This is a genomic window from Ruegeria sp. SAZD013, assembly GCF_059612525.1.
This window is the reverse complement of sequence record NZ_JBXWQT010000001.1, coordinates 1-57,671: the sequence shown is the minus strand read 5'-3', so window position 1 is coordinate 57,671 and position 57,671 is coordinate 1. Positions and strand designations below refer to the sequence as shown.

Sequence of the window (57,671 nt, the reverse complement as noted above, 5' to 3'; positions counted from 1 at the left end):
GCGGTGACATCGCAATGCCTGCGACGCAGTTTGAAGCACTGCTGAACACTCGCGAAAGGTGGGTAGATCTTGCATTGTCGGGACAGCAACCTGTGATCACCCTCGTTGCCGCCATACTTGCCTGTGTCGCTGCCGTGTACGCCGCGCGTGCCTTGCGGGACGCAATGGCGATCCGTCAGACTGTCAATTCCAGTTTTCTTTGGCGGCGGTCTGCCAAGGTGGATATTCGCCTGTCCGATCGCATCACCGTGCCGTTCGCCGTGCGCGGACTTCGCCGCCGCCACGTCGTTCTGCCTAGCCATTTGCTGGACACCCCGCGAGAGTTGCGTTTTGCGCTCGCTCACGAGTTTCAGCATATCCGTACTGGTGATGTGGAATGGGAACTGGGGTTTGAGCTGCTGCGTCCGCTTTTGTTCTGGAACCCTGCCTACCTGATGCTCAAGTATCAATTCGGCCGGCTGCGCGAGTTGGCCTGTGACCAGTCGGTTGTTGCGCGCAAACGGATTGATGCGCGGGAATACACGGCGTGCCTGCTGGACTATTGCGCCCGGACAATCTCAACCAACAGCCCACGCGTTCTGAATGTTGCTTTTGTGACAGGCGGCAAGGCAAAGCGCGTACTGCGGCAACGTGTAATCGCACTGACCGATGTTCAGCCTTCGGTACCCGCCTTGCCGGCATTGTTCCTCGGCATGACGCTGATCTTTGGCGCCCTTTTGGCTCTGGGGTCGGCCTCAATCCAGCAGACACGGGATTGGAGCCATGACCGCCTGATGCTGTCAACGGTGGTCAACTTGGAACGACTGGAGGCGCGCAATCAGGGGAACTGACCTGATCGCTTACCAGCCGCGACGCCCGAACAGCGAGTGAAGTCGCCCCTGATCGGTAAAAGGCTCGGGCGATTGCACGCGTTCCAGCCGCGCAACAACGCGCGCGACAAGAACCCATCCTATGACAGCAAAGATGACGCCCCCAAAAGCCTGCCCCAACAGAACGCCCGACGCCCCGGCGATTTGTGAGCCAATTGTGGCAAACACCCATGTGCCAATGGTGTGACGACCCCAGTTTATCCACGTGGAATAGACCGGATGGCCTAGATTGTTGAAACTGGCATTTGTCACAAAAATCACACCGTTGAAGAAAGAAGCCAATGCCAGCGGGCCACAGAACAAGTAAATTAGTACGCGCGTTTCCCCCTGGGCTGCGAACAAATTTGCAATTGGGGACCGCAGCAAAAACAAAATAGCCGACATGCAAAGAACATAGATTGCGGTGAACTTGATCCCGGCCAGAAACGCAGTGCGCACGCGATCAAATTTTTCTGCCCCGAAATTCTGCCCGATGATTGGCCCTATCGCGCCGGACAGCGCAAAGATGACCGAAAACGCCACCGGCAACAGCCGCCCGATCACCGCCATACCCGCAACTGCATCCGTTCCGAACTGCGCGATTTCCCGAACAACGATGGCATTCCCGATCGGCGTGGCGACGTTCGTCAGAACAGCAGGGATTGCGATGGCCCGCACGGGCCGAAAATCCTGTGCCACCTGTTTCATCGATGGGCGTGCAAACCCCTGATGCACCCGCAGCGCGGGCCATAAGGCTGCGCCCAACATACATAGCCGCGCCAGAACTGAGGCTATCGCGGCCCCATCCAACCCCAGTCCAACGGCAAATATCAAAATCGGGTCAAGAACTGCATTCACAACGCCGCCGTAAATCGTTGCCATCATTGATCGGCGCGCATCGCCGTGGGCGCGCAGCACAGCCATCGCCGCCATCGCAATCGACATCACCCACATAGTCGGCAGAATGATCGACACATAGCGCGTCGCCAGCCGCAAAACCTCGCCCTTTGCGCCAAGCAGCGACAGCAGAAAGCTGACGTTCAGCAGCACCAAAACGGAGGTTACCAACCCGACGATCAGCCCCAGCACGGCGACACTGGACGCGTATTGCCTTGCCTGTTCGACCCGCCCGCCGCCCAACTCACGCGCGACCAGCGCCCCGGCAGAAATCGACAGACCGATATTGATGGCGTTCGTAAAAAACAGCAGCGTCCCGGCATAACCTACCGCTGCGGCCAGCGCGTCGTTGCCCAGCATCGAGATAAAGACCATATCGACAAAATCGACAGCAAAGATCGCCATCAATCCAATGCTCGTGGTCAGCGACATGCGCGTCACATGCAGCATCAGGTTGCCACTTAGAAAGATTGCCTTACCTGATGATTTTTCCACCAATACTCTGGTCGTCCCATCTGCGCGACCCAGACGGGCCCATGATGCCACTGCGTTCGACAAGGGAAAGCCCCGGGCAACGCCTAAGTAAACTCACGCGTTTCCGGGGCTTTGTACACCGATTATTTCAGTTCAGGCTGAGCCGACAGGAATCACACAAAGCGGTTCACGTAATTCTCAAGCACTTCCTGACGCCCCGAGCGTGGCTGAGGATTGAGGTCTTCGGCAATCACCCGCGCTGCAATCTCGTCGAGGCCAGAGGTTAGCATCGCCTGAGCTTTAGGCGTTTTCCAGCCTGCATACCGGTCGGCCAGCGCCTGTTCCAGACCACCATCTTCAAGCATCGCAGCTGCCGCTTTCAGGCCCCGGGCACAGATATCCATCCCGCCCACATGCGCAGCGATCAGGTCTTCGGCGTCGATGGATTGCCTGCGAAGTTTAGCGTCGAAGTTGGTGCCACCCGTGGTAAACCCGCCCGCTTTCAGGATGTGGTAATAAGCCAGCGCGACTTCGGGCGTGTTGTTGGGGAACTGATCCGTATCCCACCCGGACTGGTAATCGTTCCGGTTCATGTCGATGGACCCAAGCATACCCTCAGCCGCAGCAACAGCGATCTCATGTTCGAAACTGTGTCCTGCCAGGATTGCGTGCCCTTGTTCCAGGTTCAGCTTGACCTCATCCTCGAGGCCGTACTTGCGCAGGAAACCGATACAGGTTGCCGCATCGAAATCATATTGATGCTTGGACGGCTCCTGCGGTTTGGGTTCGACGAGGATCGTGCCTTTGAAGCCGATCTTGTGCTTGTACTCGACCACCATGTTCAGGAACCGGCCCATATGATCCAGTTCGGCCTTCATGTCGGTATTGAGCAGCGTCTCGTAGCCCTCGCGTCCACCCCAAAGCACATAGTTCTCGCCGCCCAGTTTGTGGGTCGCGTCCAAACAGGATTTCACCGTGGCGGCAGCGAAAGCAAAGACGTCGGGGTCGGGGTTGGTGCTGGCACCCCCCATCCAGCGACGGTGGCTGAACATGTTGGCCGTTCCCCACAACAGCTTGGTGCCGGATGCCTGCATCTTTTCACCGATATAATCGGTGATCTCATTCAGCGTGCGCAGATTGTCGGCGAAGTTCCCATGCTCAGGGCGGATATCCGCGTCATGCCAGCAGAAATAGGACTGTCCCAGGATCTGAAACATCTCAAAGGCGATATCGGCCTTCATCTTGGCGCGGCCCATGTCGTCTTGCGGATGCCATGGGCGTTCAAAAGTCGAGCCACCAAACGGATCCCCGCCTTCCCAGGCAAACGAGTGCCACCACGCCACGGCAAAACGCAGGTGATCCTCCATGCGCTTACCCATCACGATCTCGTCCGGGTTGTAGTGACGGAATGCGAGCGGGTTCTTACTGTTCTCGCCCTCGAATTGGACCTGCTCGATCCCCTGAAAGAAACCGCTCGTCATCTCTTTTGCCTCATTCCGACTTTTCACCGGGCTTCTTGCCCAGAATGATCATCGACAGCAAATCGTCATCCGTGACATCAGCGATGTCGACTGTGCCAACCAGTTGCCCGTTTTTCATGACCGAAGCCCGGTCGCACAACTCCATTACTGCATGCACATCGTGGTCGATCAGGAAAATTCCGATCCCTTGCGCCTTGAGCTGCTGGATCAGGTCCGCCACCATCTGTGTTTCGTGCGGGCCAAGCGCGGCTGTGGGCTCGTCCATGATCAGGATGCGCGCATTGAAATATACCGCACGCGCTATGGCCACCGACTGCCGCTGACCACCGGATAGCGCCGAAACCGGGTCGTTGAACTTCTGAAAGTTCGGGTTCAACTGTGCCATGATCTTGCGGCATTCGGCCTCCATCGCAGCATCGTTGACCAGCCCGAAAGGCGTTACCATTTCCCGCCCCAGGAAAAGGTTCGAACTTGCATCCAGATTGTCCGCCAAGGCCAGCGTCTGATAGATCGTCTCGATATTGTTGGCACGCGCATCGCGGGGGTTGTTGATCTCAACCTTCTTGCCGTCGATCAGGATCTCTCCGTGGTCCTTCTGATAGGCACCCGAAAGCACCTTGATCAGCGTAGATTTACCGGCCCCGTTGTGGCCCAGAAGGCCAACAACCTCGCCCGGGTACAAGTCGACCGAGACACGGTCCACCGCCTTGATGCCGCCGAACGAAATCGAGATATCGCGCATTTCGACAAGCGGAGGCTGGCCGGACCCTCGGCCCGAAGTTTGGTTCTGTGTTTCTTGTGCTTGCATCATTTCGCTCCCAGACGTTTGCGATAGACGATGTCGATATAGACGGCCAAAACCAGAACGGTGCCCACGACGATGTTCTGAAACGGTGCGTCCACGCCAACCATGGCCATGCCCGATTGAAGCGCCTGCATGATCAGCGCGCCAAGGATCGCGCCGTAGATCGTACCGATACCACCGGACAGCGCCGTGCCGCCGATTACGGCCGCAGCAATCACGCGCAGCTCATCCAATGTGCCGATATCGTTCGAGTGGTTGGCCAAGCGGGCCGAAGCCACGACCGCCGACAGCGCACACAGGAACCCCATCAGGGCAAAGATCTTGACGGTCATCATGCGAGTGTTGATGCCCGACAGTTCCGCCGCATCCGGGTTGCCCCCCGTGGCAAAGATATAGCGGCCAAATCGGGTTTTGCGGGCCACAACAGTCAAGGTTACTGCAACAAGGATCAGGATCAGAACCGAGATCGGGATACCATAACCCACAACAAGCCCTTCAGGCATGGTCTCGCCCCGCGCTTCGAACATACGTTCCAGCCTGCGTGTGGGGATCGAGTAACTGTTGACGATCAAGACATAGCCCATAATGGCGATGCCAATGATCCCCGCCAAAGTTGTTTCGGCCCAAACCGGTTTCACAGGGAACCCATGGGCAGCCTTGGAGCGGCGTCCGCTCCACAACGCCCAGACCGCAATAGCGGTGGCGGCAAGGCCGAACAGAAGGCTGACCGTTGTTCCCAACGTCCCGTTGGTTCCGCCAAATATCAAGAACGTGCTGTCCAGCGGGCCGATTGTCTGGCCGTCTGTCATGTACCAGGCGACGTTGCGCCAGACCAGAAAACCGCCAAGCGTCACGATAAAGGCCGGTATGGTCAGATAGCCGACCATCCAACCGTGGAATGCGCCGATCAAGGTTCCGACTGCGAGGCCGACAACAAGTGTGATTGCCCAAGTCGCCGGGTGATTTAAACCTAACCCCAGCACGTTCGGCAGAAGCTCGGTTTGTGTCATCGCCATGACGGCGGATGTGGTCGCCAGCAGCGCGCCGACCGAAAGATCAATGTGGCGCATCACGATAATGAACACCATGCCGCAGGCCATTATCGCGACCGAGACGGTCTGGATCGACAGGTTGAACAGGTTTCTGGGCGTCAGAAAACGGCCATCCGTTACGATGTTGAAGCCGATGCACAGGATGATGAAGGCGCCGATCATGCCCAATAGCCGCATGTCCAGTTCCAGTTGCTGGAACAGGTTGGCCTTTGCTTTTTGGGGTACCGGCTGAGACGAAGTTTCGGTCATATCCGATCTTTCATGTTCAGCTATGGTCTCTGGCCCGGCCTTGCGGGCCAGAGACGTTATGGTTTGGAGACTTGACTTAGTTGCAGGGTGCAGGGCCGTTTTCGACGCCCTGGCACAGGTCTTCCAGCGGAATCCAGCCAGCATCGACCACAACGGACAGGTTGTCTTTGGTGATCGGCACAGGTGCCAGGAAGACTGACGTCATCTCGGTTCCACCTGGCGAAGTCCAGCTGACCGCGCCTTCAACGTCTGCTGCAGCCGTTCCGCCGCTTAGCGCGACTGCGATTTCACCTGCGGCCTTGCCCAGCTCACGTGCGTCTTTCCAGACCGAAACGGTTTGTGTGCCTTTGGCCACCCGGTTCAGCGCCGCATGGTCGCCATCCTGACCTGACACCGGAATGCCGTCCATACCTTGTGCGGTCAGTGCAGCAACAACACCGCCTGCAGTTCCGTCATTTGACGCGACCACAGCATCGACTTTGTTTTCGTTGGCCGTCAGGATCTGTTCCATGTTGCGCTGCGCGTTCGCAGGCAGCCAGCCATCGGTATAGGCTTCGCCGACGATCACAATGTCACCACTGTCAACAGCGCCCTGGATGATCTCCTGTTGGCCACCGCGCAGGAAATCCGCGTTCGGGTCGGTTGGCGAGCCCTTGATCATCACATAGTTGCCCTTGGGCATCGCGTCGAACACCGCGCGCGCCTGCATACGACCGACTTCGACATTGTCAAAGGTCAGGTAGAAGGCCCGATCATCTTCGATCAAACGGTCATAAGCGATGACTGGGATACCTTCGTCGGCCGCTGCCTGAACAGCTGGACCGATGGCCTGGGAATCCTGCGCCAGAATGATCAGCGCATCAACACCCTGGGCGATCAGGCTTTCAATATCCGACAATTGCTTGGCCGACGACGATTGCGCATCTGCCGAAATATACTCGGCACCGCCTGCCTCAAGCGCGGCTTTGATCGCCGCTTCGTCGGTTTTCCAGCGCTCTTCCTGGAAGTTCGACCAGCTGACACCGACCGTGGTTTCTGCAAACGCAACCGTCCCCATCAGGACGGCCACAGCAGAAGCGCTGAGAATTCGTTTCATGATTTCCTCCCGGTTTATCGAGCCATCGCTTCATGATTCGTGGCTCTCACAATTCTGAGTATCATATTTATTTCAGTCAGTAAAATATTTATGCTACCGGAAAGAAGAAAAACCGCTTACGCTTGGGAAATCACCAGATTCGTGAGGGCAGGATGCTGAAAAGCAAGGTTTCTTCAAACGCTACGGATCAACGAAACATCACCCGTTTGCGTGTACTGGAACAAATCCGGTCGACCGGCGCGATATCGCGGATCGACATTGCAAGCGCGCTTGAGACCAGCCCAGCGACAGTGACGGCGGCAACGTCAGATCTGCTTTCAGCTGGTCTGATTCAGGAAATCGAAAGCGAAACACCGTCAAAATCCGCGCGCCGCGGCAGACCACGTGTGCTGCTGAAGCTGCATGGCGGATGTCACCTGATTGCCGGTGTAAAAGTGGCCCGGCACCAGATTTCAGTCATCTTGGTCGATTTTGAAGGCACCGAGATCACCTCTTACACTCATCCGCTGGAGGAGGCCCGGATGGCCCCGGAGGCGTTTGCAAAAAAGATATGCGCGGCGCTGGAACAGGCCTGCGTCTCTGCAAGCAAGTCCCTGACAGACGTCTCCGGCGTCTGCATAGGCATTGCCGGATTGGTCGACGCAGAGCGGAACTTTGTACATTGGTCATCTTCGCTGACAGTGCGCAACGTGGATCTGAGCCCGCTTCTGTCTCAAGTGCTCCCCTGCCCCGCGTTCATCGAGAATGACGCTAATCTGGTTGCAAAGGCCGAACAGCTTTTCGGGCTTGGCAAAGGGTTGAAGAACTTTCTGGTTGTCACGATAGAACACGGCATTGGTCTGGGCATTGTGTTGGATGGCAAGCTATATCGCGGCGAGCGCGGCTGCGGTGCGGAATTCGGGCATGTCAAAGTTCAGCTGGATGGCGCGTTATGTCAGTGCGGGCAGCGCGGATGCCTTGAAGCTTATGTTGGGGAATATGCCCTGATCCGCGAGGCAACCATTGCCAGCCAGGCTACTGACCCGCACACTCTTGCTGATATTCACGCAGCTGCCCAATCCGGTGATGCCCGGTCCATTTCCGTTTTGTCGCGCGCTGGTCAGATGTTTGGAATGGGGCTTTCCAACCTGATCAATCTGTTCGATCCGGAATGTATCATCCTGTCCGGCACCCGAGGCAGCTTTGAATACCTGCATTCCGACGCAGTGATGACCCGCATCAATAACGGTGTTGTCAGCGTTGACGCGCCGCTGCCTGAAATCAACGTAAACCATTGGGGGGATTCAATGTGGGCAAAAGGGGCGGCGGCCTATGGGATCGAACAAGTCTCGATTTTGAAAGTCAGGGAACTGGCGGAAAATGCGAGTTGAACTGACGATCCTGCTAGCGACAGCGTCTGCCGCCTTGGCTGACATCAGCCTGCCACAGTTTCACAGCATCGACGTCCCCAGCCATGTTTACGACGGCGGGTGGGAGCACTTCGTCGGCGGAGGCGTTGCCGTTTTTGACTGCAACGGCGATGATCGGCCCGAGCTGTTTGCCGCAGGAGGAACTAATCCGGCTCAATTGTTTGTCAACACATCAGGACCCAATGTCAGTTTTCGGTCAGAAACGCCAAGCGCACTGTCTCTGACCGGCGTGACCGGCGCTTACCCACTGGATATCGATGGAGACGGGTTTGTGGACCTGGCAGTATTGCGCGTTGGTGAAGACGTTTTGTTGCGTGGCAAACCAAATTGCGCATTCGAACCGTTCACCTCGTTGAATTTCCAGTCTCAGGATCACTGGACCACCGGATTCTCCGCCACTTGGGAAAGCGGTCAAACCCTGCCGACACTGGCTTTTGGAACATATGTCGACCGAACCAACCCCGATGGCCCGTTTGAAGCCTGCGGGCCGACGCTTTTGTATCGCCCCGAAGGGGCGGCCTATGGCCCACCTCTCCACCTGGCACCGGGACATTGTTCCTTGTCCATTCTGTTTTCCGACTGGGCGCGCAGCGGGCGCGCGGACCTGCGTGTCAGTAACGACCGCCATTACTATGTGCGCGGCGGGCAAGAGCAGCTTTGGGCAATGGAAGACACGCCACGCCTTTACGCGCCGGAAGATGGGTGGCTGCCCTATTCGATCTGGGGCATGGGGATTGCATCAAGGGATATATCAGGGGACGGCTTCCCGGATGTTTACCTGACCTCGATGGGGGACCAGAAGTTTCAGATCTTTGATCCCACTGCCGAGGGGCCGACATGGCGCGACGCGACTTATGACCGGGGAACAACGGCGCACAGGCCGCATGTTGGTGGCGATGGCCGCCCCTCAACCGGCTGGCATGCGCAGTTCGGCGACGTCAACAACGACGGGCGCGACGACATATTTGTCGCCAAGGGCAATGTCGAACAGATGCCCGATGCAGCGCAAACTGACCCCAACAACCTGTTGCTGCAATCCGCAGATGATCAGTTTTTCGAGGCTGCCTCAGCGGCGGGTGTCGCCTCTATGGGCAAGTCCCGCGGTGGAGCCCTGGCGGACCTGAACGGGGATGGATCGCTTGATCTGGTCGTGGTCAATCGCGGGTCAGCGCTTGAAGTATTTCAGAACGAACAACAACTTGGAAACTGGGTTCAGGTTGATCTTGGCCAGGATCGTTCCAACCGCGCAGCTGTCGGCAGCTTCATCGAGGTCAAAACCACCGACGGAATTCAAACACGGGAAGTGACCATTGGCGGCGGTCACGCAAGCGGCATCTCAGGGCTTCATCACTTTGGCCTGGGCAACGCGGACGAACTGGCGCTGCGGGTTATCTGGCCAGACGGCACAGTTGGTGATTGGCAGCCCTTCAGAAGCAATCAGGTGCTTCGCATCGACCGCTGATCATTGATCAACAGGCAAACCGCTGGGCACATGCGCAGGCACACCCAGCCGGACTGCCGGGTCTTCCAGTGTGCTGAGGAAACTTAGAATGGCGTTCACCTCGTCATCACTCAGGCTGATTGGGGCCAGTTCATTCGACGCTGCAATCGCCTCGATCAACGTGGGGTCGAGCAAGGCTTTTTGATCTTCCGCGCCCGGAAACTCTGGCAACGCTGCTTTTTCGATCGAGTAGCTGCGCAAAGCTGCGACCGGATCCAGATGATGACGGACAACATCTTCAAGCCGCGCGTAGGCTCCGTTGTGACCATAGGGTGCCGTCAGGGTTACATTACGCAAGGATGGCGTGCGAAATGTGAAGGCGTCATCCGCATTGCCCGTCACACGCAATCGCCCGTCATCGCGAACATGGTTCTCGAACCGGGCGGCTTTTCCCGGCCCGATTTGCGGCATGGCGATAGAATGAAACCCATGATCCGTCTGGAACCAGCCGGAATGGCAGGTGCTGCACCCGGCCTTGCCGTAAAAAAGGTCGAGCCCCATTTGCGCCTGCTCGGGCAGCACCTCTTTTCCTTGCAGCGCACGATCAAACAGGCTGTTGTCAGCGCGCCATTCAAAAGCGATGAAATCAGCAATGATATTGGCGATTGCGGTAAAAGTGATCTCTTCTCCGGGCGCGAGCTGGTCAAAGCGTGTCCTGTATTCCGGGATTGCGGCAACACGCGCCGCGATAAGATCCCATGCGCCATCCTTTTGGGTCAGCAAACCAAGACGTACGGCTTTGCTCACTTCGTTTTCCGAATAGTGGCCCGCCATTTCGTCAGCCGACAAGACCGGGAACATCGCTTGCGCGGCCAGTGCAGATTGGAAGCCCGGCCTCATATCTGTGCCCAAGGGCGTTCTGAACCCGTCAGGCTGTGACGGGTCTGCCTCAAGACGCCCGTCATGAAAGAAGGTGGTGAATTCCAGCGCCCCAAGGTTCCACAGCCCCGGTGCATTTCGGGGAATGCGCTGCTCGGGCATGTTTTCCTGATCAAGCCTGCGCGCTGCCCCCAGCCCCACACCGCCTTCACCGATACCCAGAGACAGCGCGTCTGACGTTCCCAGTTTCGGATGATGACAAGTGGCGCAGCTGATGTTTTTGTTCCCCGACAGGATCGGGTCGTAAAACAGCAACTGTCCCAGTTCGACCTTGGCAAGGTCCGGTTCTACAAATTGAGGAAGCGGCCCGAGGTCCTGCGCCTGCGCCGCCGACAGTGTCACGCAAAAGGCCAGAGCATACACCGATATCCCAACTCTCATACCTGATCCCCTGAGATTTCCAACGTCAGAACTTGTTTATAGGGTTTGTCCGGAGAATAGATGACGGACGGAAACAAGGGGTGGTTCACAGCGTCCGTGTAACCGGAAGGCTCAATGCAAAGCCCTGCGCATGGCGTGAAAGGATCAGACAGGTGCGCGGCGGAATAGACCTGCGCGCCGGGCTGATCAGAGTAAACATTCATGCGCAAACCTGACGGTGTTTCAACCGTTGCAACCGGTCGATTTGATTTGCCCGCCTCTTCAAACACGAAGTAGTGGTCAAGGCCACGCCCCTCATCACCGATAACGCGCACGGATGAGAAATCCAGCCCTTGGTTTTCGATCTCATTCACGACGCCTGTCGGAATGGAGCTGTCGTCCAGTTCCAGTACCCGCTTTGAATTCAGGGCCAACCGGCTGTCAAGAATACCGCTTTGGCGCCCAAGAGTATAGTAATTGTGCTGCGCAATGCTGATCGGCGTAGGCCGGTCCGGCCATGCGGTGATCGTGTAAGTCAGCCGTGGAAAAGCCAGCTTGACATGAATCTCGAACCTGATTTCTCCGGGAAAACCATCATCGCCGTCAGGTGACGTCAAGGAAAGAACCGCACGGTTCGGCTTAGTCTTCCTGATAATCCAGTGGCTGCGCGACAGCCCGAGCGCACCGCCATGCAGCGTGTTTTCCCCCTCATTCGCTGTCAGGCGATAAGCGGCATCCTGCATTTTAAACTTTGCGCCACCGATCCGATTGGCGACGCGACCCACGATTGCACCCAGATAATATGGGTCCGTCAGATATTCCTGCGGGTTTGGATAGCCCAGGATCAAGGGCGTTTCACCGATCCACCAACCTTGTGTGATCGCCCCATAGCTCAGCAGGGAAACCGACATCGCACCATCTTCCAGAACAACCTGTTCGATGGGTAGGGAAGTGACGCCCTTCATCATGGCGCAGACAAGGGGGATAGTGCCGCATAAAACTGGCGGTATCTTTGATATTCAGCCTCATAGGCGTCGAATAACCCCGCGCGCGGCTGAACAATTTCAGAGATTTCTGGCGATGTCATGAGTTCCGCCGGGTCTGCATCTTTTACTGCACAGGCAGAAAGGCGTGCCGCGCCTATGGCGGCTCCGAATTCACTGCCTTTAGGCAAGGCAAGCGGGATGTTCAGAACAGTTGCCAGCGTCTCGACCCAGAAACGGGATCGTGCGCCCCCACCGACGACCATCAGGCTTTCAGGCTTGGTTCCCGTGCTCCTGAGGGCCTCAAGGCAATCTCGCAGCGCGAACGAGACACCTTCCATCACGGACTGTGCAAGATCCTCTGGATCCGACGCAATATCCAGCCCCATAAACGCCCCCCGGATAGCGCTGTCATTATGAGGGGTACGTTCCCCCGACAGATATGGCAGGAACTTGGTCTTCGACGGCCCGGTGACGGTATCCGGCAACGCCGATGCGAGTGCACCAACGGATTGGCCGAGGTTCCGGGACAGCCAGTTCAGACTGTTGGTCGCCGACAGGATGACACCCATTTGAATCCAGTGGTCCGGCACCGCGTGGCAGAAGCAGTGAACCGCCGTTTCCGGTGCGGGCGCGTAACTGTCCTTGGCAACCAGCAGCACACCCGACGTTCCCAGCGATAGAAAACCGCTGCCTTCGGCGATACTTCCTATACCACAGGCAGCCGCGGCGTTGTCGCCTGCCCCGCCCGCAACGACTACGGGTCCGGTCAGGCCCCAGTGCTGCAATATCTCCGCCCTCAGCTCGCCCCCGACGGCGCTGCCTTCGACCAGTTCGGGCATCTGATCCCGGCGCATGTGGCTGAGCTCAAGCGCTGTTTCCGACCATTTCCGACGTCCGACGTCCAACCACGCTGTACCCGCGCTGTCGGACATTTCACTTATGTATTCTCCGGTCAGCCAGAAGCGTAAATAGTCTTTGGGGAGCAAGACTTTGGAGGTTTTTTCAAAAACGTCAGGTTCATGCCTGCGCATCCATTCCAGCTTGGGCGCAGTGAAGCCGGGAAAAACGATGTTTCCGGTGATCGATCGCATCGCGGAAAGCGCATCCAGTTCGGCAGCTTCACGGGCAGACCTTGTGTCGTTCCAAAGGACACAGGGCCTCAATACGCTACCATTTCGGTCCAGAAGCGTTGCGCCATGCATATGCCCGCTCAGACCTATGCCCCGCACTGCCGAAAACGCAGCGCTGTTTTGCCCCTGCAACTGGGCAACGACCTTTTGACACGCTTCAACCCAATCCGCAGGTTCCTGCTCTGACCAGCCCGGATGCGGTGTCGATGTGTTCACGCTCGCTTCGGCCTCGGCAACGACGTCACCGTCTTCACTGACCACAATTCCCCGAAGACCTGACGTCCCCAAATCAAGACCGAGATACACCTGCTCCTCCCATTTGTAAGCCGCAATACTGAGGCAACAGAAACCCAGTTTTGCAAAGGCATCAGGTTTCACTGGCACAGTTTGCGCTAACATCACAAGGTGAAACAAGACAAGGAATATAAAAATGATGTCGTCCTGGACAGCACTGAATGACCCAGACCCAGACAGCGACCAATACGAAGGTGCCCGATAAGAGGTGACCTGAACTAAGCCGCGGGAGAAATTTTTTGCGATTGTCTGGCAACATGTTTCCGTAAAAACTTCGGAATGTTCTCATCTTACTGATTTCGGGCAGGCAGAGCTTCTGACACCATGATCAGTCGCAAGAAGGAAATCGGCGAATGAAATCACATGCCAAAGTTGTTGTCGTTGGCGGCGGATGTGTGGGCGCGTCCATTCTGTACGGTCTGACACAGCACGGCTGTAGCGATGCGGTGATGCTGGAACGGACCACACTGACCTCAGGCTCGACCTGGCATGCCGCCGGTCTGCTGGTCACCTTCGTGCGGTCCCATAACGTGTCGAAGATGACGATGGAAACCATCCGCATCTATTCAGAAGTCGAACAGAAGATGGGTACGTCGGTAGGCTTGCGCAAAGTGGGTCAGCTGCGCGTTGCCAACACCCAGAAACGTTGGGATGAATTCCAGTCATATATCTCGATTGCCGAGGCTGCAGGTGTGCCCTGCAAACTGCTGACGCCCGCGGAAATTGCCGATGTTCATCCCCTTCTGAACCAGTCTGAGCATATTCGCGGCGGTATCCTGCATACCGAGGACGGCTATGTGAACCCGGCCGACATCACCATGGCAATGGCAAAGCTGGCGCGAGATGCGGGCGCCACAGTCTATCAGAACACCGAAGCACAGGCGTATGAAAAGTTGGAAAGCGGTCATTGGAAAGTGACCACCAATCAGGGAGAGATCACGTGCAAGCATTTGGTTTTTGCCACCGGCAATTATGCCCGTGAAAATGCCCGACGCGTTGGGCTGGACCTGCCCTGCATTCCCATCGTTCACCAGTACTGGACCACGGAAACAGTTCCACTGCTCAAGGAACGTCGTGCGCAGGGTTTGCCCGAGTTCCCGATCCTGCGGGATGAGGATTACGGCGCATATCTACGCGAAGATGTCGGCGGCATTCAGTTCGGGCCCTATGAGTTCACCAAGGACCTGAAGCTGTTTGCCGAAGACAGCGTTCCACCTGACTTTGGCGCAGACCTCTTGCCCGAGGATTTCGATGCCGTGGAAACCCAATGGGAACGGGCTATTGGGCGGGTTCCGGTCCTTGGCGAGGTGGGCATCAAGGCCAACACGCGCGGACCCTTCCAAATGACGCCGGACGAATTGCCACTTGCCGGGCCAGCGCCAGGGCACAATAACCTGTGGCTGGCCGAAGGGATGCCCGGCGGCATTCTGTGGGGCGGCACCGTGGGCGAACGGCTGGCCCGTTGGATCGTCGACGGTGATCCGGGCATGGACATGTCGGAACTGGACCCGCGCCGTTTCTCGGACTACGCCTCTAAACGCTGGACCATGGACAAGGTTCGCGAAACCTGGGGCACACATATGAACGCGCATATCCCCGGCGAAGATTTCCCGGACGCGCGCCCAATGAAAACCGTGGGGTCTTACGATCTGCTGACGGCGCATGGCGCAGTCTGGACCAGCTTCAACGGCTATGAATTCCCGCGCTGGTTCGCCAAATCGCCGCAAGAGGCGATCCCTGAACATTCTTTCCGCCGCACCAATCACATGGAACGCGTTCAGGAGGAAGTGCACACCACCCGCGAAGAGGCCGGGTTCATCGAGATGTCGCCAATGACCAAGTTTACTGTACGCGGTCCCGGCGCCGCGCGGTGGCTGGATGGTCTGATGGCAAACAAACTGCCTAAAGTGGGCCGGATGAGCCTGTCGCTGTTGTTGAACGCAAAAGGTGGCATGGATGCGGAATACACAGTTGTCCGCTATGCCGAGAATGATTTCTATCTGGTCTCTACCCCGAATTGGCGCGCCTATAACTGGGATCAGCTGCAACGTCTGCTACCACAAGATCAATCGGTTATCCTTGAAGACGTTTCAGAACAGTTGGGTGTGATCGCTCTGGCGGGTCCCAAGGCGCGCGAGATTTTGCAACCGCTGACCGACAACGATTTGACGAACGCAGCTTTTCCCTGGCTCTCTGCACAAAAAGGTGAAGTTGGTTATGCCAAAGACGTTCACCTGCTTCGGGTATCTTACACAGGCGAGCTGGGCTGGGAACTGCACCATCCGGTCGGGTATAACCGCCATCTTGTCGACCTGCTTTTGAAAGCCGGTGTAAAACCCTTCGGGCTTGAGGCGTTGGAGTCCATGCGCCTTGAAAAATCCTATCGCGCCATCAACCGTGAGATTTGCAAGGACATGACACCATATGAGGCCAGCCTTGATCGGTTTGTCGTCACCGAGGGACGCGAGTTCATCGGAAAAGCGGCGCTGGAGAAGCAGAGATACGAGGGCAATCACAAACGGCTGGTCACGTTGAAACTTCCCTTTGGCGAAACTTCGGTGATGTTCGATGAAGGTGTTTATGCAAACGGTGAACTGATTGGTCGCGTTACATCGGGTGGGTTTTCTTATTATTGCAACCACGACATAGCGATGGCACTTGTACCAAACGATATGACCGCGCCGGGTGCAAGGATGCAGGTGTTGGTCCATAACGAAATGCGCGATGCCGAGGTGATCGATACTTGCGCCGTTGATCCCACCAACGCACGTGCGCGTGCCTGACCCCTGAAGTAAAAAGACTGGATTTGAAAAGATGACCGAACACTCGATCAAAACGCTTTCTCTTGCCGAGGTTCGGGCGCTGGCGAAAGCCGTACTTGTTTCTGCCGGAGTTAATGCACAGGGCAGCGATATTCTGGCCGACATTGTTACCCGGTCCGAGCGGGACGGCCCGCGCAGCCACGGATTGCGTATGCTGCCGGTCTATGTCCAAAGCTTCACCTCGGGCTATGCAAACGGCAATGCGAAGCCAAAGATAGAAAAGGCTGCCCCGGGCGTTCTGCGCTGTGACGCCGATAACGGGTATTATCAGGTCGCGGCAGCCGAAGCCCGCGACATGTTGATCGAAATGACGCGGGAAAACGGCATTGCCGCTTTCACCTGCGCAAATTGCCACCATCTGGGCGCGTTAAGGTTTGACACCGAACCGCTTGCCGAAGCTGGTCTGGTGGCTTTCGCCGTGATCAACTCATTGTCCATGGTGGTGCCGCAAGGCGGGGTGCGCCCGGTATTTGGCACCAACCCGATGTCTTTTGCCTGTCCGCGCGAGGGCGGTGCGCCGATAGTCTGGGATCAGGCGTCTTCAATGGTTGCTTTGATGGATATCCGCATGGCCGCAGCCGAGGGGCACGACCTGCCCCACCCTGCCGGTCTGGACCCTGACGGCGCACCCAGTACGGACCCGAACGCTATCCTGGAAACCCGCAGCCTGTTACCTTTTGGCGAGCACAAGGGCGCCGCAATCGCTTTCATGGTTGAAGTGTTGGGTGCCGCCCTGGCTGGTGGAACCCTTTCCGTGAACAATCAAGAACGTGAGGCGTTCGGAGCCCTTAACATCAAAGGCGGTGCAACACTGATTGCGATTGATCCGACGCGGTTCGGCAACGAGGCCTTCAATCAATATATCGCGCGCATTTGCTCAGAAATTGTCGGTAATGGGGACGCCCGTGTTCCGGGTGATGGGCGTCTGGCCAAACGGGCGGCAGCCGAGGCTGACGGTGTTGAGGTCAGCGCCGAGGTTCTGGCCACGTTAAACGCGTCCTGAAAAACCTGCGCTCAGCTTTCTGGCTAGAGGGCCTTCCTACGACACGGGCGGATTCAAGCGCCAATCCAGCTTTGAACAGGCGGTAATCTTGCCGAACCAAGCACGGATGCGACAGTCCATTCTCCCCTCGTAACGGCGGTCCGTTGGGGTCTGAGTCGTCGCACTTATCGACCGCCGCCCGCAACAAATAGCCTGGAAAAGAAGTCAAACAGGTCAGCGTGACACTCTAATGGCAGGATATGCGCCACATATTGGTCCGGCCTGACGACGACCATACAGCCCTTTGTCCGGTCAATTCCGCGCATTTCGTAGATGTCTTCACGCCTCTTGTGATCAACGCAAAAAACCTTCTCGAAGTCGCGCAGGCCATACCTGCCCTTCTCGGGTTTCAAAAGAGACGGCATATCCTCATAATTCAGCGATATGAAATCCTGCGGGAAGATGGCCCGTAGGTCTATCAAACCGTCGATGTCTTCGTCAGGGCGCACAAACCGTCGCAGAGGAGAGTTCGGATCGCTTTGCAAAACCTCGCAAAGCTGATGGATCGATCCGCCTTGGGTACCTGCGTCTCTCTGTCCTGCGAAGGCATAGAGCCTCCAGCGCGCATCCGCTTCGGCCACATGCCCCAATTGCATGGGCATGGCATCTGCAAGCCGGACAACTGGTGCTGAATGAAATCGCTTGCCTATAACCAGCCCACGCGCCAGATGCTGGTGAACCGGTTCGGCGACCAAGTCCGAAGGCCCATAGTGAACCGAAAGCCCGCCGGTGAACTCCAGATTTTCGATAAACTGTTTTTGAAATCGGGGCATATCGGTGCCGTCAAGCTCTGACTCGCCCGGAGGCGCACTCATGATCCGGGCCCATTTATGGTCGGTTTCGACCAGTCTTTTGGCCTCTTGCAAACGCTCGGCCGAGTAGCTGTGAAGAAGATCAGGCTTTGACCTTCCTGTCAGCACATGCACCAGTTTCCAGCCCAGGTTGAAAGTATCGCCCATCGACACGTTCATCCCCTGACCCGCCTTGGGGCTATGCGTGTGGCAGGCGTCGCCCGCCGTGAAAACGCGCGGGGTGCGTGTAGCAACTTCATGCTTAGGAACATCGTCGAACTTGTCGGTCAGCCTGTGGCCAATCTCGTAGACCGACCACCAAACGACTTCATTTACGTCGATGGAATAAGGACGCATGATCCGGTTCGCGGCAGCGATGATATGGTCAGCCGTCAGATTGCGGTTGGCGATCCGCTCATCCGGGTTCAGTTTGTCAAGCTCAACATACATTCGGAACAGGTATCCGCCTTCGCGCGGAAGGATCAGAACGTTTCCTTCCGATGCCGATTGAACAAGGCATTTCCGCCGCAAATCGGGAAAATCGGAATTCGCCAGAATGTCCATAACGCCCCACGCCTGATGTGCGGCATCGCCTTGCAGCTTACCCCCGATGGCCTTGCGCACATTGCTGCGTGCACCGTCACAGCCTACGACATAGTTGGCACGCACTGTAAGCCGTTCAACCACGCCACCATCATCGCCCAAGCGTTCAAGCTCTGCCGTGACGGGGTGATCCGTGGAACCGGTATCAATTGTGAAATCGCTGACACGAAGCCCGTAATGGGGTTGCAGCCGCGTTGGAGCGTTTCTCATCACATCCAGAAACAGCTCATGAATCCGGGCCTGATTCATCAAGGTATGTGGCATCTCGGATTGATCTTCGGCAACGTCCTGCACCGTGCCCGCCCGGCGGATGTGGCCCGGGCTTGCGGGATCGGGCGTCCAGAATGCCGTTTGGTTGACCCAATACGCTTCGCGCTTCACTTTCTCAGCAAAACCAAACGCCTGAAACATCTCCATCGAGCGGACGTTGACGCCATCCGCCTGGCCTTTCTCCATCGGACCAGGCTTTTGATCCACGATCATTGTCGAAATTTCGGCGAACCCGGCCAGTTGCGCTGCAAGGCAAAGCCCCGCCGGTCCACAACCCGCGATCAGAACGTCAACCTTTTCGGGGATGGTTGCGGGGTGGTTGTGGTGATCGGAGCGGCTGAGCGCAGCCGGTTTGATATCCGGGTCACCCGGACGAAATCCATCAACGTAATATTGCATTGTCCCCTCCTCCGCAGGTTCACATAAACTTAATAACTGTACTTACTATTTCCTGTCAACAAAGATATGTACACTCACTAATTGCCGCGGTAATTCTGGAATAAGTGACGGCGTAAAGTGATTTCGGAGGTTTTGCGTGAGTATTTACGGAATGGCGGGCCACCTCATCCGCAGGCTCAATCAGATTTCAACCCACGTGTTCTCGGTCCGGATGCAGGAGGCCGGGATTGACCTTACATCCGTTCAGTTCGCAGCACTTGAAACAATTCGCGCCGAACCCGGCATTGATCAGGCCACAGTCGCGGCGAAAATCGCCTATGACCGCGCAACAATCGGCGGGGTCATCGACCGGCTGGAGCAGAAAAACTACGTCAAACGCTCGGTCAGTCAACGTGACAGACGCGCGCGAGAGGTCACCTTATCCGGAAAAGGAAAAGACATCCTTGCGGCGGCTATGCCAGTCGTAATTGACCTGCAAAACGAGATCCTCGGAGGGCTAACTCCGAATGAACGCGAAACGTTCCTGAAGCTCGCAGGCAAGGCAGTTGATGCTGTCACCGACGATAACACACGGCCTTGAATTACAAAGCGGACGCTGGTTCAATTAAAACAAGGAAAGCAAATCCACCATTTTTGAGCTTTAGTTTCCGAAACTAGAAACTAAAATCTAAGAAATCTCAATTTACCTTTGAGCCAACCGAGGGCAATGTAATCCTGAGAGGATAAATTGCGTCCGCGCATGACCTGTCTGATGCGTAGCGTTTCGACGAAAAGGTTCACATGTGTGAACATTCTGTTTTCCGAAAAGGACCTGAAACCAAACACTAAAAAAGTGGATATAACTCGTTATAAAACATAACTAATATGAGCAATCATGAACAGGGGATGATACTCATAGGTCATCTAGGGAGGAGACCATGACCAACTTGCGCAGAACCATACTCAAATCTGCAGTGACAGCGATTGCTTTCGGTGCCATGTCAACCACTGCCATCGCGGCCGAAGTGACACTGCGGATGCACCAATTCCTGCCGGCACAAGCCAACGTACCCAAGAACGTTCTGGATGTCTGGGCCGACAAGGTCGAAGCGGATTCGGATGGCCGGATCGAAATTCAAAGGTTTCCGTCCATGCAGCTTGGGGGCAAACCCCCCGAACTGATCGACCAAGCCATTGATGGTGTGGCAGACATTGTCTGGACTGTGTCCGGATATACACCAGGCCGCTTTCCCCGAACCGAGGTGTTCGAACTGCCGTTCACCATGACTAATGCCGAAGCCGTCTCACGCGCCTATTGGGATCTGGCCGAAGAAACCATGATGGACGATGACTTCAAGCAGTTCAAAGTACTCGGGCTCTGGGTGCACGGCCCCGGTTTGATCCATTCAAAGGAACCGATCGAAAGCATCGAGGATCTGAACGGCGTAAAGCTGCGCGCACCGACACGCGTAACCAACGGCCTTTTCAGCTCGCTTGGAGCAACCCCGGTTGGCATGCCTGTTCCTGCGGTGCCTGAAGCGCTGTCCAAAGGCGTGATCGACGCCACCGTGATTCCCTGGGAAGTGACCGGCGCCCTGAAGGTCAACGAGCTGGTCGGAAACCACACGACCTTTGGCGACGACACGCTATACACCACCACTTTCATCTTCGCGATGAACAAGGACCGCTGGGATGCACTGCCGGATGATCTGAAGGCCGTCATCGACGCCAACTCGGGTGCTGAATTCTCGGCCTTCGCAGGCAAGCAGATGCAGGCCGATGACGACGGGCCTCACAAGCAGGCGATGGAACGCGGCAACAACATCATCACGCTGAGCCCGGAACAGGTCGCGGAATGGAAGGCAGCATCACAGCCGACCACTGACGCCTGGATCGCCGAGATGGATGAAAAAGGTCTGGATGGAACCGGCTTGCGCGCCCGCGCGCTCGAACTGATTTCGCAATACTCCGGCAACTGATCCGGTCGCTCTTCCGGCGCTATTTCCCGCCGGGAGAGCAATCCCTTTGGAGTTGATCATGCAGAAACTGGTAGAGCGCATCGCGCGCTTCATGGCCGTTCTCGGCGGTGTGGTTCTGACTGCGCTGGTCCTGCTGACCTGTGTCAGCGTGCTGGGGCGCGGCCTGAATACGCTGGGCCACTCGGACGTTATGACGTCACTGTCGGAAGCAGCGGCAAATGCGCTGATTGCATCGGGCGTCGGGCCGGTGAATGGCGATTTTGAACTGGTCGAAGCCGGCATTGCATTCGCCATATTCTCGTTCCTGCCGATCTGCCAGCTCTATGGCTCTCACGCCACAGTCGACGTATTCACCAACACGCTTCCGACAAAGGCGAACAAAGTGATCATCACATTCTGGGAATTCGTCCTGTCGCTTGTCATTCTTTTGATTACGTGGCGCTTGTTTGTCGGCATGCAAAACAAGCTGGACTATGGTGAAACGACCTTTCTGCTGCAATTTCCGGTTTGGTGGGCCTATGGGCTAAGCTTTGTTGCCGCCCTTGTCGCATCACTTGTTGCTGTCTATTGCGCCGTCGCGCAGGTCATCGAGCTTGTCACCGGGCGTCATATCCTGCCCTACCGCGGGGAGGCCGCACATTGACCATGCTCGAACTGGGCTACGTGTCCTTTCCCGTACTTCTGATCATGATCTTTCTGCGCGCACCGATTGGCCTTGCCATGTTGCTGTGCGGGATTGGCGGGCTGTATTTTGCCATGGGTGGCACCAGCATGTTCATGGCCAAGCTCAAAACCGAAACCTACTCAACCTTTTCCAGCTATTCGCTGACGATCATTCCGATGTTCCTGCTGATGGGGCAGTTCGCGACATTGTCGGGCATGTCTTCAGCCTTGTTCAAAGCTGCTGAAAGCTGGCTGGGCCACCGCAAAGGGGGCGTCGCCATGGCGGCAGTCGGCGCTTGTGCCGGATTTGGCGCAATCTGCGGGTCCTCCCTTGCCACTGCCGCAACGATGAGCCGTGTCGCGCTGCCCGAACTGCGCCGCTACGGCTATTCCGGCGGGTTTTCAACCGCAACGCTTGCTGCTGGCGGCACATTGGGCATTCTGATCCCGCCTTCGGTGATCCTTGTGATCTATGCGATCCTGACGGAACAGAATATCGCCAAGCTGTTTCTCGCGGCCTTTGTTCCGGGCATTCTGGCAGCGCTCGGCTATATCATCACGATTTCGATCTATGTGCGCATGTATCCTGACGCCGCGGGCACCCGCGAAGCGATCCCGTATCCTGAACGCGTTCGGGCACTGCTGGATGTCTGGCCTGTCCTGCTGGTTTTTGGCCTTGTTGTCGGTGGCATCTATCTTGGCTGGTTCACCCCAACCGAAGGCGCAGCCGTGGGGGCGGCGGGAACCGGGCTGATTGCTCTGATCTCGGGCAATCTGAACTGGCAGGTCTTCGTCGAAAGCATCATTGCAACGGCCTCAAGCACGGCGATGATCTTCTTCATCGTGTTGGGCGCAGGGCTGTATAACAGTTTCCTAGCGCTCACTCAGGTACCGCAGGAACTGTCTGGCTGGGTCGTTGGACTTGGGCTCAGCCCGTGGATGGTGTTGTGCCTGATCCTGGTGTTCTACCTGATCTTTGGATGTCTGATGGACAGCCTGTCAATGATCCTGCTGACTATCCCGATCTTCTTTCCGGTCATCAGCGCACTGGATTTCGGCATGAGCCCCGAGCATGTGGCCATCTGGTTCGGTATTCTGGTTCTGATCGTTGTCGAGGTCGGGCTGATCACCCCTCCGGTCGGGATGAACCTGTTCATTATCAACGCTATGGATCGTTCAACCCCGATGACCCAAACTTACAAGGCAGTGATGTGGTTTGTCACCTCTGACATCATTCGGGTCATGATCCTGGTGCTGTTTCCGGCCATTACCCTGTTCCTGATCCCCTAGCGAAATCACCATCAGCGGTCCGGGGCGGGCCCATCCGAAAATAGATATGAGACACAACAATGATTGAACATACTAAAATGGAGAGAGCACGATGCAGTTAAGTGGATGTGTCGCCCTGGTCACCGGCGGCGGAAGCGGGCTGGGTGCTGCAACGGCTAGGCATTTCGCCGCCAGCGGAGCAAAGGTTGCCGTTTTGGATTTCAATGCTGAAGGTGCGAAGGCAGTTGCTGACGAAATTGGTGGTCTTGCCCTGCAAGCCGATGTCAGTGACGAGGCCGCCGTCAGTGCCGCGTTTGAGACGGCAATAGCCCATTTCGGGTCAGCACCCAGAATCGCTGTCAGTTGTGCGGGCGTCGGCATGGCGGCCAGGATCGTCGGGCGCGAAGGCAAGCTGTCATTCGACGTGTTCGAGAAAACTCTGCGCGTGAACCTTTTTGGCACCTACAACGTCATGAGCCACGCGGCGAGACACATGGCCGGTCTCGACCCGTTGGCTGACGGTGAACGCGGTGTGATCATCAACACGGCGTCGGTTGCGTGGCAGGACGGTCAATTGGGTCAAGCCGCTTATGCCGCATCCAAAGGGGCAATCGCCTCGATGTGCCTGCCTGCCGCACGGGAGCTCGCGCAGTCGGGGATTCGGGTGATGGCCATCGCACCTGGCCTGTTCCACACGCCAATGATGGAAGGCTTGCCGGAAGAGGTCAGTGCCAAGATCACTGCGAACATTCCCTTCCCGGCCCGCCTTGGCGAAGCGCGTGAGTTCGCAATGCTCGCCGAACAGATCGTTGAAAACCCGTTTTTGAATGGCACCACTATTCGACTTGATGGCGCCGTTCGTCTGCCGCCCCGGTAAGGAGTTCCCCATGGACAGCCAAATCCTGAACATTGAGGTCAACGGATCCATCGCGACCCTGACCATGAACCGCCCTGACAAGCGAAACGCGATGTGCGAGGAACTGTTAGGCGCGCTGGATGATTTCTTTTCAGCTCCACCCAAGAACGTGCGCGTGGTGATCCTGACCGGAACTGAAGGGCATTATTGTTCCGGATTGGACCTGTCCGAGCATGTTCATCGTACGGCCGAGGAAAACCTGCACCATTCCCGCCACTGGCACAGTGTCATGGACAAGATCCAGTTGGGTGGGCTTGCGGTTGTCTCGGCCATGTTTGGCGCCGTGATCGGCGGCGGGCTGGAGCTTGCAGCGGCAACACATGTTCGCATCGCTGAACCTTCGACGATCTTTCAGCTTCCCGAAGGCCGGCGCGGAATATTTGTCGGTGGCGGTGCGACCGCGCGGGTCGGTCGCCTGCTGGGGGCCGATCGGATGACCGAGATGATGTTGACCGGCCGCAAATATGGTGCCGATGAAGGGGTATCGCTGGGGCTTGCACATTATAGCGTGGGTGAAGGCGAGGCTTTGGCGCTGGCCCAAAAGCTGGCAGGTAAGATTTCCCGAAACGCGCCACTGTCAAACTATCTGATGATTCAGGCGGTCGCGCGGATCAATGAAATGTCGCAGAACGACGGACTGTTTACTGAATCGCTGGCCGCGGCCCTGTCGCAAACAACACCAGATGCGCAGGAAGGACTGCGGGCCTTTCTTGAAAAGCGCGCCCCGAACTTCAGGTGAACACATGAAAAGGAAAAATGAACACACGCCAGAAGACGGCGCGCCTAACACGATCAGCGATGCCACGCTGCGGGGGTTTGTCGGGTATCGCATGAAACGGGCCTTCAATGTGGTGCAGGAAGACCTGACAACAACTCTGCGTCCCTTTGGTCTGCGAATGCTGACTTATACGGCACTGGTTCTCATCGTCGATAACCCCGGTTTGCGGCAGTCCCAACTGGCTGACGCAATGGATATCGAGCGCCCGAACCTTGTCGTCATCATTGACGAGCTGGAGCGCAGGGAACTGATCGTCCGCGACCGGGTACCGACCGACCGGCGCGCCTATGCGCTAAGGACGACACTGGCGGGCAGGCAATTATATGAAAAGGCCGTCGCCGCGGTTACCGCCCACGAAGGCAAGCTGCTGGCCTGTTTGGATGACGCAACCATCACCACCGTTTTCGATGCCCTCAGGACGATCGAAAAAGCGAGGAAAAGGGGCTGATCATGCAACGCACATCGGAATACCTGGTGCATTCTGTTTCGCGCGAAGATCGGGCCGACGGTTCCATCCTGCTGAAATCAAACCACACTCTTGGTCCTGTCGTCGACAAAACCGGTGTCTGGCTGCACGCCTGGGCCTCGGACGCGCCTGACCGCACGTTCATTGCTGAACGCAGCGGCGCAGGATGGCGCAAGGAAAGCTATGCGACCACGCTTGAAAAGGTGCGGGCAATCGCAAGCTCGCTATTGGCGCGTGGGATGGGGCCTGACAAACCGATCCTGATCATGAGCGGCAACGGCTTGGATCATGGTCTGCTGAGCCTGGCTGCTCAGTACATTGGCGTACCGACTGCGCCCGTAGCCGAACAATACGCCTTGATCCACGGTGCACATGGCCGCCTGCGCCATGCCATCGAACTGGTGCGCCCGAAGATGGCCTATGTCGTCGATGCGGATCAATACCGAGAGGCGCTGGAACTGGATGCGCTTCAAGGGGTCGAAATCGTAGCCAGCCGAAAAGGCAGGAACAGTCAGGTCACAGCGTTCGACGAACTTCTCAAAGGGGATGTCAGTGTCGATCTGGAGGCAGCCTATGAACTGGTTGGCCCCGATTCCGTCGCCAAGATCCTAATGACCAGCGGTTCAACCTCGGCCCCGAAGGGGGTCATCACGACCCAACGCATGATGTGCGTGAACCAGACCATGCTGGCCGACGGGTTGCCATTTCTGCGCACGCGTCCGCCCCGTGTGGTCGATTGGCTGCCATGGAACCACGTCTTTGGCGGATCTCATAACTTCAACATGATGCTCGCCAACGGCGGAAGCTTCTACATCGACGACGGCAAACCTGTAGCCGGTCTGTTTGAGAGGACGCTGGAAAACCTGTCCATGGTCACCGGCACGCTCAGCTTCAATGTCCCCGTAGGTTACAGCATGCTGCTGGGCGCATTGCAGCGGGATGGCGATTTGCGTCGGCGGTTTTTCGAAGAACTTGATCTGATCTTTTATGCGGGCGCTTCACTGCCACAGGACATCTGGTCTGGATTTGAACAGATGGCGCTGGATGTCAAAGGTGAGATACCGCTGATGACCTCGTCCTGGGGGCTGACCGAGACAGCGCCCGCCACAATGATGCAGTCCGAGCCCATTGACCGTTCCGGGGTTGTTGGCGTTCCGATGAACGGCGTGACACTCAAGCTGATACCGGATGAAGACATGCGATGCGAAATGCGCATCAAAGGGCCAAACGTGATGCCCGGGTACTTCAACGAGCCGGGCAAGACAGCCAGCGTTTTCGATGAAGAAGGGTTTTTCATTACCGGCGACGCCATGCGGTTCATCGACCCGCAGGACGTAAACAAAGGTATGAAATTCGACGGCCGGATATCCGAGGATTTCAAATTGCTGACCGGAACATGGGTGCGGGCCGCGCAATTGAGGATGGACTTGTTGACCTGTCTTGCGCCTCTTGCCTCAGATCTGGTCATTACAGGTGCCGACAGAAATGAGATCGGCGTCATGGTCTTTCCCGATGTCGCCGAGCTGAAGCGGGAAGGATTTGACCTGAACGACGACAGTGGCGCCTACTGCTGCAAATTGCTGCATAGCGAAATCCACCGCCGCCTGGCAGAGCGCGCCCGCGAGTTATCGGGCAGCTCCACACGGGTCGGGCGCGCCATTGTCCTTAGCGAGCCCGCCTCGATGCCCGAGGGCGAAATGACCGCCAAGGGGAACCTCAATTTCCGCAAGATACTGACACGCCGGCAAAATTTACTTGAGCGTCTTTATGACGACGCCGATCCGGCAATCATAAAGATCTGAGAAAGGAACGAACAGATGGTCGATATCTCCAAGGTTCGCGCAATCGACATTCACACCCACGCTGAAGAACCCTGCGGGTGCCACTCGGATGACGGCTATGACGACCTGCAGGCAACCATGGCCAACTACTTTGGCGCGCCGTGGAGCCATCCGCCTACGGTTCCCGAAACTGCACAGCACTATCGCGAGCAAAACATAGCCGCGGTGATCTTCCCGGTCGATGCCGAGCGGGAAACCGGCTATCGGCGCTACAAGAACGAAGAAGTTGCCGCATTGGCGGCGGAAAATGACGACGTGCTGATCCCGTTTGCGTCAATTGATCCGCACAAGGGCAAGATGGGCGCACGCGAGGCGCGCCGCCTGATCCACGAATTTGGTATCAAAGGGTTCAAGTTTCATCCGACGATGCAGGGGTTCTACCCCAATGAGCGCATGGCTTATGACCTTTACGAAGCAATCGCCGAGGAAGGCTGCATCGCCCTGTTTCACACTGGTCAGACCGGTGTCGGTTCGGGCATGCGGGGTGGTAACGGAATGCGGCTTAAATACTCGAACCCGATGTTCATGGATGACGTCGCCGTCGATTTTCCGGATATGAAGATCATCCTCGCGCATCCGTCATTTCCCTGGCAGGAAGAGGCGCTGTCCGTGGCGCAGCACAAGCCCAACGTCTATATCGACCTGTCCGGTTGGTCACCAAAGTACTTCCCCGAGATTCTGGTGAAATACTGCAACTCGATCCTCAAGAAAAAGGTCCTGTTTGGGTCCGACTGGCCCATGATCACTCCAGAACGCTGGCTGTCGGATTTCGAGAAGATCAATATCAAGGACGAACTGCGCCCGGACATCATCAAAGGCAATGCCGCGCGCCTGCTGGGACTGACCCCGTGATGCTGCCCCCTGCCCCATCACTGCCCTACCCAGTCACTTTGAACTTCGACGGTGCCGAACCGCCAGAACCGGGCCGCGTCGTGGTCGTCGAAGTCACCAGCTATCGGGTGACATGATCATGAAGCCATTCGAAGCCCCACTTGCGGACATCTTATTCACGTTGAACCACGTAGTCCGGGCCACCGATCTTCCAGATTGGGACGCTGACCTTGCTGGTGAGATCGGCGAACATTTTGCCGCCTTCGCACAAGGTGAAATTGCCCCGCTGGACGAGCCGGGAGACAGGCAGGGATGCTCGCTGGAAAACGGTCGCGTATCCATGCCTGCCGGCTTTGCCCAAGTTTATGCAACGTATTCGGAACAGGGCTGGCCCTCGCTCACCGTGCCTGGAGAATATGGCGGTCAAGGGCTTGGTGCCCTGATACTGGCCATAACGTCCGAGGTGTTTTCGGGCGCAAACCACAGCCTTCAGATGGTTACTGGGTTGGTTCCGGGCGCGGTGCGTACCTTGTTGCGCTTTGGCACGAAAGATCAGCAGTCCCGTTACATTCCCTCTCTGGCCTCGGGTGAAACTCTGGCCACCATGTGCCTGACCGAACCCGGGGCCGGGTCTGACCTTTCTCGCGTGCGCTGCCGGGCGGAACCTTCTGAAGATGGCTGGAAGATCACGGGAGAAAAAATCTTTATCTCTGGCGGTGACCAGGACATGAGCGATCATATCCTGCATCTTGTGCTTGCGCGCACGTCCGATGAAGGCGTCAGAGGTTTATCGCTGTTTCTATGCCCCAGCACCTGCACTGACGGCAGCCGTAACCACGTTACCGTAACGCGCATCGAGGAAAAGATGGGCCTGCATGCCTCACCCACGTGCCAGCTGGCATTTGATGGTGCCAAAGCTGAACTGATCGGGGCCGAGGGTGAAGGCCTGCTGGCCATGTTCACCATGATGAACCACGCCCGGCTTGATGTCGCCCTACAGGGCGTCGCGCACGCCGCGCGGGCCTATGACATTGCCAGTACTTTTGCCAGTGAAAGGGTGCAGGGACGCAATGCCGACGGTCAACCGGCAACACTGGATCAACATGCCGATATCCGCCGTATGCTGGATCAAATCGACTGGCTGGCAATCAGCAGCCGCAGTCTTGCACATCTTGCATTTGTCACCATGGAACGGGGTAAATCGCCTGACCTAGTCGATTTTCTGACCCCGGTTGCTAAGGTCTATTGCACCGAAGCCGGTATCAAGGCCGCCGAATTGGGTATGCAGGTACTGGGCGGCTATGGCTATTTGCGCGAATACCGGCTGGAGCAGACCTATCGCGATGCCCGAATTACCTCGATCTATGAAGGGGCCAACGGCATACATGCGCGTATGCTGGCAACACGTCTTGCCGCAGAGCCTGCGGGCGACGCCTTTGCCGAATTTGTTGCGCATGAAGCCGAGCATTGGACATGCGATGCGATCTCGGACGCACTGGACAATTGGCAATCCGCTCGAAGAAAGCTGAAACAGGGTGACAGCGCGGCGATGGCGCATGGGTTCATGCAAACGACGATTGATACCGCTCTGACTTGTCTGCGGGTGCGGCTGCGCAACGCCGCAAGCCTTCATCCATCCCCGGAACGGATCAAACGCATTTGCGGTTGAGGCTGGATCCAAGCGCGCAGATTATCGACAACCGATACCCGCCACCAATCGGACTGAAAGGAACGCAACATGACAGATCCAAAAGTGCTGATCGCGGGTGGTGGTATTGCTGGGTTGTCGCTGGCACTGACACTGCATCAGATTGGCATCGACTGCACTGTCTTTGAAAGCGTTCGGCACCCGCGCCCGCTGGGTGTCGGAATAAACCTGCAACCCAACGCTGTGCGCGAGTTGTACGATCTGGGTTTCACGGCTCAGGATCTGAATAAGTTCGGCGTCCCTGCGCAGGAATGGGCGCTTGTTGGTTTGAATGGGCACGAGATTTACGCGGAACCGCGCGGAACTTTCGCTGGTTACAATTGGCCGCAATACGCGGTGCATCGCGGCGCGTTTCACATGGCGCTTTACCAGCGGTTTGTCGAACGCGCAGGCCCGGATGCCGTACGCCTTGGTGCTCGGGCCACGGGATACCAGAGCAATGCGGATGAGACGGTTACAGTGCGGTTGCAAACTGACCAGGGGGACGTCCGCGAAACCGGTGCCATTCTAATCGGCGCCGACGGTATCCATTCTGCCATCCGAAACCAGATGCATCCAAGCCAACCTCCGATCCATTGGGGAGGCGCCGTCATGTGGCGCGGCACAACTTTGGCAAAGCCCGTGCGCACGGGTTCTTCCTTTGTCGGACTGGGTACGCATAAGAAACGAATGGTGATCTACCCGATCTCACACCCCGATCTCGGAACCGGCATGGCGCTGATAAACTGGATTGCCGAAGTCACCTACGATGACCCGGACGCGCATGCGGCAACCGGGTGGTTCCGGCAGGTCGAGGCCAAGGATTTCGCGCACCATTTTGACGGATGGACCTATGACTGGCTGGATGTTCCAACTCTGATCCGCGGTGCGGATGTGACATATGAAAACCCGATGATCGACCGCGATCCGGTTGAAACGTGGGTTGACGGGCCGGTTGCCCTGATCGGAGACGCCGCACACCCGATGTACCCTACCGGATCGAATGGGGCCAGCCAAGCAATTATGGACGCCCGCATATTGGGGGCCAGTCTGCTCAAGCATGGCGTGGGCCCAACCGCGCTGGCGGCATATGATGACACGCTGTGCGGTCCGGTGTCAGACCTTGTCCTTCGCAATCGGGGTGCCGGGCCTTTTGGCCTGTTGAATTTGGTCAACGACCGCTGTGGCGGTGTGTTCGACGATATTGAAACAGTCATTCCCTTGGCTGAAAGGGCCAGTTTCATGGCCAAATACAAAGCTGCCGCAGGTTTTGCGCGCGACGCCCTGAACAGCGCACAGCCAACGATTGCGCCCGGCTCGCAGCTGGCTTGGCAGGCGTGATGGAAAAGCCATCGGTGGATTGAGAACCTGCGCCCATGACAACAGCGTTTCGCCGGTCCTGTGTATCGCCCGCAAAATCATGCGCTGCCGTGAATGATTTCGCGGCATACCAGCGTGTCCCACCGAAATTTCGTTTGTGGCGAATCGACCAACAGCTAATCGGAAAGAACGCACCGGGTCAGACCTGTCTGATCGTCAGACATGTATTGGACGAAGAAAACTAATTTCATTGCACCGCCTTCTCATGTTCAATTGCACGCAAGGCGACAGGGCCATTGAAAGGACTGAATATGCAGGATCATGGATATGCGTCAGGTCGACTGAACCTACCATTCGTCGGAATATCAACCTTTGGAAAATCTCCGTATGTCGAGGATTGGGACAATATTGATGCGGATGTTTGCATCCTTGGTGCGCCATTTGATTTCGGCACGCAATGGCGCGCCGGGGCAAGGTTCGGCCCTCGGGCCGTGCGTGAAGCTTCGACCCTGTTCAGTTTTGGACATGCCGGTGCCTATGACCACGAAGACGACGCAACCTATCTGGACAGTTCAGTACGTATTGTGGATTTGGGGGATGCGGATATCGTCCACACAAAGACCGAGGCCAGCCACGAAAACATCGCCTATGGTGTTCGCAAAATCCTGACCGCAGGGGCGCTGCCGCTTGTGATCGGCGGCGATCACTCTATCAACATTCCCTGCATTTCCGCGTTTGAAGATGATTGTGCGCAAAATGGCCCGATCCACGTGGTTCAAATCGATGCGCATCTGGATTTCGTGGACGAGCGTCACGGTGTCACCAATGGCCACGGCAACCCCATGCGACGGGCGATCGAAAAAGACTATGTCTCGGGGATGACCCAGTTGGGTATTCGAAACGTCTCGTCAACCGCCAAGGAAGGATACGAGGACGCGCGCGCACGTGGGTCAGACATCTTGTCCGTGCGTCAGGTGAGAAAGCTGGGAACCGAGGCTGTTCTTGAGCGAATTCCCGAAGGTGCTCGGTACTATGTGACAATAGATATTGACGCCTTTTGCCCTTCCATCGCAGCAGGGACCGGGACGCCAAGCCATGGGGGGTTTTTGTATTATGACGTTCTGGAAATCCTTCAGGGCCTCGCCAAGCGCGGCAATGTCGTCGGCATCGACCTTGTCGAAGTGGCACCAGCCTATGACCCCAGCGAAAGCACGCAGATTCTGGCCGCGCAGCTATTGTTGAATTTCCTGGGTTTTATCTTTCGCGAACGCGCCGGTCGCGAGAGATGAAGGGGGAGCGTTTGCTCCCCCTTCTTTGTATCAGGCATCGATAATGTTGTGGCCAGGCCCATATGGGAAGCCGGTAATGTTTTCTGCCCCATCTTCGCCAACCACCAGAATATCATGCTCGCGGTAGCCCCCTGCACCGGGTTGCCCTTCGGGGATCCACAGCATGGGCTCGATTGAAACGACCATGCCAGGTTCCAACACGGTGTCGATATCCTCTCGCAATTCCAGACCGGCCTCGCGCCCGTAATAATGGCTGAGGATGCCGAAAGAATGGCCATACCCGAACGAGCGGTATTGCAGCAGCCCCTCATCGGCAAAGAAACGGTTGATCTCGGCAGTGATGCCTGAACAGGTCGCACCGGGTTTGATCAGGCTCAGACCCAGTTCATGGGCCGCCACATTGGCCTTCCACAGGCGCAGGCTGTCGGCGTCCGGCTCGCCCAGAAACAGGGTACGTTCCAGCGCAGTGTAATAGCCTGAGATCATCGGGAAAGTGTTCAGCGACAGGATATCGCCTTTTTGCAGGGCGCGTTTTGTCACAGGGTTATGCGCGCCATCGGTGTTCAGCCCGGACTGGAACCAAACCCAGGTGTCGCGATATTCGGCATCTGGATAGGCGCGCGCGATTTCCTCTTCCATTGCGTCACGGCCCGCCATGGCAATCTCGATCTCAGTTGCGCCTTCACGGATGGCCGCATGGATTGCCGCCCCGCCAACATCCGCGGTGCGTGCCCCACCCTTGATCAATTCAATCTCTTCGGCGGATTTGACCATGCGGGCGGTCATTGTATCCGGCGCGATATCAACCAGCTCGGGGGTACCCAGCATCCGCAGGGCAGTGTCGCGGGCGGCCAGCGTCATGTGGTCGCCTTCAATGCCGATGCGCTTGGCGTTGCCGATCAGGCTTGCAACCGCACGCCAATAATTGTCGCGCTTCCAGTCAGTATAAATCACGTTGTCTTCGACCGACCGACGCCACGGTTGCCCGGCGTCGATGTTGGCCGAAACGGTGGTGCAGGCCTCTTGAGTGACCACGCAGCCATACGGACGGCCAAAGGAACAATACAGAAAGCCCGAGTAGTAGGCGATATTTTGCATTGATGTCAGCAGAACCGCAGGGATATCACGTGCGGCCATGATGCTGCGAAGCTTGCTGAGACGGCGATCATATTCACCCTTGCTGAACGGCAAAGGCGCTTTGTCACCATTGTGGCAGGTAAAGAATTCGGGGCGTTTTGTTGTGTCGGTCATCACTTGGTCTCTCAACTTTGCCGGGCGACAAATCCCGGCCACATGTCCCGGCGTTCAGGACAGGCGGTCTCGGGGTCCGAGAGCCGATCATCCCCTTAAACGCCGCGACGCCATCGCAGCGGAGATGAACACGAGAATCGTTAGATCAGACAGAATGCTCCGTCAAGCGGGTGAAAGCCCCCGCAAACGTTCGGACCGACGACGCAGCAACTCGACCGTGGTCAGCAACGCAATCGACAGAACCACAAGGATCGTCGCAACCGCCAGAATGGTTGGGCTGATCTGTTCCCGCAGGCCGGTGAACATCTGCCACGGCAAAGTCTTCTGACTGGCAGAGCCAACGAACAGAACCACCACAACTTCGTCGAAAGAGGTGATGAAGGCGAACAGACCACCCGAAATCACACCCGGCAGGATCAGCGGCATCTGGATCTTGAAGAAGGTCCGCACCGGCCCTGCCCCCATGTTGGCAGCCGCACGCGTTAGTGAGCGATCAAAGCTCACAAGCGTGGCGGTCACAGTGATGATCACGAACGGGATACCCAGAACGGCGTGCGCCAGGATGACTTTCAGATAACCCACAAAGTTCTTGTTCATACCCAGCGTGCCTTCAAGGAACCGACCGATATCGCTGTAGAAAAAGAACATGCCAGTGGCCGAAATGATCAGCGGAACGATCATCGGCGAAATCAGGATTCCCATGATAGCACGGCGGCCGGGGACGTGGCTCTGGCTGAGGCCAATGGCAGCCAAAGTACCAAGCGAAACCGAGATGATTGTGGCAATCGGGGCAATGATCAGCGAGTTCTTGAAGCTGCGTTGCCATTCATTGTTGGTAAAGAAATCGCGGTAGTGCTTCAGCGAGTACCCTTCAGGGTCAAGCCGCAACATCTCGGGCGTGAAGGTAAAAAAGTCCTGTGCGTTGAACGACAGCGGCAAGACCACAAGGATCGGTGTGATCAGGAAGACGAAGATCGCACCGCAGATCACCCGGAACAGGTAGTGGTAAAACACCTGCTGCGCGGTCAGGTACGGCAACAGCTTGCGCCGGTATCGCCCTTCGTACAACCAATAAGTAAACCAGGCGAAGAACCAGCCCCCCAACAGGCCAAGTACTCCCCCCATTGGGCCGGACATCAAAAAGCCCGCGATGCCAAAGCCGAGGATATTGATCCAGCGGGCCAACTGCTCATTCTTTAGAATGTTGATGTAAATCCATGCCAGTCCGGCAATCACGATGGCACCGCCCACGATCCCTAGCAGGACCGAGCCGTTTCCGGCGCCGACAAAGATTCCAGCGAACGCTCCGGCCAATGCAACGCTGGGCAGAACCATCGACAGAGGTTTGCGGGATATCGGGGTAAGTGCGGCCATCTTGATTATCCCAACTTCACGTTATCAATGCCCACGATCTTGTCGTAGACCCAGTAGAGCAGCAGAACGACCGCCAGCAGTATCGTTCCCAGCGCCGCCGCCAGTCCCCAGTTCAGTGAAGACGAGATGTGATAGGCGATCCGGTTTGAGATAAAGACACCTTTGGTACCACCCACAATTTCAGGCGTGATGTAGTAGCCAATCGCCAGAATGAACACGAGGATGGAACCAGCGCCGATGCCCGGAATGGATTGCGGGAAATAAATGCGCCAGAAGGTCGTCCAGTTCGTCGCCCCCATGGATTTCGCAGCGCGTGTATAAGTTTCCGGAATGGTCTGCATCACTGAATACATGGGTAGGATCATGAATGGCAGCAGGATATGCGTCATCGCTGTGATCGTACCGATCTGGTTGTTGATGATCACCAGCCGTGCATCGTCGGCTACTAACCCCAGCCAGACCAGCGTTTCGTTGATTACGCCTTGCTGTTGCAGCATGACTTTCCAGGCTGATGTTCGGACCAGCAGCGACGTCCAGAACGGCAAGAGCACAAGGATCATCAACAGGTTCGACACCCGCATCGGCAGGGTGGCCAGCAGGTAGCTGACCGGATATGCCAGAAGAATACAGGCGCCGGTAATAACCAGTGACATGAACAGGGTCCGGCCAAACAACTTGATCAGGATCTGCTTGTCTTCAGGCTGAGATTGCGCGCCGTCAGGGGTTCTGCGCATATCCACTGCATTCAGAAAATACCCGTTGGTGATCTTCGGCGAATGGGTTTTGATCACGCGCCACGTTTGTGGATCGCCCCATCCGTCGTGAATATCAATTAGTTGCTCCTTGAACGGACCATCCGTTTCAGGATCCAGTTTCTTGATCTGACGACCTGACTTGCGGAACATCGAAGACATACCGGTTTCTTCGTAGTTCAAACGCGAACCAAGCCGTGTGTGCTCTTTGTTGTCAATCGCAACAATCATATCCCGGACAAATGCGTTATACACATCTTCGCCCGGCAATTCGCCAGACTGCTCGTCCCAATTTTGAAGCGCCTCGACAGTTAGAGGCAGTGTTTCCGAAACGATGCTGTTCTCGACCGATCGGAAAAGCATCGCCGCGATCGGCACAATAAAGGAAAACAGCACGAACAAAAGCAAAGGGGCGATCAGAAGAAGGGCGCGCAGCTTTTGCCGCCGCAGCGAGCGTGCCAGCGATAGTTTGAGCGGCGTTCCGTCCGCTGCCAGCATGGGTCCGGCGTTTTGGCTTGCGTCAGTCATTCGAGCCCCTCGGGTATGTCTTGGTTCAGGGGCGGCGCACCGCCCCCGACTGTGTCATGAAATCAATCGCTTACTGCGCCAGCCATGCCTGGAACTTGGCGTCGATATCGTCGCGGTAATCCGCCCAGAATTCGTAGTTATACAGGAACGTGTTCTTGGCGTTTTCCGGATCGGTCGGCATATGCGGTGCCATATCGATACCCAGATCGGCGTGCTGACCCACAAGTGGAGCTGACGAAGCGCGGGCCGGACCGTACGAGATGTACTTGGCCTGATCCGCCAGACGCTGAGTGTCGGTTGCGAACATGATATAGTCCAAAGCGCGCTGCTTGCGCTCATCGCTCAGTCCGGCAGGGATGATCCAACCGTCCAGATCGAACACCTGCGCGTCCCACAGCATTGCAACCGGCTGTTTCTGCTCTTCGATCACACTGAACAGACGACCGTTATAGGTCGAACCCATGACAACTTCGCCGTCAGCCAGCAACTGAGGCGTGTCCGCACCGGCGGACCACCAGACAACGCTGTCTTTGATGGTGTCCAGCTTGGCCAAAGCCTGATCCTGACCTTCCGAAGTCGCCAGAACGTCATAGACATCATCCTTCGCGACGCCGTCACACAGCAGCGCCCATTCCATATTGTTGATGGGGCGTTTTTCCAGCGAACGCTTGCCCGGATATGCCTCCAGGTCGAACACTGCACAGATGTCGGTTGGTGGGGTGTCACCTACCAGATCGGTGCGGTAGCCGAATGTGGTCGAATAGACGATCTGCGGAATAAAGCAGTCGCTGACTAACAGTTCCCCGAAATCTTCAGAAGCCGGCGTGCCATCCGGAGCCGGAGCCAATTGGCTGTCAAAATCGATTTCAAGCGCCAGACCTTCGTCGCAAAGCCGGATTGCGTCAGCGGCCACAACATCCACTACATCCCATGTGATGTTGCCCGCTTCATTCATCGCGCGCAGTTTGGCGACGGCCTCGTTCGAGCTGTCATCGTTCAGAATCGTGATGCCGGTCTTTTCCGAATAGGGCTCGTGATACGCCTTCAACTGCGACTTTGAATAGGCACCGCCCCAGGAAACGATAGTCATCTCCTCGGCTGAAACAGTGCCCGCAGCCGTCGCAATTGCAGCCGCAGTGAGCATGATCTTGGTTGGTTTCATGTGTTACTCCCAGTTCATCCCGTTTTATGTGGTGGTCAGCCGATGCACGGGTTTTCACCGGCCGGTCCCTCAGCTTAACCGCGCTTGTCCCGCGCGGTTTGGTCTATGCGTCGAGCGCACGACAATCCTGTGCCAGCCAGCCGATCTCGATCTCCTGACCCGGGGTCAGGCGTACGGCATCAGGCGCATTTCGAGTTTTGGCGATGAATTCGTTGTTTCCGGCAACGGACATGCGGAACCGAAATACGTCGCCCATGTAAATGAATTCTTCGACCCTTGCTTTCAAAGTATGCGCGTCGGCGTGCAGGCGGTCTTTGTTGAATTCCACACGTTCAGGGCGGATCGAAACTTTGGTCCGGTCGCCTGCGTTGTGGACGTTGATCGGAACCGCGTCGATTTCCGAGCCATCATCCAGGCGTACGACGCAAGTGTCGCCATCAATCGATTTAATAACACCTTCCAACGTGTTGTTTTCACCGATGAATTGCGCGACGAAACTGTTTTCCGGCTCTTCGTAAAGCTGATCAGGCGGCGCAAGCTGTTGAATGCGGCCATCGTCGAAGACAGCCACCCGATCTGACATGGTCAGCGCTTCGGTCTGGTCGTGGGTCACGTAGACAGTTGTGATCCCAAGCTCATGGGCCAGACGTGTGATTTCGAACTGCATATGTTCACGAAGCTGCTTGTCCAATGCCCCCAAAGGCTCGTCCATCAAGACCAGTTCGGGCTCGAATACCAGGGCACGGGCCAGAGCAATCCGCTGTTGTTGCCCGCCCGACAGCTGAGCAGGACGTCGGCCACCAAAGGCGCCCATCTGAACCATATCCAGCGCGCGCTTGACCTTTTCATCCCGCTCCGACTTGCCCAGCTTACGGACTTCCAGCGGAAACGACAGGTTCTCGGCCACCGTCATATGCGGGAACAAAGCGTAATTCTGAAAAACCATGCCAATACCGCGCTTGTGCGGCGGGATATTGTTGATGGGCTTGCCGCCCAGGAGGATTTCACCGTGCGTGGCGGTTTCAAATCCGGCGAGCATCATTAGGCAAGTCGTCTTGCCCGAGCCTGACGGCCCAAGCATTGTCAGAAACTCACCTTTGGGCATTGCAAGGTTTAGGTCTTTTACGACGAGGTTCTCGCCGTCATAAGACTTCTGTACGCGTTGGAATTCGACAAACGCGGCGTCGTTCATTGTATCGGCCACAAGACCCCCTGTTACGTCAAATGATTATCCGTCTTCTGCGGATTTCATTGATCTGTAGCCGTTAGTTAAGACCAAGCGATGTTCACATTGCAACAGTGAATCCCGGTTTTGTTACACAATATCGGGATTTAACAGCTCACCCGGCTTCGTTCAGAACCCGCATATGCCACGCAAGACTTTGATTACTGGACAGAACCGGCTTGCCGATACGAGCGCGTATCTCGGGAATAGCCTGTTGTGTGCGAAGGTTTGTACAACTCAGAAAAACCGCATCAACCGACGGGTCCGAGCCCAGTTTTGTGGCAGCGTCGATAACGGATTGCACCGAAATCCGAACAACTTTGGCCTCTTCTGATTCCCCGAATGTCCCAAAAACATCCATCTCCACTCCGCCTTGGGCAAAGGCCCGGCGCAGGGGAAGGTTTACCTCTTCAATATAGGGCGACAGCAGCGCGAATTTCGAAACTCCCAGGTGTCGCGCACAGGCCGTAGCTGCACGCAAAGGGTTTGTAACTTCGGCGGTCTGGCATGTCTGTTTAACAAGTTCCGCTACACGGTCGGACCCGATAACCGAGCTTGCAGACGTGCACCCGTACCCGACAACGCGATAAGGTCGCGCGCTGGGCAGCAATGCGGCGGCGGCTGGCAGCGCCTTCTCCATTTCCGCAAGGCTTTCCGTCGTCACCTCGATCCCGCTGGGAATACGTGTCACATAGATTGGATACTTGCGGTCCGAAAAATACGAGCTGAACTCAGGCTCCAACGTTTCATCGTTCTGCAACACGATCAGACCAAGTGGGGTGGCCTTGGGATCGTCCTCATCAAGGGCGTAATGTATTCGGGTCATATCTCGATCACCTCTGGCCCGATACGCGGGCTAAGAAAACATGGAGCGCCTTCGGTGATGACAATGTTTTCTTCATGGACAAGTATTTTTGTACCAACGGCGATGCCCGGCTCCAGTGTCAAAACCATGCCGGGTTCCAGCACGGTCTGGTCTGCCGGAATAATGGATGGCCATTCTGTCAGTGACATCCCCAACCCATGACCCAGCCGCCCTGCATCTGTGCCTTCAGCATCTTTGGTAAGCACCTTGTTCATAGCATGGAACAAATCTGAGGCTGTTGCACCGGGTCGGGCGATTTCGAACGCGGCATCTGAGGCTTCCACCAGTCGGGCGTGCGCTGATCTCACCTCAGGCCGGGCTGGGCCTACAGACCAATTGCGATCAAAATCACAGAAATAGCCATCCCAAACCAGACCTGTATCCAGCATAAGTACGTCGCCAGGTTCCAACGGCGCCGAAGTTGCAGGTGATATTACATCACTGTAGCCGCCCTGCTCTGCCCCGCCTGCTAGATACGGCACCCAATCGGCCCCTTCCTCAAGGCAGAGCATCTGGAAGCGGCGAAAAACCGTGTCCAGAGGCACCCCTGCGCGGGCAATCTCGGGCACGCGGGTGAAGGCGCGTCCCGCAATACCACAGGCTGTTTGGATCTTGGCAATTTCAGCCTGGGATTTGATCATGCGCAGCCGGCGCAGGATACCCTGATCTCCGGTGATGCGTCGCGTGCCGAGAGCGCCGCGCAAGCGTTCAATGTCCGCCATGGGCATACGCACATGAGTCTCATGGCCGTCCGGCATTCCGACATTGCCTGAAACGGGTGTCAGTTCGGCCAGGACATCGGCCAGAAGCGAGATACCGTCGTCCTGCAAATCGGGCGCGCTCCAGGTTCGGATGTCATCGATCCAGGTCTGCCCCATGAGCGCGGCCCCGATCGAAGGAATCACGGCCACCGGTTTGCCCGTGGCCGGTACGACCAGAAACCATGGCCGGGTTGGGCTTTCCCAAAATCGGGTCAGATAGCCGGTAAAGAAACGCACATCAGTTTCTGTAGTCAGCAGCAGCGCCGACAAATCCGCGGCTCGCATCAGCTCCTGCGCGCGTTTGGTGCGCGCCTCGAACTCTGTCTGATCGAACCCTCTCATTCCGCGATCTCCGACAGAAAGCACAACACGCGTGAGTTTTCGTCGATCCCCATGGCTTTCCGTGCGGTTTCGTTCATCACCGCCGCAAGGCCTGCCCCGCCTGACGCCGTGGTGGCCAGCCCGACCTTTGCCATCGCGTCAAGCTTTGCCGCCACATCGTCATCTGAAAGGGTCAGGAACAGGTCTGTGTCGCGGGCCAATCCGTTTAACGCGATCAACGACGGTTCCTTGCAGTCCAGACGCCCCATGATGCTGTCTGGGCCATCCGCGAAAACACATTTTCCGGCAACTATGCTGGCCTGCAACGCGGGCGCCGCTTCGGGTTCAACCACAACGATCTTCGGTGCGTCGCCCCAGATGTGTCGTGCATAGGCAGCAACGGCACCGGCCAGCCCGCCCACGCCTGCTTGCAACAGAATATGCGTCGGAATCTCAGGGCACTGCCTGACAGCCTCTGCCGCCATTTGCAGATATCCTTCCATGAGCATCCATGGCAGGTCATAATATCCATCCCACGAACTGTCCGACAGCAATATCCATCCGTTGTCTTCGGCAGCCGTTTTCGCGGCCTCCATGCTGGCGGCATAGTCAGCACCACTTCGAACAACCTCGGCTTTTTGCCCTTTCAGACGTTCCGCAAAGGTCTCGGGCACAGTTTCAGCAATGTAAACAACAGCCTTCGCGCCGAAGATTCTGGCACCAGCCGCAACACTCATGCCGTGGTTCCCGGCGCTCGCGGTCACATAGGTCGCGCCTGCCAGAGTTTGTTCACCCGGCTCACCTGTCTTCTCGGCCGCATGACGCGCAATTACATAGGCTGCCCCTAAAGCTTTGAACGAACCAAGGTTCATACGCGCCCGTTCATCTTTCACCCAAAGCCGGGCTACAGGGGCCAGTTTCCCGGCATCAACCAATGGCGTTTCTTTCGCGACAGGGCACCGAGAAAGCAAATCTGCAACACGGGCAGCATCTGTAGAAGGATACGGCGCAGACGGTGCAAGCTTTTGGCCCCCCCGATGTGGATTGGTGATGATCTGCATACGCCCCTCGCCTAATTGTTCATCTGGTGACGTGACCCTACCGATGGAACACTGTCAATCAACCTTTGCCGTTAGCCAGAGACGTCGACGACCTTCGGGGTCTGTTCTGTTACCAAGGCCAACACCCAGTCGTGAAACAATCGGGCAGCCGGATTGGCGGCGTTTGACGAGAGGTAATAGCCTTCGTTGCTGTCAACCGAACATTCATGCGCGCGTATGACCAGACCGGCGGCAATCGCATGAGTCGTCAGTAATTCGCTGACCAACGCGACACCGCTGCCGTGAACGGCCAGTTGCAGAGCCATCCCAAATGTATCGACAAAAACACCAGGTTGGCGGCGCAAGCCCTGTTTTTCAAACCATGTGCCCCACCCACTTGATGTCCCGACAGCCTCGATCAGAGGCAGGTCAAACACGCCGCCCGCGACCGTCGGGGATTTCACGGCAACCAGCCGGTCAGGCATCAGGCGGACAGCGCCCTGTCCCACCTGTTTCTTTGATCCGAACCGAACCTGAACATCTGCGTGGGATGCGTGGAAATCGTCGGGCCAGATCGCACTGAGAAGCCGGACGCGAACTTCAGGATGGCGTCTGGTAAAATCTGACAGATATGGGGCAATAACCCACTGGGCGATGCTAACAGACGTGGCGACAGTCAAGATGTCTCCGGACGCGCTGGCGTCCACGCGCCCGGCAGCCGCGGCAAGCGCTTCAAGCGCGCTGCCAACCTCGGGCAATAGTTTACGCCCCGCATCCGTCAGCGCCAAGCTTCTGGGGTGCCTCACAAAAAGAGCTGTCCCCAAACGCATCTCGAGCGATTTCACCTGCTGACTGACCGCCGATTGCGTCAAGCCAATCTCTTCGGCAGCCGCCGTAAAGCTAAGCGTTCGTGCAGCCGCCTCGAAGGATCGGAACCAGGTCAGTGGTGGAAGAGATTTACCCATTTGGTCAAACTGTCCATTAATCTTTTTAATGGCAAAGCACATAATTCAATCATTTGTCAAAAACCCTGTCCGTTTTTAACGTTTGCGAGCGCGACAGGAGAGCTTTGATGCAACCGGAAATACGTAAGATCGTTACCTACGATGAGGAGGTCCTTGTCGAGGGCTTCCGAGCCGCCAAAACCCCATGGCGCATGTTTGCCGTGGCCGCAGTGGTTCACAACCCCTGGGCAGGACGGTTTGTGGAAGACCTTAAACCCGAGATACAGGCCTATGGCCCTGTTCTGGGTGAGATGATGACGAAACGTATGATCAAACTGGCCGGGAGTGGTGAGGCAATCGAAGCCTATGGCAAAGCCGCCGTGGTCGGGCTGAATGGTGAGGTCGAGCACGCTTCGGGCCTTATTCACACGTTGCGCTTTGGCAATCACTACCGTGAGGCCGTCGGTGCGAAATCCTATCTGGCGTTCACCAACACACGTGGTCCGGCAAATGCGCCGATCATGGTGCCGTTGATGGATAAAAACAATGCCGGGCGGAGGTCGCACTACCTGACAATTCAGTTCTCAATTTCTGACGCACCGCGCGATGACGAAGTTGTGGTCGTATTAGGCGCAGCAACCTCGGGCAGACCGCACCACCGTATCGGTGACCGTTATCAGGATCTCAAGGATTTGGGCCATGACCTGGACAACCCGGCCGCGGTCTGAGATCGGCGGGCTGGCGGCTATCCAGACTGGTTCGGGTCAGAATATCCTTCTGTTGCATGGTGTTGGCTTGCGGGCTGAAGCTTGGGGCGCACAATTGGACGGGCTGGCTTCTGAAGGTTGCATGACCGCTCCGGACATGCCCGGTCACGGAAACAGCCCATTAACTGACCTCAGCATCGGGCTTTCGGCGTACACCGAAGCGGCTCGGGGTGTTCTGGACTGCATGAGTGGAGCGGTCGTTTTGGTTGGCCACTCGATGGGGGCCATGATCGCGCTTGATCTTGCCACCAAAGCGTCACACCGGGTTTGTGGGGTCGTCGCATTGAACGCGGTTTTTGAGAGAGCCGCGAATGCGGCACAGGCCGTGCGCGACCGTGCGGCGCAGCTGGATGGCAAGACGATCGCTGATCCCACCAGCACATTGCATCGATGGTTCGGAGATGTCGCCTCGGCTGAGCGCGATGCCTGCCGTAGATGGCTGACGGCCATGGACCCGGCTGCGTATAAAACGGCCTATTCCGTCTTCGCCCACAGCCAGTGCCCCCGACGCGATGCGTTGGAGAAACTAAGCTGCCCGGCGCTTTTTCTAACCGGCAGTCTTGAGCCCAATTCAACCCCGGAGATGTCACGCGCCATGGCGGACGCCGCGATGAACGGGCGCGCGCAAATCATTGAAGGCGCTGCACATATGATGCCGATGACGCATGCAGATCAGGTCAACGCTGCGATTTCCAGCTTTCTGAGTGAGCTGCGCCCATGACCGCGCTTGATCCTCGTGACCTTCGTCGTGCATTCGGTCGGTTCATGACCGGTGTGACGGTTGTGACGACGTGTGATGACGTAGGCAATACACTTGGCTTTACGGCCAATTCCTTCACTTCGGTTTCTCTCGACCCGCCGCTGCTTTTGGTCTGTCCGGGAAAAAACCTGTCTTCTTTCGACGTTTTTGCAACCTGCGCCCGTTTCGCGGTGAACATTCTGGCCGAGGGGCAGGAAAACGTATCCAATACGTTTGCCGGGTTCAAAGGTGATCGATTTGCCAAAGTCGATCACTACTTTGATAAGAATGACGTCCCTTTGATCAGGGGGGCAGTCGCAACGTTTTCCTGCCACACTCATCAGGTTGTCGAAGCCGGCGACCATTGCGTTTTAATCGGTCAGGTCGAAACGTATTCTCAGAACGATGCCACCGGACTTGGCTATGCGAACGGGCAGTATTTCAGCCTCGGGCTGGAGCGTGGCGCGCTGGAACCATCCGGGCGAAATGTGGTCTGTGGCGCGATCATCGAGCAGGACGGGCACGTCTTTCTGGAGAAAACAGATGCCGGTTTCCGCCCGCCGCAAGTTACGCTGTCAGATCGGCAAGATCTGCGAAGCAGCCTTATGCAGAACCTGACGGCAAGGGGTATCAATGCACACCTTGGCGTCGCGTATTCCGTCTATGACGATGCCACCACGCACCATGTTTACATTCTTGCGTCTGCGCCCGCCCTGCCCCGGCATGGCCCGTTTCACGCAGTCGCAACCAAAGACCTGGCGACCCTGCCTTACGCGTCAGCACCCATCGCCACCATGATGGCTCGTTTTGCGCTGGAAAGCCGAACCCGCAATTTCTCGCTTTATCTGGGTGACGCCCAGCGGGGCGATGTGCACAGCCTGTCGGAAAGGACCTGAGGAATGGAGTTTTCCCTTTTTGCCCATATGGAACGGCTGGGCCCCGAAGAGTCGCATGAGAAGTTGTATGAAGAGTTCATCGAGCTGTGCAAGATGGCTGATCAGGCAGGGATGCGTGCGGTCTGGACCGGTGAACACCACGGGATGGATTTCACCATCGCACCCAACCCGCTGATGTCGCTGGTGGACATCGCGCATCATACCAAAAACGTGCGCCTTGGCACCGGCACTGTGATCGCACCGTTCTGGCATCCGATCAAACTGGCGGGAGAGGCAGCCGCGGCGGATATCATGACCGGTGGCCGGATCGAACTGGGCATAGCGCGCGGTGCCTACTCTTATGAATATGAGCGGCTTATGCCCGGCCTGGACGCATGGACCGCCGGGCAGCGAATGCGAGAGATCGCTCCTCTGCTGCCCAAATTGTGGAAAGGCGACTGCGCGCATGACGGAGCGTTCTTTCAGTTTCCCGCCACCAGTTCGGCGCCAAAGCCGGTGCAACCCGGCGGGCCACCCATCTGGATTGCCGCGCGGGATCCGAACAGCCACGAGTTCGGTGTTCAGAACGGGTTCAACATTCAGGTCACCCCGCTCTGGCAAGGCATCGAAGAAATCGAGACACTGATGACCCGTTTTGAGACCGCCTGCGCCAATCACGGCGGAGCGCGCCCCAAGATCATGCTGCTTCACCACACCTATATCGGGCGCGATGACGCTGAACTGGATCAGGCTGCGCGGGATTTGTCCCGGTTCTACAACTATTTCGGCGCGTGGTTCCAAAACAAGCGACCAGTCCGACAGGGATTGATTCAGGCTCTGACCGAAGAAGAGATAGCAGCCAACGCAATGATGGCACCCGAAAACCTTGCGCGCGATCTGACAATCGGCACAGCAGACGGAGTGACAGAGCGTCTGAAACGCTATGAAGACCTTGGATATGATGAATACTCGTTTTGGATCGACAGCGGCATGAGCTTCGAACGCAAACGCGCATCGCTTGCCCGTTTCATCGACGATGTAATGCCAAAGTTTCAGTGAGGGGCCGCAATGCACCATAAGCCACATTTCCAGCTTTATATCGACGGCACTTGGACCGAAGGGGCACGTGGGCAAGTGATGACCTCTTTGAACCCCGCGACGGGCGAGGAATGGGCCAGTTTCGCCTGCGCCGCATCCGAAGACGTAGAGCGTGCCGTTTCTGCAGCGCGCCGGTCACTTGACGATCCGGCGTGGCGGGACATGACGCAAACCGCGCGTGGCAAACTGTTGTTCCGGCTTGCGGAACTGATCGAACAGAACGCAGGACGCCTTGGCGAGGTCGAGACGAAGGACAGTGGTAAGCTACTGGCGGAAACCGCGACCCAAACGGCATATGTCGGCGATTACTACCGCTACTATGCGGGGTTGGCGGACAAAATCGAAGGCGCGGTCCTGCCGATCGACAAACCGGACATGCATGTCTTTACGCGGCGCGAGCCCATTGGCGTGGTGGTCGCAATTGTCCCCTGGAACGCGCAGATGTTTCTCACGGCTACCAAGCTTGGGCCAGCTCTGGCCGCGGGGTGCTCTGTTGTGCTGAAGGCGTCAGAGGTTGCGCCCGCCCCAATGCTGGAATTTGCCCGCTTGATCGACAAAGCGGGATTCCCACCCGGCGTCGTTTCCGTCATTACCGGGGACGCAGAAAACTGTGCGATCCCTCTCACCCGACATCCTGACGTAGACCGGATCGCATTCACTGGCGGCCCGGAAACGGCGCGTCATGTGGTGCGCAACTCGGCTGAGAACTTTGCCGTAACCACGTTGGAATTGGGTGGAAAATCCCCGATCATAGTATTCGATGATGCCAATCTGGATGGTGCGGCCAACGGACTGATCGCGGGCAATTTCGGCGCCTCAGGTCAAAGCTGCGTCGCAGGATCGCGCGGGCTGATCCATCGTCCTCTTATGGAATCTCTTATCGCCAAAATCGAAGAAAAGATGACGGGTATAGTCATCGGCGATCCATTGGAACCTGAAACCCATATTGGCCCGCTGTGCACCAATGCCCAGATTGTCAGAATTCAGGCGACACTGGCCAAGGCCAGGGAACAGGGTGCCCGTATTCGTTTCGGGGGCGCGCCACTGGATCGGTCAGGTCATTTCATGGCCCCAACGCTGGTGGAATGCGCCAGTGCCGAGACAGAGACTCTGAAAGTGGAAATGTTCGGCCCCGTCATGTCATTGCTGCCCTTCGACACCGAGGAAGAGGCAATCACACTGGCCAATGACACACCGTTCGGGCTTGGCTCGGGTATCTTCACCGAAAATGTCGCCCGTGCTCACCGTGTTTCATCACGCCTGAAATCGGGCATCTGCTGGATCAACACCTACCGCGCCGTCTCACCCATCGCGCCCTTTGGCGGTTTCAATCAATCCGGTTATGGCAGGGAATCGGGATTGGAGGCCATTCACGATTACACGCGAACCAAGACCGTTTGGCTGAATACATCGGACAAACCGATGTCGAACCCATTTGTTATGCGCTGAGGTGATCTGCAAGACGATCAACGATCACAACTGCACAGCAGCGCTGCCTTCCAGCCTTATCACTTGCCCCACTTTCAGCAGGATCAAGAGTGGGTGCGATTTGCTTGGGAAAACGCGATGATCGCATCAACCAACAGGTCAATCGTATCAACGGCTATTACGTCCGCGGCGACACTGTCGGCGATTAACGACAGCTCTGAACACGCGATAAGTTGCATATCTGCCCCGGCACCAATCAGTTCCGCAGATACGGTATTCAGAGTTTCGCGTGCCTCATTGTAAGGATCACCGGCCTTGATCCTGCGGATGGCCGCAAGCATCTTGCCCTCATCTGCTGGCCAGACAACTGACATTCCCCGCGCTTGAAACGCGGTGTCGAAAAGACCTACGCGCCGCAGCGCGGGCGACGCCAGCATCCCGATACACCCACCCGGTCCGATTGTCCGGTCGGCACGATCCACTGCCAGTTCCACCATGTTCAACAAGGGAATAGTCGCGGCATCCGTAATCGCAGCAGCATAGTAATGTGCAGTGTTGCACGGCATGGCCAATGCCACAGCCCCGGCAGCTTGAAGACGACGTGCCATCGCGGCAAGCACAGGCCCCGGATCCGCGCCCGTTCCGTCAATCAAGTGAGAAATGCGAGACGGCACCTGCGGGTTCATATCGATCAACAACGGGATATGGTCGCGATCGTCGTCTGCTGGCACAGTCTCCACCAACTTGCGCTGGAGGAGGATAGTCGCCTCAGGGCCCATGCCACCAAGAATACCGATCGGGGCCCGCGTCATTGGTCAGATATTGACCCAGCGGTTCTGATGATCAAACACAAAGTCATACCCCCCCAGCGCCGCTGCACCGCCGGTATGCAGGAATACGACTCGCTGGTCCTGGAACTCGCCTTTGCGTGCAAGATCAATAAGACCTGCCGCACCTTTTGCCGAATAGCAGGGATCCAAAAGTATCCCCTCCAGCTCGGCGAACATCCGGATTGCCTCGATACCACTTTCGGTAGGCAAGCCGTAACCCTGTCCGACGTAATCTGTATTGGCCATCACGTTTTCGCGGTTCACGACGCCTGCACATCCCAGCTTCTCGGCTGTTTTACAGGCAAGATCGTAAACCATCTGTTCTTGTTTAAGTTGGGGCGCCCGGGTCCCGATCCCCAAAACCGGCACCTTCGCGTTCATGGCGCACATACCGGTCACCAACCCCGCCTGCGTTCCCGAAGAGCCGGTCGCGTGCACCAGCCGGTCAATTCTTAAACCGCGGTCGTTGGCTTGGCCCAAAAGCTCAAAAGCTGCGTTCACATAGCCAAGGACACCTGTCGGATTTGATCCACCACCGGGGATGAGGTAGACGTTGCGCCCCTCTGCCCTTTTCTTTTCTGCTGCTTTTTCCATCTCGGCCGGCATGTCATGCCCGCCGGGAAATTTCTCGGTGGTTGCACCGTGGAGGTGATCCAGCAGGACATTGCCGTTGGTGTTGTAGTTTCCGTCCTGATAACCGGTGCGATCTTCCAGCAGAATATGGCAATCAAATCCCAGCTTGGCTGCAAAAGCGGCTGTCTGTCGGCCGTGGTTGGTTTGAGTTGCCCCTTGCGTCATGACCATATCCGCGCCCTGCGCCTCAGCTTCGGCCATCAGGAATTCCAGTTTGCGCGTCTTGTTGCCACCGGTCGACATACCAGTGCAGTCATCGCGTTTGATCCAGATTTCCACCCCCAGTTCTTTGGACAGCCTCTTCATCGGTTCCAACGGCGTCGGCAGATGGGCAAGATGCACACGGGGAAAGCGGGCGAGATGCATGTGGAGGCTCCTAACATTGAATTTCGGCAATTTACCATCCCTCAAGCCGTGCATCTAATTCAAAATTCAACTCATAACTTGCAAAAGTTGCATGTTAGACGTCCTTAGTTTATTTAAACCCCATGCGCTTGGAATGGATCGATGACATATTGGCTGTTTTGGATAGCGGTTCCTTGACACGAGCCGCTGAGAAGCGGCTTCTCACTCAATCTGCCTTCACCCGGCGGATACGGCTTATCGAAAACAGCATCGGAGCCACCCTGTTTGACCGCCGCCGCAAGCCAGTATCTCTTATGCCTGGCATTCAGTCATTAGAGCCCGAACTGCGAGAGCTTAGTACGCGGCTGCACAAACTGCGACATGTGCTGAAGACAGCGAATGACCAAACCGGGAAATCACTGTCGTTTGTGTGCCAACATGCTTTGACGACAACGATATCGCCAAGGATCGTGCAAACGCTGACCGAGAATGACGATATCCCAATTCACGTGCGATCAGGGAACCAGGACGAATGTCTGTTGAACCTGATCTCAAAACAGGTTGATTTCGCGATCATGTATTCGATCCCGGGCGACGAAATAAGCAGTGTTGGTGACGCATTCGAAGCCAAGACACTTGGCGCGGACATTTTGATTCCCGTTTGCGCACCCTCTGTTCGCAACAAAATCACCAGCGCGGCACTTCCGGTCATAGGCTATCCGTCCGATGTGTTTCTGGGGCAAGTTTTCGCTCGGAAAATCGCGCCGCGATTACCAGAGGAAACCACACTTGTGACCAGAGCTGAAACGGCCCTGACATTTGCGATGCAACAATATGCCATCAATGGAATTGGCGTTGCCTGGTTACCTCATTCTCTGGTTGCTGCGTCCCTGGCAACAGGTCAGCTTCAACGCGCTGACAGCACACTTCCTTCACAGGAACTGACAATCAGGATGTTTCGTTTTGCAGTTGCTCAGTCCCAGTATTGCGAGCAAATCTGGCAAAGCTTTGATGCGCTTCCATTCGATTTCGCTACGTTGCATTATTGATCTGACGTCGAAGTAAACCACTTCCGGAATGCAAATGAGTGCGGCCCAAGGCAGCCCACCTATTCAAGGTGAACCCGAGTATTAAGCCCGCATCGGAACTTCTCACGGGATTCTGGCCCTAATTCGGCTCTGGTTACTCTGCCGCTGATGTTACCCTCTCCGGTGCGGTCAGCCGCTGCCATGCGTCGTACTGGGCGAGAAAGATCTGCCCGTTGAGGTCGTCGAGGAAATGCGACTGTTTCAGGCGGTCCATGACGGGGCCTTTGACTTCGGACAAGTGCAGACCAACGCCCATGTCACGCAGGCGGTGGTTAATGGCCTCAAGGCTTTCGAGGGCTGAAAAGTCGACCTCGTTCACCGCCGAGAACATCAAAACCACGTTGCGGATTTCGCAGCCCTCGGTCACTCGCGCCTGGATCAGGTCTTCGAGGAAACGGGCGTTCACGAAATACAGGCTTTCATCCACCCGCAGCGTCACCAGTGACGGCTCGGTGTCGACTTTGTGGCGATTGATATTGCGGAAGTGCTGCGTGCCCGGCACAAGCCCGACCTCGGCCACATGCGGGCGCGAGGTTTTGTAGAGATGCAGAAGGATCGAAATCGCCACGCCGCTGGCCACACCGGTTTCGACCCCGGCCAGCAAAGTCAGAACGATGGTGGCGGCTACGGCGATAAAATCGGCGCGCGAATATCCCCAGGTCTTTTTCAGGATCGACATGTCCACAAGGCTCAACACCGCAACAATGATCGTCGCGGCCAGGGTGGCCTTGGGCAAAAAGTACACCAGCGGTGTCAGGAACAGCGCGGCAATCGCCAGACCACCAGCGGTATATATGCCTGCCGCCGGGGTTTCCGCCCCCGCATCGAAGTTCACGACCGAGCGTGAGAACCCGCCGGTGACCGGAAAGCCGCCGGTAAATGCCGCGCCCAGGTTGGCTGCGCCCAGACCGATCAACTCCTGATCGGGGTCCACGCGCTGGCGTTTCTTGGCAGCCAGCGTCTGCGCAACCGAGATGCTTTCGACAAAACCGATGATCGAGATCAGGATCGCTGGTACCAGCAATGCACCGATGAGGTCCGAGGACAGCCCCGGAAAAGTCAGCGGCGGAAGGTTCTGAGGCACGTCGCCGACGATCTTGACGCCCTGCGCATCCAGCCCGAACCCCCAGACGACAACTGTGGTCACCACCACGGCAGCAACTGGTCCGGCCTTGGTCAGCACGTCAGCCAGCAGGGGTGTCACCCCCATGCGCCGCAACGCGGGTTTGAGGTTCTTGCGCACCCAAAACAGGAACGCAGTGGCCAGCACGCCGATGATTACCGTCAGCCAATTGGTCTGCCCAAGGTTTTCGAAGATTGAGCCCAGCATCCCTGGCAGGGTATGCCCATGGGCGCTGACACCCAGAATGTGCTTTATTTGGCTGGTCGCTATCAGGACACCCGACGCGGTAATGAAGCCTGCGATGACAGGATGGCTGAGGAAATTGGCCAGAAAGCCCAGTCGAAAAACGCCCAGCAGCACCAGAAACCCACCCGACAGGAAAGCCAGCGTCAGTGCCGCCACCATGTATCCAGCTGTGCCCTGCTCGGCCACCTGCCCCACGGCGCTGGCTGTCAGCAGCGACACAACCGCGACGGGCCCCACCGCCAACGCCCGACTGGTGCCAAAAACCGCATAAAGGATGATCGGCAATATCGAAGCATAGATCCCGGCCTCGGGCGGCAGCCCTGCCAGCAAGGCATAGGCCAAGGACTGTGGGATCAGCATGATCGTGACGATCACAGCCGCGATCAGATCATTCGACAGTGACGCCCGGCTATACTGGCGACCCCAGTCAAAAATAGGAAGGAAACGTAAAAGGCTCTGCATGGGTTCACGTCCTGAGAAAGCGGCGGCCAGAGCGCGGGAGGCTCTGACCACCATACCGTGGCCCGTCGCACATTTGGTGAAGGCGGGACAGACCAGAACTTAAACCGGTTCTTCCGGTGTCAGTTTCGAGAGGTGTTAATCGGTCGCCACCTTCAGTGGCTCGGGTTTGGCCAACCACTCTTTGCCCTTCAGCATCGCAGACCAGTAGATCGGCGGCAGCAGCTTCTCCTTCAACAGCCACGCCAACCGGCTGGGTTTGGTTCCGTCGATCAGAAATTTCGGGAAGCTGGGTGTCATCACCCCACCATAGGCGAACTCGGCCAGAACGATCTTGCCACGCTCGACCGTCAACGGGCACGAGCCGTAGCCGTCATAGGCGGCAACCGGGCCGCGGCCCTGAATGTCTGCCACGATATTATCGGCCACGGTCGGTGCCTGTTTACGCGCCGCCGCTGCGGTTTTGGCGTTGGGCGCGTTCATCACGTCGCCCAGCGACCAGATATTGTCAAAGTTCTTGTGGCGCAGTGTCGCCTGATCAACATCGACCCAGCCCGCCGCGTCCGCCAGCGGCGACACGCGAATAAAGTCCGGCGCGACCTGTGGCGGGCAGACATGCATCATGTCAAACTCGACTGTGACCAAATCCGGCTCCGCGTCGGGCACTGCAACCTTAAAGGTCGCTTTTTTCGCCGCCCCATCTACCGACACCAGATTGTGAAAGAAATTCAGCGAGGCGTCGTATTTTCTGACGTATTCCATCAGCGCCGGGACATAGTCCTTGACCCCGAACAGCACACCGCCAGCGTTCATGAACTGGATGTCGATATCCTTCAGAACGCCGCGCCGGAACCACGCATCGCCCGACAGATATAGGGCTTTTTGTGGCGCACCCGCGCATTTGATCGGCATCGGCGGCTGAGTGAACAGCGCCCGGCCCTCCTTAAGCCCTTCGACAAGCTGCCAGGTGTAGGGCGCCAGGTCATAGCGGTAGTTCGAGGTCACCCCGTTGCGGCCCAAGGTTTCTTCCAGCCCTTCGACCGCGCTCCAGTCCAGCTTGAGCCCCGGAGACACGACAAGACGGTCGTATTTCACCACGCGACAGCCATCCAGAATAACGGCATTGTTCAGCGGCTCGAAGGCAGCAACTGCCGCCTTGATCCACTTCACCCCGCGCGGGATCAGGGATCCCATCGTCTTGGCGGTCTGTTCTGCGGAGAAGACACCCCCACCCACCAAAGTCCAGCCGGGCTGATAATAATGCACGTCAGACGGATCAATGATGGCGATCGACAGGTCGGATTTGCGCGCGTGCAGGCTGGCCGCAGTGGCAATACCGCCAGCCCCACCGCCCACGATAACCACGTCGAAGGATGCGTCGCCCGTGTCGGTCGGCGTTTTCCCACCATTGGCAATGCGGCGGGCGACGCCGCTCATGTCATAACCGGCGACCTTGGTGGCAGACAGGATTTCGGATACCGGACGCTTGTGCGCCGCCTCTTTCAACGACCACAAAGTGGCCGAGCGCGTGCCGGTCCGGCAATAGGCCAGAACCGGACCCGGCAACTCGGTCAGCGCGCTGCCAAAGGCCTCGGCGTCCTCGTCCCTGACGATCCCGGTTTGCACTGGAACATAGCGCACCTCGAGACCCAGTTTTTCCGCAGCTACCTCGATCTCCTCAAAAGTCGGCTGATCGGCACCTTCGCCATCGGGGCGGTTGCAAATGATGGCACGAAAGCCCGCGCCTTTTATAGCCTCGATGTCACTTGGCGTAATCTGCGGCGACACCGAAACTGCGCCTGATATCTTTCTGATGTCCATGGGTGCCTCTTGCGTTCAGAGCTTGTTGACTGGGACTTTGAGCATCTGGTTCCCGTCCTGGTCCGTTGGAATGCCGCCCGCCCGGATGTTGACCTGAATCGAGGGTACGATCAGCGTCGGCATTGCCAGCGTCGCGTCGCGCTCGGACCGCATTTTGATGAACTCGTCCCTTGTCTTGCCGCCGCCCACGTGAATGTTGTGGGCCTTCTCCTCGGCCACCGTGGTTTCCCACTGGATGTCACGCCCGTTGGGACCATAATCGTGACACATGAATAGCCGGGTTTCGTCCGGCAGGCTGAGCACCTTGTGAATCGAGTCATATAACGTCCCCGCGTCGCCCCCGGGGAAATCGGCCCGCGCCGAGCCACCGTCAGGCATGAACAACGTGTCGCCCACAAAGGCTGCATCCCCGACAACATGCACCATGCAGGCGGGTGTGTGGCCCGGCGTATGCATGGTAAAGGCGGTCATGTTGCCGATCTTGTAGGTCATGCCATCGACGAACAGGGCGTCAAACTGGCTGCCGTCCCGCTGAAACTCGGTGCCTTCATTGAAGATCTTGCCAAACACGTCTTGCACGATCTTGATGTTTTCACCGATGCCGATCTTGCCGCCCAGCTTTTTCTGGATGTAAGGCGCGGCTGACAGGTGGTCGGCATGGGCGTGGGTCTCAATGATCCATTCCAGCTTGAGGCCCCTCTTCTCAACCTCGGCAATCAGCATGTCGGCATGGCCAAACGTAATGCGGCCAGCGGCATAATCGATATCCATGACACTGTCGATAATCGCACAGGCATTCGAGGTCGGGTCCGCAACAATATAACTGATCGTCGCCGTCGCCTCGTCGTAAAAACCCTGAACATCGGGCTTCACGCTCAGATCAACTGGGTAGCTTCCAATCGGCGTCGCTATCGCGTCGGCCATTTTCTGGTTGTGTATCTCGATTGACTTCTGATCATTCATGATCTTGCCTCCTAACTGGCGCGGATCCGTTACCCGTTTCCGCCGCGTGTCATCATCATTTCGTGGACGGCGTCCATGCCGCGATCCGCCATCGCGCTCACTTCGGCCGCATGGATATGCATGGCTTTGGCTATTTCCGGATCGTCAGATGTTTGCACCACTACGATCCCTTCAGAGGTCACTTCGATATCCGAGGTGATCTTGTCGCCATGTTGAAAAAATATGTCGAGGGTCGGGCTCTGAATGATGATCATCGGATCATCCTTGCGACTCACCCGATCGATCATCCCGGCAACATGGGAGACCAGAGCATCCATGACATCCGGGTCGGAAGATCTTGTGACAGTGCGAATACCGTTGGGAAGGTTTTCAACCTCGCGTGTGATCGTATCGAAATTGCGGAACATCACAGCCAGCTCGGCGCTTTCCTCGGGCGTCGCGTTCTCGCTCCTCAGCCCCGGCATGTTGACCTCGTCGTGGCCTTGCCCATCTGCACCGTGACGATGCTCTGCCCGTTCACCGGTCATTCCCTGGCGATGCCCGTGCCCGGACATCAGAAAGATGTAACTGCCAGCCGCGCCGACCAAAGCAGCAACAAGCAACGCAATGGCGATGCCGCCGAACGTCCGGGCGGGATTGCGGTCATTCATCTTTGTCTCCTCCGTTTCTGCCAACCCTCATCCGGCCTTCGCGTGAGACCTGCAATCACCATGGCGGCATGAAAAGTTGAGGAGTAAATATAACTTTGAAACCCCGACTTCAGTGACAAAGTCACGAAACCGGAAAATTTCCCGAAATGGTCAGGTGCTTTGAGCCAACTGTTCCAAAGCCGCCTTGTTGGTTATCGTAATGCGCCCCCGCGATTGGGTAATCATCTCGCGTTTTTGAAAGTCCAGCAAAATCCGCGATACGACTTCACGCGCGGTGCCCAGTTCGCTGGCGAGTTGCTGATGCGTCGCCTGAATGTCTTCCCGACCCCCGGACAGAACCAGAAGGCGTTCAGCAAGGCGAATATCCAAGTGCCCGAATGCCACGTCATCGACTACCCGCAACAGATCAATCAGCCGGCGCGAGTAGGCCTCGAACACAAACTCACGAAATGCGTCTTCTTCCGAGACCAGACGGTCAAAGGCATGTTTCGGCAAGATCACCGCCGTTACGTCGGTTTCGGCAATACCTTCAGCGTTATATGCTTCTTCTGCCAGCATGCAGGCCGTCGTCAGCACACAGCTTTCCCCCGCCTCGACCCGATAGAGCACGATCTCGCGGCCCGAATCCGAACTTTGAGAAACGCGGATCCGTCCGTCATACAAGAACAACAGGCTGTCGGGGACGTTGTCAGGGCCGAATACCTGAGCGCCTTTTGGGCACCGCACAATACGGGCCGCCGTACGTAACCTTTCACGCACAGCCTTCGGAAGGCGGCTTGTCCCGTTAAATCGCTCAGTCCAGTCCAAAATTGTCATCTTGCGTTGCGCATGGGTGCCACAATGCCCTCCTCAATCGGCGCGATACGGTTCAACGGTGCTGTCAGACGAATTCGAACCAGTCTCAGTTTGCCGCGGAAACCGCGAACCTATCCGGAACAAAGTTGACGCCACTCGGCGAGAGCGGCGGTGCGGGTCAGCTTGAAGGTGTCTCGACTGGCTAGCGATCTTTCCTGGTTGAAGTGATTGTAGACAGAGGAATGGACGGAGGCGAATTTCTGCAAACTTCGCATTCGCCTGAAACGCTGCATCGCGCGTTCGCGTCGTCGAAACGGCAGGTGCGAATTCTCGACGCGGTTGTTGAGCCACCTTCCCGTCTGTTGTTTTTCGAGCGCGCCCATTTCTCTGAGCGCAGCCATGTAGGAAGCGAAGCGATCTGTGACGATCTCTTCGGCGCAACCATGTCGCTTCATCAATTTCTTGAGGAATTTCAGCGCTGCAGCTTTGTTTCGGCGTTTGGTAACAACGGCTTCCAGCACCTCGCCTTCATGATCCACAGCCCGCCAAAGATAATGCCGCTTGCCATTCACCTTCACGAAAACCTCGTCAACGTGCCACTTCGATTTTGAAAAGGCTCTGAGTTGCTGAACACGCTTTCTTCGGATCTCTGATGCAAACATAGGGCCAAACCTGTTCCACCAATATCGGACAGTTTCGTGGCTCATGTCGATGCCTCGCTCGTGTAACAGATCTTCGACATTTCGAAGCGAGAGCGGGAAACGGATATACAGCGTCACCGCAAGGCGGATTATCTCGGGGCTGGTTTTGAAGTATTTGAATGAGGCAGGTCTGGTCATGGGAAAAAGCTACGCAACCGCCCTGCCCGCCTCAAGCCAAGTTCTTCTGACAAAACCCGCAAAACGCCCCAATACAAAGTCTCGGCAAAGCTCCGAAAGAAGGTTGAGATGCTGTTTGCCCACCTCAAACGCATTCTCGGGCTGGGACGACTCCGATTACGTGGCCCTTGTGGTGCAACCGACGAATTCCTCCTCGCCGCCACCGCCCAGAACCTCCGAAAACTGGCCAAGATCTTTCCCGCACCGCAGCAAACGAGCAAAGCCTGACAAGAAAGGCACTCGCGCTCAGTTCGGTACGCCTCTCTCTGCGCCAGCAACACGTTGTTTTTCAACAATATCGGCT

The 57,671-nt window shown here is 56.9% G+C and carries 49 protein-coding genes and 1 pseudogene (1 of these 50 running past the window's edge); 24 read left to right on the top strand and 26 right to left on the bottom strand.

The window, feature by feature from the left end; all coding sequences use genetic code 11:
- On the top strand, positions 1-830 hold the 3' portion of the coding sequence (locus AC2FLU_RS00250; RefSeq protein WP_480624291.1) for a M56 family metallopeptidase. 268 nt of this gene lie to the left of the window's left edge; the window shows 830 of its 1,098 coding nt (coding positions 269-1,098); its start codon lies off the left edge, out of view; the stop codon is at positions 828-830.
- Positions 831-839: 9 nt separating this feature from the next.
- Here the strand turns inward: AC2FLU_RS00250 and AC2FLU_RS00245 are convergent, their stop codons facing one another.
- From AC2FLU_RS00245 to xylF, 5 genes are all read right to left on the bottom strand, one after another.
- Positions 840-2,240 (bottom strand): MATE family efflux transporter, encoded by a 1,401-nt coding sequence (locus AC2FLU_RS00245; protein WP_480622362.1) that lies wholly within the window; start codon positions 2,238-2,240, stop codon positions 840-842.
- A 152-nt stretch (positions 2,241-2,392) separates the two neighbouring features.
- Positions 2,393-3,700, bottom strand: a complete 1,308-nt coding sequence (gene xylA / locus AC2FLU_RS00240) for a xylose isomerase (protein WP_496809239.1) — start codon at positions 3,698-3,700, stop codon at positions 2,393-2,395.
- A gap of 10 nt (positions 3,701-3,710) precedes the next feature.
- On the bottom strand, positions 3,711-4,508 hold the full coding sequence (locus AC2FLU_RS00235; RefSeq protein WP_496714551.1) for an ATP-binding cassette domain-containing protein: 798 nt from the start codon (positions 4,506-4,508) through the stop codon (positions 3,711-3,713).
- The gene (locus AC2FLU_RS00230) at positions 4,508-5,806 is read right to left on the bottom strand and encodes a sugar ABC transporter permease (RefSeq protein WP_267364641.1); all 1,299 of its coding nucleotides are present in this window, start codon (positions 5,804-5,806) and stop codon (positions 4,508-4,510) included. Before AC2FLU_RS00230 ends, AC2FLU_RS00235 begins: the two co-directional genes overlap by 1 nt.
- A gap of 76 nt (positions 5,807-5,882) precedes the next feature.
- The gene (gene xylF, locus AC2FLU_RS00225; RefSeq protein ID WP_267364640.1) at positions 5,883-6,902 is read right to left on the bottom strand and encodes a D-xylose ABC transporter substrate-binding protein; all 1,020 of its coding nucleotides are present in this window, start codon (positions 6,900-6,902) and stop codon (positions 5,883-5,885) included.
- Between the two features lie 152 nt (positions 6,903-7,054).
- Here xylF and AC2FLU_RS00220 point away from each other — a divergent pair, with 152 nt between their 5' ends.
- Complete coding sequence (locus tag AC2FLU_RS00220; RefSeq protein WP_480493513.1) at positions 7,055-8,272, top strand: ROK family transcriptional regulator; 1,218 nt, start codon at positions 7,055-7,057, stop codon at positions 8,270-8,272.
- Positions 8,262-9,773, top strand: coding sequence for a CRTAC1 family protein (locus AC2FLU_RS00215; RefSeq protein WP_496714553.1), 1,512 nt, complete (start codon positions 8,262-8,264; stop codon positions 9,771-9,773). Before AC2FLU_RS00220 ends, AC2FLU_RS00215 begins: the two co-directional genes overlap by 11 nt.
- Here the strand turns inward: AC2FLU_RS00215 and AC2FLU_RS00210 are convergent, their stop codons facing one another.
- From AC2FLU_RS00210 to xylB, 3 genes are read right to left on the bottom strand one after another with little or no spacing between them, the layout of a single operon-like run.
- Positions 9,774-11,072 (bottom strand): cytochrome-c peroxidase, encoded by a 1,299-nt coding sequence (locus AC2FLU_RS00210; RefSeq protein WP_480604073.1) that lies wholly within the window; start codon positions 11,070-11,072, stop codon positions 9,774-9,776.
- Positions 11,069-12,019 carry an aldose epimerase family protein gene (locus AC2FLU_RS00205; RefSeq protein WP_496714555.1) on the bottom strand — a complete coding sequence of 317 codons (951 nt, stop codon included), beginning with the start codon at positions 12,017-12,019 and terminating at the stop codon, positions 11,069-11,071. Before AC2FLU_RS00205 ends, AC2FLU_RS00210 begins: the two co-directional genes overlap by 4 nt.
- Complete coding sequence (gene xylB, locus AC2FLU_RS00200; protein ID WP_496811753.1) at positions 12,016-13,473, bottom strand: xylulokinase; 1,458 nt, start codon at positions 13,471-13,473, stop codon at positions 12,016-12,018. The genes AC2FLU_RS00205 and xylB overlap by 4 nt, the downstream gene beginning before the upstream one ends.
- A 341-nt stretch (positions 13,474-13,814) precedes the next feature.
- Between xylB and AC2FLU_RS00195 the strand changes: the two genes are divergently transcribed.
- Positions 13,815-16,244: a GcvT family protein gene (locus AC2FLU_RS00195; RefSeq protein ID WP_496809240.1), complete on the top strand. Its 2,430-nt coding sequence runs from the start codon at positions 13,815-13,817 to the stop codon at positions 16,242-16,244.
- A 31-nt stretch (positions 16,245-16,275) separates the two neighbouring features.
- The gene (locus AC2FLU_RS00190; protein WP_480476344.1) at positions 16,276-17,286 is read left to right on the top strand and encodes an Ldh family oxidoreductase; all 1,011 of its coding nucleotides are present in this window, start codon (positions 16,276-16,278) and stop codon (positions 17,284-17,286) included.
- A gap of 164 nt (positions 17,287-17,450) precedes the next feature.
- Here the strand turns inward: AC2FLU_RS00190 and AC2FLU_RS00185 are convergent, their stop codons facing one another.
- The gene (locus tag AC2FLU_RS00185) at positions 17,451-19,388 is read right to left on the bottom strand and encodes an FAD-dependent monooxygenase (protein WP_480554608.1); all 1,938 of its coding nucleotides are present in this window, start codon (positions 19,386-19,388) and stop codon (positions 17,451-17,453) included.
- A gap of 136 nt (positions 19,389-19,524) precedes the next feature.
- Here AC2FLU_RS00185 and AC2FLU_RS00180 point away from each other — a divergent pair, with 136 nt between their 5' ends.
- From AC2FLU_RS00180 to speB, 12 genes are all read left to right on the top strand, one after another.
- Complete coding sequence (locus AC2FLU_RS00180; protein ID WP_480516483.1) at positions 19,525-19,968, top strand: MarR family winged helix-turn-helix transcriptional regulator; 444 nt, start codon at positions 19,525-19,527, stop codon at positions 19,966-19,968.
- 337 nt (positions 19,969-20,305) lie between these two features.
- A complete protein-coding gene (locus tag AC2FLU_RS00175; protein ID WP_480516481.1) occupies positions 20,306-21,346 on the top strand; it encodes a TRAP transporter substrate-binding protein in 1,041 nt (346 codons plus the stop codon).
- Between the two features lie 58 nt (positions 21,347-21,404).
- Positions 21,405-21,989 (top strand): TRAP transporter small permease, encoded by a 585-nt coding sequence (locus AC2FLU_RS00170; protein ID WP_480554606.1) that lies wholly within the window; start codon positions 21,405-21,407, stop codon positions 21,987-21,989.
- Complete coding sequence (locus AC2FLU_RS00165; RefSeq protein WP_209504353.1) at positions 21,986-23,299, top strand: TRAP transporter large permease; 1,314 nt, start codon at positions 21,986-21,988, stop codon at positions 23,297-23,299. Before AC2FLU_RS00170 ends, AC2FLU_RS00165 begins: the two co-directional genes overlap by 4 nt.
- Before the next feature lie 91 nt (positions 23,300-23,390).
- Positions 23,391-24,155, top strand: a complete 765-nt coding sequence (locus AC2FLU_RS00160) for an SDR family NAD(P)-dependent oxidoreductase (protein ID WP_480476332.1) — start codon at positions 23,391-23,393, stop codon at positions 24,153-24,155.
- 10 nt (positions 24,156-24,165) lie between these two features.
- Complete coding sequence (locus AC2FLU_RS00155; protein WP_480476330.1) at positions 24,166-24,933, top strand: crotonase/enoyl-CoA hydratase family protein; 768 nt, start codon at positions 24,166-24,168, stop codon at positions 24,931-24,933.
- Between the two features lie 4 nt (positions 24,934-24,937).
- Positions 24,938-25,420 (top strand): MarR family winged helix-turn-helix transcriptional regulator, encoded by a 483-nt coding sequence (locus tag AC2FLU_RS00150; protein ID WP_496714561.1) that lies wholly within the window; start codon positions 24,938-24,940, stop codon positions 25,418-25,420.
- A 2-nt stretch (positions 25,421-25,422) separates the two neighbouring features.
- A complete protein-coding gene (locus AC2FLU_RS00145; protein ID WP_496809241.1) occupies positions 25,423-27,240 on the top strand; it encodes a feruloyl-CoA synthase in 1,818 nt (605 codons plus the stop codon).
- Between the two features lie 15 nt (positions 27,241-27,255).
- Complete coding sequence (locus AC2FLU_RS00140; RefSeq protein ID WP_496809242.1) at positions 27,256-28,131, top strand: amidohydrolase family protein; 876 nt, start codon at positions 27,256-27,258, stop codon at positions 28,129-28,131.
- Positions 28,132-28,249: 118 nt separating this feature from the next.
- Positions 28,250-29,779 (top strand): acyl-CoA dehydrogenase family protein, encoded by a 1,530-nt coding sequence (locus AC2FLU_RS00135; RefSeq protein WP_496809243.1) that lies wholly within the window; start codon positions 28,250-28,252, stop codon positions 29,777-29,779.
- 69 nt (positions 29,780-29,848) lie between these two features.
- Positions 29,849-31,138 (top strand): flavin-dependent oxidoreductase, encoded by a 1,290-nt coding sequence (locus AC2FLU_RS00130; RefSeq protein WP_496809244.1) that lies wholly within the window; start codon positions 29,849-29,851, stop codon positions 31,136-31,138.
- Positions 31,139-31,428: 290 nt separating this feature from the next.
- Positions 31,429-32,406 (top strand): agmatinase, encoded by a 978-nt coding sequence (gene speB / locus AC2FLU_RS00125; protein WP_480554598.1) that lies wholly within the window; start codon positions 31,429-31,431, stop codon positions 32,404-32,406.
- Positions 32,407-32,436: 30 nt separating this feature from the next.
- Here speB and AC2FLU_RS00120 read toward each other — a convergent pair whose 3' ends face one another.
- The 9 genes from AC2FLU_RS00120 to AC2FLU_RS00080 all read right to left on the bottom strand — a co-directional run bounded on the left by AC2FLU_RS00120 (position 32,437) and on the right by AC2FLU_RS00080 (position 42,650).
- Entirely contained in the window at positions 32,437-33,657 is a 1,221-nt protein-coding gene (locus tag AC2FLU_RS00120) for an aminopeptidase P family protein (protein ID WP_480476316.1), read from the bottom strand.
- Between the two features lie 162 nt (positions 33,658-33,819).
- A complete protein-coding gene (locus AC2FLU_RS00115; RefSeq protein ID WP_480493530.1) occupies positions 33,820-35,031 on the bottom strand; it encodes an ABC transporter permease in 1,212 nt (403 codons plus the stop codon).
- A 5-nt stretch (positions 35,032-35,036) separates the two neighbouring features.
- Positions 35,037-36,311 (bottom strand): ABC transporter permease, encoded by a 1,275-nt coding sequence (locus AC2FLU_RS00110; protein WP_480476312.1) that lies wholly within the window; start codon positions 36,309-36,311, stop codon positions 35,037-35,039.
- Between the two features lie 70 nt (positions 36,312-36,381).
- The gene (locus tag AC2FLU_RS00105; protein WP_480476310.1) at positions 36,382-37,473 is read right to left on the bottom strand and encodes an extracellular solute-binding protein; all 1,092 of its coding nucleotides are present in this window, start codon (positions 37,471-37,473) and stop codon (positions 36,382-36,384) included.
- Between the two features lie 103 nt (positions 37,474-37,576).
- Entirely contained in the window at positions 37,577-38,677 is a 1,101-nt protein-coding gene (locus AC2FLU_RS00100; RefSeq protein WP_480476308.1) for an ABC transporter ATP-binding protein, read from the bottom strand.
- A 136-nt stretch (positions 38,678-38,813) separates the two neighbouring features.
- Positions 38,814-39,524: a maleate cis-trans isomerase family protein gene (locus tag AC2FLU_RS00095; protein WP_496811752.1), complete on the bottom strand. Its 711-nt coding sequence runs from the start codon at positions 39,522-39,524 to the stop codon at positions 38,814-38,816.
- The gene (locus AC2FLU_RS00090) at positions 39,521-40,666 is read right to left on the bottom strand and encodes a M24 family metallopeptidase (protein WP_496714569.1); all 1,146 of its coding nucleotides are present in this window, start codon (positions 40,664-40,666) and stop codon (positions 39,521-39,523) included. The genes AC2FLU_RS00095 and AC2FLU_RS00090 overlap by 4 nt, the downstream gene beginning before the upstream one ends.
- Complete coding sequence (locus tag AC2FLU_RS00085; RefSeq protein ID WP_496714570.1) at positions 40,663-41,706, bottom strand: pyridoxal-phosphate dependent enzyme; 1,044 nt, start codon at positions 41,704-41,706, stop codon at positions 40,663-40,665. Before AC2FLU_RS00085 ends, AC2FLU_RS00090 begins: the two co-directional genes overlap by 4 nt.
- 71 nt (positions 41,707-41,777) lie before the next feature.
- Complete coding sequence (locus tag AC2FLU_RS00080; RefSeq protein ID WP_496714571.1) at positions 41,778-42,650, bottom strand: LysR family transcriptional regulator; 873 nt, start codon at positions 42,648-42,650, stop codon at positions 41,778-41,780.
- A gap of 107 nt (positions 42,651-42,757) precedes the next feature.
- On the opposite strand from AC2FLU_RS00080, the gene AC2FLU_RS00075 reads away from it, so the two are divergent.
- From AC2FLU_RS00075 to AC2FLU_RS00055, 5 genes are read left to right on the top strand one after another with little or no spacing between them, the layout of a single operon-like run.
- Positions 42,758-43,357 carry an amino acid synthesis family protein gene (locus AC2FLU_RS00075; protein ID WP_480516453.1) on the top strand — a complete coding sequence of 200 codons (600 nt, stop codon included), beginning with the start codon at positions 42,758-42,760 and terminating at the stop codon, positions 43,355-43,357.
- Positions 43,329-44,117, top strand: a complete 789-nt coding sequence (locus AC2FLU_RS00070) for an alpha/beta fold hydrolase (protein ID WP_496809246.1) — start codon at positions 43,329-43,331, stop codon at positions 44,115-44,117. The genes AC2FLU_RS00075 and AC2FLU_RS00070 overlap by 29 nt, the downstream gene beginning before the upstream one ends.
- Complete coding sequence (locus AC2FLU_RS00065; RefSeq protein WP_496811751.1) at positions 44,114-45,031, top strand: flavin reductase family protein; 918 nt, start codon at positions 44,114-44,116, stop codon at positions 45,029-45,031. Before AC2FLU_RS00070 ends, AC2FLU_RS00065 begins: the two co-directional genes overlap by 4 nt.
- A gap of 3 nt (positions 45,032-45,034) precedes the next feature.
- The gene (locus AC2FLU_RS00060; RefSeq protein WP_496809248.1) at positions 45,035-46,069 is read left to right on the top strand and encodes an LLM class flavin-dependent oxidoreductase; all 1,035 of its coding nucleotides are present in this window, start codon (positions 45,035-45,037) and stop codon (positions 46,067-46,069) included.
- A gap of 9 nt (positions 46,070-46,078) precedes the next feature.
- A complete protein-coding gene (locus AC2FLU_RS00055; RefSeq protein ID WP_496809249.1) occupies positions 46,079-47,557 on the top strand; it encodes an aldehyde dehydrogenase in 1,479 nt (492 codons plus the stop codon).
- A gap of 83 nt (positions 47,558-47,640) precedes the next feature.
- Here the strand turns inward: AC2FLU_RS00055 and cuyB are convergent, their stop codons facing one another.
- Both cuyB and cuyA read right to left on the bottom strand, forming a co-directional pair.
- A complete protein-coding gene (gene cuyB / locus AC2FLU_RS00050; protein ID WP_480476290.1) occupies positions 47,641-48,348 on the bottom strand; it encodes a cysteate racemase in 708 nt (235 codons plus the stop codon).
- A gap of 3 nt (positions 48,349-48,351) precedes the next feature.
- Complete coding sequence (gene cuyA / locus AC2FLU_RS00045) at positions 48,352-49,365, bottom strand: D-cysteate sulfo-lyase (RefSeq protein ID WP_496809250.1); 1,014 nt, start codon at positions 49,363-49,365, stop codon at positions 48,352-48,354.
- A gap of 122 nt (positions 49,366-49,487) precedes the next feature.
- Here cuyA and AC2FLU_RS00040 point away from each other — a divergent pair, with 122 nt between their 5' ends.
- Complete coding sequence (locus AC2FLU_RS00040; RefSeq protein WP_480554586.1) at positions 49,488-50,393, top strand: LysR family transcriptional regulator; 906 nt, start codon at positions 49,488-49,490, stop codon at positions 50,391-50,393.
- 133 nt (positions 50,394-50,526) lie between these two features.
- Here the strand turns inward: AC2FLU_RS00040 and AC2FLU_RS00035 are convergent, their stop codons facing one another.
- The 6 genes from AC2FLU_RS00035 to AC2FLU_RS00010 all read right to left on the bottom strand — a co-directional run bounded on the left by AC2FLU_RS00035 (position 50,527) and on the right by AC2FLU_RS00010 (position 57,328).
- Positions 50,527-52,263 (bottom strand): SulP family inorganic anion transporter, encoded by a 1,737-nt coding sequence (locus tag AC2FLU_RS00035; RefSeq protein ID WP_496809251.1) that lies wholly within the window; start codon positions 52,261-52,263, stop codon positions 50,527-50,529.
- 135 nt (positions 52,264-52,398) lie between these two features.
- A complete protein-coding gene (locus AC2FLU_RS00030) occupies positions 52,399-54,081 on the bottom strand; it encodes a bifunctional protein tyrosine phosphatase family protein/NAD(P)/FAD-dependent oxidoreductase (RefSeq protein ID WP_496714580.1) in 1,683 nt (560 codons plus the stop codon).
- A 15-nt stretch (positions 54,082-54,096) separates the two neighbouring features.
- Positions 54,097-54,981, bottom strand: a complete 885-nt coding sequence (locus AC2FLU_RS00025) for an MBL fold metallo-hydrolase (protein ID WP_480604325.1) — start codon at positions 54,979-54,981, stop codon at positions 54,097-54,099.
- Between the two features lie 92 nt (positions 54,982-55,073).
- Entirely contained in the window at positions 55,074-55,694 is a 621-nt protein-coding gene (locus tag AC2FLU_RS00020; protein ID WP_496714581.1) for a hypothetical protein, read from the bottom strand.
- A 150-nt stretch (positions 55,695-55,844) separates the two neighbouring features.
- Positions 55,845-56,510, bottom strand: a complete 666-nt coding sequence (locus AC2FLU_RS00015) for a Crp/Fnr family transcriptional regulator (RefSeq protein WP_496811750.1) — start codon at positions 56,508-56,510, stop codon at positions 55,845-55,847.
- Between the two features lie 110 nt (positions 56,511-56,620).
- Entirely contained in the window at positions 56,621-57,328 is a 708-nt protein-coding gene (locus tag AC2FLU_RS00010) for an IS6 family transposase (protein WP_496809253.1), read from the bottom strand.
- Positions 57,329-57,364: 36 nt separating this feature from the next.
- On the opposite strand from AC2FLU_RS00010, the pseudogene AC2FLU_RS00005 reads away from it, so the two are divergent.
- A pseudogene (locus AC2FLU_RS00005) lies at positions 57,365-57,595 on the top strand (transposase); the annotation flags it as partial.
- Between the last annotated feature and the right edge of the window lie 76 nt (positions 57,596-57,671).

Bases quoted from the DNA above. Each gene is read 5' to 3' on its own strand.
- xylA (WP_496809239.1), bottom strand. From the start codon at position 3,700: ATGACGAGCGGTTTCTTTCAGGGGATCGAGCAGGTCCAATTCGAGGGC.
- AC2FLU_RS00110 (WP_480476312.1), bottom strand. From the start codon at position 36,311: ATGACTGACGCAAGCCAAAACGCCGGACCCATGCTGGCAGCGGACGGA.
- AC2FLU_RS00145 (WP_496809241.1), top strand. From the start codon at position 25,423: ATGCAACGCACATCGGAATACCTGGTGCATTCTGTTTCGCGCGAAGAT.
- AC2FLU_RS00215 (WP_496714553.1), top strand. From the start codon at position 8,262: ATGCGAGTTGAACTGACGATCCTGCTAGCGACAGCGTCTGCCGCCTTG.
- AC2FLU_RS00095 (WP_496811752.1), bottom strand. From the start codon at position 39,524: ATGACCCGAATACATTACGCCCTTGATGAGGACGATCCCAAGGCCACC.
- AC2FLU_RS00070 (WP_496809246.1), top strand. From the start codon at position 43,329: ATGACCTGGACAACCCGGCCGCGGTCTGAGATCGGCGGGCTGGCGGCT.
- AC2FLU_RS00065 (WP_496811751.1), top strand. From the start codon at position 44,114: ATGACCGCGCTTGATCCTCGTGACCTTCGTCGTGCATTCGGTCGGTTC.
- AC2FLU_RS00195 (WP_496809240.1), top strand. From the start codon at position 13,815: ATGAAATCACATGCCAAAGTTGTTGTCGTTGGCGGCGGATGTGTGGGC.
- cuyA (WP_496809250.1), bottom strand. From the start codon at position 49,365: ATGCATCTCGCCCGCTTTCCCCGTGTGCATCTTGCCCATCTGCCGACG.
- AC2FLU_RS00105 (WP_480476310.1), bottom strand. From the start codon at position 37,473: ATGAAACCAACCAAGATCATGCTCACTGCGGCTGCAATTGCGACGGCT.
- cuyB (WP_480476290.1), bottom strand. From the start codon at position 48,348: ATGACGCGGGCCCCGATCGGTATTCTTGGTGGCATGGGCCCTGAGGCG.
- AC2FLU_RS00040 (WP_480554586.1), top strand. From the start codon at position 49,488: ATGCGCTTGGAATGGATCGATGACATATTGGCTGTTTTGGATAGCGGT.
- AC2FLU_RS00015 (WP_496811750.1), bottom strand. From the start codon at position 56,510: ATGACAATTTTGGACTGGACTGAGCGATTTAACGGGACAAGCCGCCTT.
- AC2FLU_RS00155 (WP_480476330.1), top strand. From the start codon at position 24,166: ATGGACAGCCAAATCCTGAACATTGAGGTCAACGGATCCATCGCGACC.
- AC2FLU_RS00060 (WP_496809248.1), top strand. From the start codon at position 45,035: ATGGAGTTTTCCCTTTTTGCCCATATGGAACGGCTGGGCCCCGAAGAG.
- AC2FLU_RS00175 (WP_480516481.1), top strand. From the start codon at position 20,306: ATGACCAACTTGCGCAGAACCATACTCAAATCTGCAGTGACAGCGATT.
- AC2FLU_RS00205 (WP_496714555.1), bottom strand. From the start codon at position 12,019: ATGATGAAGGGCGTCACTTCCCTACCCATCGAACAGGTTGTTCTGGAA.
- AC2FLU_RS00020 (WP_496714581.1), bottom strand. From the start codon at position 55,694: ATGAATGACCGCAATCCCGCCCGGACGTTCGGCGGCATCGCCATTGCG.
- AC2FLU_RS00030 (WP_496714580.1), bottom strand. From the start codon at position 54,081: ATGGACATCAGAAAGATATCAGGCGCAGTTTCGGTGTCGCCGCAGATT.
- AC2FLU_RS00090 (WP_496714569.1), bottom strand. From the start codon at position 40,666: ATGAGAGGGTTCGATCAGACAGAGTTCGAGGCGCGCACCAAACGCGCG.
- AC2FLU_RS00230 (WP_267364641.1), bottom strand. From the start codon at position 5,806: ATGACCGAAACTTCGTCTCAGCCGGTACCCCAAAAAGCAAAGGCCAAC.
- speB (WP_480554598.1), top strand. From the start codon at position 31,429: ATGCAGGATCATGGATATGCGTCAGGTCGACTGAACCTACCATTCGTC.
- AC2FLU_RS00085 (WP_496714570.1), bottom strand. From the start codon at position 41,706: ATGCAGATCATCACCAATCCACATCGGGGGGGCCAAAAGCTTGCACCG.
- AC2FLU_RS00135 (WP_496809243.1), top strand. From the start codon at position 28,250: ATGAAGCCATTCGAAGCCCCACTTGCGGACATCTTATTCACGTTGAAC.
- AC2FLU_RS00220 (WP_480493513.1), top strand. From the start codon at position 7,055: ATGCTGAAAAGCAAGGTTTCTTCAAACGCTACGGATCAACGAAACATC.
- AC2FLU_RS00055 (WP_496809249.1), top strand. From the start codon at position 46,079: ATGCACCATAAGCCACATTTCCAGCTTTATATCGACGGCACTTGGACC.
- AC2FLU_RS00150 (WP_496714561.1), top strand. From the start codon at position 24,938: ATGAAAAGGAAAAATGAACACACGCCAGAAGACGGCGCGCCTAACACG.
- AC2FLU_RS00115 (WP_480493530.1), bottom strand. From the start codon at position 35,031: ATGGCCGCACTTACCCCGATATCCCGCAAACCTCTGTCGATGGTTCTG.
- AC2FLU_RS00170 (WP_480554606.1), top strand. From the start codon at position 21,405: ATGCAGAAACTGGTAGAGCGCATCGCGCGCTTCATGGCCGTTCTCGGC.
- AC2FLU_RS00075 (WP_480516453.1), top strand. From the start codon at position 42,758: ATGCAACCGGAAATACGTAAGATCGTTACCTACGATGAGGAGGTCCTT.
- AC2FLU_RS00080 (WP_496714571.1), bottom strand. From the start codon at position 42,650: ATGGGTAAATCTCTTCCACCACTGACCTGGTTCCGATCCTTCGAGGCG.
- AC2FLU_RS00210 (WP_480604073.1), bottom strand. From the start codon at position 11,072: ATGAGAGTTGGGATATCGGTGTATGCTCTGGCCTTTTGCGTGACACTG.
- xylF (WP_267364640.1), bottom strand. From the start codon at position 6,902: ATGAAACGAATTCTCAGCGCTTCTGCTGTGGCCGTCCTGATGGGGACG.
- AC2FLU_RS00190 (WP_480476344.1), top strand. From the start codon at position 16,276: ATGACCGAACACTCGATCAAAACGCTTTCTCTTGCCGAGGTTCGGGCG.
- AC2FLU_RS00035 (WP_496809251.1), bottom strand. From the start codon at position 52,263: ATGCAGAGCCTTTTACGTTTCCTTCCTATTTTTGACTGGGGTCGCCAG.
- AC2FLU_RS00120 (WP_480476316.1), bottom strand. From the start codon at position 33,657: ATGACCGACACAACAAAACGCCCCGAATTCTTTACCTGCCACAATGGT.
- AC2FLU_RS00160 (WP_480476332.1), top strand. From the start codon at position 23,391: ATGCAGTTAAGTGGATGTGTCGCCCTGGTCACCGGCGGCGGAAGCGGG.
- AC2FLU_RS00010 (WP_496809253.1), bottom strand. From the start codon at position 57,328: ATGACCAGACCTGCCTCATTCAAATACTTCAAAACCAGCCCCGAGATA.
- AC2FLU_RS00130 (WP_496809244.1), top strand. From the start codon at position 29,849: ATGACAGATCCAAAAGTGCTGATCGCGGGTGGTGGTATTGCTGGGTTG.
- AC2FLU_RS00140 (WP_496809242.1), top strand. From the start codon at position 27,256: ATGGTCGATATCTCCAAGGTTCGCGCAATCGACATTCACACCCACGCT.
- AC2FLU_RS00235 (WP_496714551.1), bottom strand. From the start codon at position 4,508: ATGCAAGCACAAGAAACACAGAACCAAACTTCGGGCCGAGGGTCCGGC.
- AC2FLU_RS00185 (WP_480554608.1), bottom strand. From the start codon at position 19,388: ATGCAATATTACGTTGATGGATTTCGTCCGGGTGACCCGGATATCAAA.